The organism is Streptomyces sp. NPDC046939 (assembly GCF_040644575.1).
Lineage (GTDB): Bacteria > Actinomycetota > Actinomycetes > Streptomycetales > Streptomycetaceae > Streptomyces.
In genome coordinates this window covers 110,950-165,829 of record NZ_JBEYWV010000002.1, presented here as the reverse complement: position 1 = coordinate 165,829, position 54,880 = coordinate 110,950, and the positions used below count along the sequence as shown (strand labels likewise).

54 protein-coding genes and 1 riboswitch (2 of these 55 running past the window's edge) are annotated in these 54,880 nt (G+C 72.1%); of the genes, 34 read left to right on the top strand and 20 right to left on the bottom strand.

Translation table 11 applies throughout. The annotated features are described in order from the left end of the window. From ABZ877_RS03050 to ABZ877_RS03040, 3 genes are all read left to right on the top strand, one after another. Window positions 1–601, top strand: the 3' portion of a protein-coding gene (locus tag ABZ877_RS03050; RefSeq protein WP_361063346.1) for an FAD-binding and (Fe-S)-binding domain-containing protein. 2,321 nt of this gene lie to the left of the window's left edge; the window shows 601 of its 2,922 coding nt (coding positions 2,322–2,922); its start codon lies off the left edge, out of view; its stop codon occupies window positions 599–601. Window positions 602–728: 127 nt separating this feature from the next. Further along, window positions 729–2,210 carry a Gfo/Idh/MocA family oxidoreductase gene (locus tag ABZ877_RS03045; protein ID WP_361063343.1) on the top strand — a complete coding sequence of 494 codons (1,482 nt, stop codon included), beginning with the start codon at window positions 729–731 and terminating at the stop codon, window positions 2,208–2,210. A gap of 96 nt (window positions 2,211–2,306) precedes the next feature. Continuing rightward, window positions 2,307–3,824, top strand: coding sequence for a glycosyltransferase family 39 protein (locus ABZ877_RS03040; protein WP_361063340.1), 1,518 nt, complete (start codon window positions 2,307–2,309; stop codon window positions 3,822–3,824). A 36-nt stretch (window positions 3,825–3,860) separates the two neighbouring features. Here ABZ877_RS03040 and ABZ877_RS03035 read toward each other — a convergent pair whose 3' ends face one another. Beyond that, entirely contained in the window at window positions 3,861–4,607 is a 747-nt protein-coding gene (locus ABZ877_RS03035; RefSeq protein ID WP_361063337.1) for a L,D-transpeptidase family protein, read from the bottom strand. A 190-nt stretch (window positions 4,608–4,797) separates the two neighbouring features. Between ABZ877_RS03035 and ABZ877_RS03030 the strand changes: the two genes are divergently transcribed. Both ABZ877_RS03030 and ABZ877_RS03025 read left to right on the top strand, forming a co-directional pair. Next, entirely contained in the window at window positions 4,798–6,669 is a 1,872-nt protein-coding gene (locus ABZ877_RS03030) for an ABC transporter ATP-binding protein (protein ID WP_361063334.1), read from the top strand. Then, window positions 6,666–8,462 (top strand): ABC transporter ATP-binding protein, encoded by a 1,797-nt coding sequence (locus tag ABZ877_RS03025; protein WP_361063331.1) that lies wholly within the window; start codon window positions 6,666–6,668, stop codon window positions 8,460–8,462. Before ABZ877_RS03030 ends, ABZ877_RS03025 begins: the two co-directional genes overlap by 4 nt. Window positions 8,463–8,494: 32 nt before the next feature. Here ABZ877_RS03025 and ABZ877_RS03020 read toward each other — a convergent pair whose 3' ends face one another. Beyond that, window positions 8,495–9,289, bottom strand: coding sequence for a metal-dependent hydrolase (locus ABZ877_RS03020; RefSeq protein WP_361063328.1), 795 nt, complete (start codon window positions 9,287–9,289; stop codon window positions 8,495–8,497). Window positions 9,290–9,386: 97 nt separating this feature from the next. On the opposite strand from ABZ877_RS03020, the gene ABZ877_RS03015 reads away from it, so the two are divergent. Beyond that, the gene (locus ABZ877_RS03015) at window positions 9,387–11,960 is read left to right on the top strand and encodes a DUF3516 domain-containing protein (protein ID WP_361063326.1); all 2,574 of its coding nucleotides are present in this window, start codon (window positions 9,387–9,389) and stop codon (window positions 11,958–11,960) included. 82 nt (window positions 11,961–12,042) lie between these two features. Continuing rightward, a complete protein-coding gene (locus tag ABZ877_RS03010; RefSeq protein ID WP_361063324.1) occupies window positions 12,043–12,915 on the top strand; it encodes an acyl-CoA thioesterase II in 873 nt (290 codons plus the stop codon). A 260-nt stretch (window positions 12,916–13,175) separates the two neighbouring features. On the opposite strand, the gene ABZ877_RS03005 is transcribed toward ABZ877_RS03010, so the two are convergent. Beyond that, the gene (locus ABZ877_RS03005) at window positions 13,176–14,063 is read right to left on the bottom strand and encodes a DUF6397 family protein (RefSeq protein ID WP_361063321.1); all 888 of its coding nucleotides are present in this window, start codon (window positions 14,061–14,063) and stop codon (window positions 13,176–13,178) included. A 139-nt stretch (window positions 14,064–14,202) separates the two neighbouring features. After that, window positions 14,203–14,616, bottom strand: coding sequence for a roadblock/LC7 domain-containing protein (locus ABZ877_RS03000; RefSeq protein ID WP_361063318.1), 414 nt, complete (start codon window positions 14,614–14,616; stop codon window positions 14,203–14,205). Window positions 14,617–14,736: 120 nt separating this feature from the next. On the opposite strand from ABZ877_RS03000, the gene ABZ877_RS02995 reads away from it, so the two are divergent. Next, complete coding sequence (locus ABZ877_RS02995) at window positions 14,737–15,165, top strand: PPOX class F420-dependent oxidoreductase (RefSeq protein ID WP_361063315.1); 429 nt, start codon at window positions 14,737–14,739, stop codon at window positions 15,163–15,165. Window positions 15,166–15,238: 73 nt separating this feature from the next. On the opposite strand, the gene ABZ877_RS02990 is transcribed toward ABZ877_RS02995, so the two are convergent. Next, entirely contained in the window at window positions 15,239–15,682 is a 444-nt protein-coding gene (locus ABZ877_RS02990) for a roadblock/LC7 domain-containing protein (RefSeq protein WP_361063312.1), read from the bottom strand. Window positions 15,683–16,253: 571 nt separating this feature from the next. On the opposite strand from ABZ877_RS02990, the gene ABZ877_RS02985 reads away from it, so the two are divergent. From ABZ877_RS02985 to ABZ877_RS02970, 4 genes are all read left to right on the top strand, one after another. Further along, window positions 16,254–16,853, top strand: coding sequence for a methyltransferase domain-containing protein (locus ABZ877_RS02985; protein WP_361063309.1), 600 nt, complete (start codon window positions 16,254–16,256; stop codon window positions 16,851–16,853). 186 nt (window positions 16,854–17,039) lie between these two features. Then, window positions 17,040–17,366 carry a hypothetical protein gene (locus tag ABZ877_RS02980; RefSeq protein WP_361063306.1) on the top strand — a complete coding sequence of 109 codons (327 nt, stop codon included), beginning with the start codon at window positions 17,040–17,042 and terminating at the stop codon, window positions 17,364–17,366. A gap of 214 nt (window positions 17,367–17,580) precedes the next feature. Then, the gene (locus tag ABZ877_RS02975) at window positions 17,581–18,507 is read left to right on the top strand and encodes a hypothetical protein (protein ID WP_361063303.1); all 927 of its coding nucleotides are present in this window, start codon (window positions 17,581–17,583) and stop codon (window positions 18,505–18,507) included. A gap of 111 nt (window positions 18,508–18,618) precedes the next feature. After that, complete coding sequence (locus tag ABZ877_RS02970; RefSeq protein ID WP_361063300.1) at window positions 18,619–19,995, top strand: tannase/feruloyl esterase family alpha/beta hydrolase; 1,377 nt, start codon at window positions 18,619–18,621, stop codon at window positions 19,993–19,995. On the opposite strand, the gene ABZ877_RS02965 is transcribed toward ABZ877_RS02970, so the two are convergent. Together ABZ877_RS02965 and ABZ877_RS02960 are read right to left on the bottom strand one after the other, a co-directional pair. After that, window positions 19,992–20,174, bottom strand: coding sequence for a hypothetical protein (locus tag ABZ877_RS02965; RefSeq protein WP_361063297.1), 183 nt, complete (start codon window positions 20,172–20,174; stop codon window positions 19,992–19,994). The two genes, ABZ877_RS02970 and ABZ877_RS02965, sit on opposite strands and share 4 nt — an antisense overlap. A gap of 141 nt (window positions 20,175–20,315) precedes the next feature. Beyond that, the gene (locus ABZ877_RS02960) at window positions 20,316–21,383 is read right to left on the bottom strand and encodes an acyl-CoA desaturase (protein WP_361063294.1); all 1,068 of its coding nucleotides are present in this window, start codon (window positions 21,381–21,383) and stop codon (window positions 20,316–20,318) included. Between the two features lie 286 nt (window positions 21,384–21,669). Between ABZ877_RS02960 and ABZ877_RS02955 the strand changes: the two genes are divergently transcribed. After that, entirely contained in the window at window positions 21,670–24,546 is a 2,877-nt protein-coding gene (locus ABZ877_RS02955) for a DEAD/DEAH box helicase (protein WP_361063869.1), read from the top strand. Further along, window positions 24,543–25,847, top strand: coding sequence for an SWF or SNF family helicase (locus tag ABZ877_RS02950; RefSeq protein ID WP_361063291.1), 1,305 nt, complete (start codon window positions 24,543–24,545; stop codon window positions 25,845–25,847). The genes ABZ877_RS02955 and ABZ877_RS02950 overlap by 4 nt, the downstream gene beginning before the upstream one ends. 79 nt (window positions 25,848–25,926) lie before the next feature. On the opposite strand, the gene ABZ877_RS02945 is transcribed toward ABZ877_RS02950, so the two are convergent. Then, window positions 25,927–27,153, bottom strand: coding sequence for an acyl-CoA dehydrogenase family protein (locus ABZ877_RS02945; protein ID WP_361063289.1), 1,227 nt, complete (start codon window positions 27,151–27,153; stop codon window positions 25,927–25,929). A 164-nt stretch (window positions 27,154–27,317) separates the two neighbouring features. Between ABZ877_RS02945 and ABZ877_RS02940 the strand changes: the two genes are divergently transcribed. Next, entirely contained in the window at window positions 27,318–27,971 is a 654-nt protein-coding gene (locus ABZ877_RS02940; RefSeq protein ID WP_361063286.1) for a TetR family transcriptional regulator, read from the top strand. Between the two features lie 380 nt (window positions 27,972–28,351). Here ABZ877_RS02940 and def read toward each other — a convergent pair whose 3' ends face one another. Further along, window positions 28,352–28,897, bottom strand: coding sequence for a peptide deformylase (gene def / locus ABZ877_RS02935; RefSeq protein WP_361063284.1), 546 nt, complete (start codon window positions 28,895–28,897; stop codon window positions 28,352–28,354). 139 nt (window positions 28,898–29,036) lie between these two features. Here def and ABZ877_RS02930 point away from each other — a divergent pair, with 139 nt between their 5' ends. The 7 genes from ABZ877_RS02930 (at window position 29,037) to ABZ877_RS02900 (ending at window position 35,472) form a co-directional block, all read left to right on the top strand. Next, window positions 29,037–30,275 (top strand): MurT ligase domain-containing protein, encoded by a 1,239-nt coding sequence (locus tag ABZ877_RS02930; RefSeq protein ID WP_361063281.1) that lies wholly within the window; start codon window positions 29,037–29,039, stop codon window positions 30,273–30,275. 37 nt (window positions 30,276–30,312) lie between these two features. Next, window positions 30,313–31,044, top strand: coding sequence for a glutamine amidotransferase (locus ABZ877_RS02925; RefSeq protein ID WP_361063278.1), 732 nt, complete (start codon window positions 30,313–30,315; stop codon window positions 31,042–31,044). Window positions 31,045–31,192: 148 nt separating this feature from the next. After that, window positions 31,193–32,218 carry a 6-phosphofructokinase gene (locus tag ABZ877_RS02920; protein ID WP_361063275.1) on the top strand — a complete coding sequence of 342 codons (1,026 nt, stop codon included), beginning with the start codon at window positions 31,193–31,195 and terminating at the stop codon, window positions 32,216–32,218. 142 nt (window positions 32,219–32,360) lie between these two features. Further along, a complete protein-coding gene (locus ABZ877_RS02915; RefSeq protein ID WP_361063273.1) occupies window positions 32,361–33,314 on the top strand; it encodes a cytochrome c oxidase assembly protein in 954 nt (317 codons plus the stop codon). A gap of 97 nt (window positions 33,315–33,411) precedes the next feature. Next, window positions 33,412–33,570 carry a hypothetical protein gene (locus ABZ877_RS02910; protein WP_324768595.1) on the top strand — a complete coding sequence of 53 codons (159 nt, stop codon included), beginning with the start codon at window positions 33,412–33,414 and terminating at the stop codon, window positions 33,568–33,570. 76 nt (window positions 33,571–33,646) lie between these two features. Beyond that, complete coding sequence (locus ABZ877_RS02905; protein ID WP_361063270.1) at window positions 33,647–34,363, top strand: lysophospholipid acyltransferase family protein; 717 nt, start codon at window positions 33,647–33,649, stop codon at window positions 34,361–34,363. Between the two features lie 74 nt (window positions 34,364–34,437). After that, the gene (locus tag ABZ877_RS02900) at window positions 34,438–35,472 is read left to right on the top strand and encodes an NAD-dependent epimerase/dehydratase family protein (protein ID WP_361063267.1); all 1,035 of its coding nucleotides are present in this window, start codon (window positions 34,438–34,440) and stop codon (window positions 35,470–35,472) included. A gap of 68 nt (window positions 35,473–35,540) precedes the next feature. On the opposite strand, the gene ABZ877_RS02895 is transcribed toward ABZ877_RS02900, so the two are convergent. The 8 genes from ABZ877_RS02895 to ABZ877_RS02860 all read right to left on the bottom strand — a co-directional run bounded on the left by ABZ877_RS02895 (window position 35,541) and on the right by ABZ877_RS02860 (window position 42,974). Further along, window positions 35,541–37,118, bottom strand: a complete 1,578-nt coding sequence (locus ABZ877_RS02895; RefSeq protein WP_361063866.1) for an alpha/beta hydrolase — start codon at window positions 37,116–37,118, stop codon at window positions 35,541–35,543. 187 nt (window positions 37,119–37,305) lie between these two features. Next, window positions 37,306–38,091, bottom strand: coding sequence for an urease accessory protein UreD (locus tag ABZ877_RS02890; RefSeq protein ID WP_361063264.1), 786 nt, complete (start codon window positions 38,089–38,091; stop codon window positions 37,306–37,308). After that, window positions 38,079–38,774 (bottom strand): urease accessory protein UreG, encoded by a 696-nt coding sequence (gene ureG, locus ABZ877_RS02885; RefSeq protein ID WP_361063261.1) that lies wholly within the window; start codon window positions 38,772–38,774, stop codon window positions 38,079–38,081. The genes ABZ877_RS02890 and ureG overlap by 13 nt, the downstream gene beginning before the upstream one ends. 331 nt (window positions 38,775–39,105) lie before the next feature. Next, window positions 39,106–39,780, bottom strand: a complete 675-nt coding sequence (locus ABZ877_RS02880) for an urease accessory UreF family protein (RefSeq protein ID WP_361063258.1) — start codon at window positions 39,778–39,780, stop codon at window positions 39,106–39,108. Between the two features lie 28 nt (window positions 39,781–39,808). Then, window positions 39,809–41,530, bottom strand: coding sequence for an urease subunit alpha (locus ABZ877_RS02875; RefSeq protein ID WP_361063255.1), 1,722 nt, complete (start codon window positions 41,528–41,530; stop codon window positions 39,809–39,811). Further along, window positions 41,523–41,834, bottom strand: coding sequence for an urease subunit beta (locus ABZ877_RS02870; protein WP_361063253.1), 312 nt, complete (start codon window positions 41,832–41,834; stop codon window positions 41,523–41,525). Before ABZ877_RS02870 ends, ABZ877_RS02875 begins: the two co-directional genes overlap by 8 nt. Window positions 41,835–41,850: 16 nt before the next feature. Then, a complete protein-coding gene (locus tag ABZ877_RS02865) occupies window positions 41,851–42,153 on the bottom strand; it encodes an urease subunit gamma (protein ID WP_361063862.1) in 303 nt (100 codons plus the stop codon). Between the two features lie 200 nt (window positions 42,154–42,353). Further along, entirely contained in the window at window positions 42,354–42,974 is a 621-nt protein-coding gene (locus tag ABZ877_RS02860) for a TetR/AcrR family transcriptional regulator (protein WP_361063250.1), read from the bottom strand. A gap of 132 nt (window positions 42,975–43,106) precedes the next feature. Between ABZ877_RS02860 and ABZ877_RS02855 the strand changes: the two genes are divergently transcribed. Next, a complete protein-coding gene (locus ABZ877_RS02855; protein ID WP_361063247.1) occupies window positions 43,107–44,138 on the top strand; it encodes an ABC transporter permease in 1,032 nt (343 codons plus the stop codon). A gap of 96 nt (window positions 44,139–44,234) precedes the next feature. Here ABZ877_RS02855 and ABZ877_RS02850 read toward each other — a convergent pair whose 3' ends face one another. After that, a complete protein-coding gene (locus tag ABZ877_RS02850) occupies window positions 44,235–44,525 on the bottom strand; it encodes a type II toxin-antitoxin system Phd/YefM family antitoxin (RefSeq protein ID WP_361063244.1) in 291 nt (96 codons plus the stop codon). 70 nt (window positions 44,526–44,595) lie between these two features. On the opposite strand from ABZ877_RS02850, the gene ABZ877_RS02845 reads away from it, so the two are divergent. The 3 genes from ABZ877_RS02845 to ABZ877_RS02835 all read left to right on the top strand — a co-directional run bounded on the left by ABZ877_RS02845 (window position 44,596) and on the right by ABZ877_RS02835 (window position 46,565). Continuing rightward, entirely contained in the window at window positions 44,596–45,231 is a 636-nt protein-coding gene (locus tag ABZ877_RS02845) for an ATP-dependent Clp protease proteolytic subunit (protein ID WP_361063241.1), read from the top strand. A gap of 8 nt (window positions 45,232–45,239) precedes the next feature. Further along, a complete protein-coding gene (locus tag ABZ877_RS02840) occupies window positions 45,240–45,548 on the top strand; it encodes a hypothetical protein (RefSeq protein WP_361063239.1) in 309 nt (102 codons plus the stop codon). Between the two features lie 409 nt (window positions 45,549–45,957). Continuing rightward, a riboswitch (cyclic di-AMP (ydaO/yuaA leader) is annotated at window positions 45,958–46,088 on the top strand. A gap of 3 nt (window positions 46,089–46,091) precedes the next feature. Further along, complete coding sequence (locus tag ABZ877_RS02835) at window positions 46,092–46,565, top strand: C40 family peptidase (protein ID WP_361063236.1); 474 nt, start codon at window positions 46,092–46,094, stop codon at window positions 46,563–46,565. 91 nt (window positions 46,566–46,656) lie between these two features. Here ABZ877_RS02835 and ABZ877_RS02830 read toward each other — a convergent pair whose 3' ends face one another. Continuing rightward, window positions 46,657–47,115, bottom strand: a complete 459-nt coding sequence (locus ABZ877_RS02830) for an ATP-binding protein (protein ID WP_361063233.1) — start codon at window positions 47,113–47,115, stop codon at window positions 46,657–46,659. Window positions 47,116–47,400: 285 nt separating this feature from the next. Between ABZ877_RS02830 and ABZ877_RS02825 the strand changes: the two genes are divergently transcribed. Together ABZ877_RS02825 and ABZ877_RS02820 are read left to right on the top strand one after the other, a co-directional pair. Continuing rightward, entirely contained in the window at window positions 47,401–48,252 is an 852-nt protein-coding gene (locus tag ABZ877_RS02825; RefSeq protein ID WP_361063230.1) for a helix-turn-helix transcriptional regulator, read from the top strand. Window positions 48,253–48,306: 54 nt separating this feature from the next. Then, the gene (locus ABZ877_RS02820; protein WP_361063227.1) at window positions 48,307–48,540 is read left to right on the top strand and encodes a DUF397 domain-containing protein; all 234 of its coding nucleotides are present in this window, start codon (window positions 48,307–48,309) and stop codon (window positions 48,538–48,540) included. Here the strand turns inward: ABZ877_RS02820 and ABZ877_RS02815 are convergent. After that, complete coding sequence (locus tag ABZ877_RS02815) at window positions 48,521–49,693, bottom strand: 8-amino-7-oxononanoate synthase (RefSeq protein ID WP_361063224.1); 1,173 nt, start codon at window positions 49,691–49,693, stop codon at window positions 48,521–48,523. The genes ABZ877_RS02820 and ABZ877_RS02815 overlap by 20 nt on opposite strands. A gap of 154 nt (window positions 49,694–49,847) precedes the next feature. Here ABZ877_RS02815 and bioB point away from each other — a divergent pair, with 154 nt between their 5' ends. From bioB to ABZ877_RS02785, 6 genes are all read left to right on the top strand, one after another. Beyond that, the gene (gene bioB / locus ABZ877_RS02810) at window positions 49,848–50,978 is read left to right on the top strand and encodes a biotin synthase BioB (RefSeq protein ID WP_361063222.1); all 1,131 of its coding nucleotides are present in this window, start codon (window positions 49,848–49,850) and stop codon (window positions 50,976–50,978) included. Then, on the top strand, window positions 50,971–52,248 hold the full coding sequence (locus tag ABZ877_RS02805; RefSeq protein ID WP_361063219.1) for an adenosylmethionine--8-amino-7-oxononanoate transaminase: 1,278 nt from the start codon (window positions 50,971–50,973) through the stop codon (window positions 52,246–52,248). The genes bioB and ABZ877_RS02805 overlap by 8 nt, the downstream gene beginning before the upstream one ends. A 5-nt stretch (window positions 52,249–52,253) precedes the next feature. Then, window positions 52,254–52,979 (top strand): dethiobiotin synthase, encoded by a 726-nt coding sequence (gene bioD, locus ABZ877_RS02800; RefSeq protein WP_361063216.1) that lies wholly within the window; start codon window positions 52,254–52,256, stop codon window positions 52,977–52,979. A gap of 139 nt (window positions 52,980–53,118) precedes the next feature. After that, a complete protein-coding gene (locus ABZ877_RS02795; RefSeq protein ID WP_361063213.1) occupies window positions 53,119–53,805 on the top strand; it encodes a class I SAM-dependent methyltransferase in 687 nt (228 codons plus the stop codon). 67 nt (window positions 53,806–53,872) lie between these two features. Next, a complete protein-coding gene (locus ABZ877_RS02790; protein WP_361063210.1) occupies window positions 53,873–54,667 on the top strand; it encodes an ABC transporter ATP-binding protein in 795 nt (264 codons plus the stop codon). A gap of 2 nt (window positions 54,668–54,669) precedes the next feature. Continuing rightward, window positions 54,670–54,880 carry the start of an ABC transporter permease gene (locus ABZ877_RS02785; protein ID WP_361063206.1) on the top strand. The gene runs 2,354 nt beyond the window's last position, so only the first 211 of its 2,565 coding nucleotides appear in the window; its start codon is at window positions 54,670–54,672; its stop codon lies off the right edge, out of view.

Genomic DNA, 54,880 nt, shown 5'->3' with positions numbered 1-54,880 from the left:
CGCGGGCACCTGCTGCGCCACGATCTGGCACTCCAAGGGGTACGACGAGGGCAACAGGATCATGGCGAACCGGATCGTCGAGGCGGCCTGGGGCTGGACCGCGGGCGGCCGCCTCCCGCTCGTCGTCGACGCCTCGTCCTGCACCCTGGGCATCGCGCACGAGGTGGTGCCCTACCTCACCGACGACAACCGGGAACTGCACGCGGAGCTGACCGTCGTCGACTCCCTGGTGTGGGCCGCCGAGGAGCTGCTGCCGCACCTCACCGTCGAGCGCACGATCGGCTCGGCCGTGCTGCACCCCACGTGCTCCATGGAACACCTCGGTGACGTCGCCCAGTTGCGGGCCATCGCCGAGGCCTGCGCCGACGAGGTCGTGATCCCGGACAATGCCGGCTGCTGCGCCTTCGCGGGCGACCGCGGCATGTTGCACAAGGAGCTGACCGAGACGGCGACCCGCAGAGAGGCCGCGGAGGTCACCTCGCGCGCGTACGACGCGTACCTCTCGGCCAACCGGATGTGCGAGGTGGGTATGGACCACGCGACAGGTCATACGTACCACTCCGTGCTGGTGGAGCTGGAGCGGGCGACGCGGCCGGTGTGACCCGGCCGGGGGCGCGGTGACAGAAGTCCAACTCCCCGGCCCCTTCCGTCCCTTGCGTCCCCTTCCCGGCCCCCTCCAAGGTGGCAGGCGTTTGCCCGGCACCGCACCCGCCAGCCTTGGAGGTCCGATGCACGACGACAACCTGCCCTCGTACGAGACGCCCGAGCCCGATGAGCACCTCGGGTCCGGGACCGGATCCGACGGCCACTCCCGGCGTGACGTCCTGCGCACCGCGGGCGTCGCGGGCGCGGGGCTCGGCCTCGCCGCGCTCGGCGGCACGGGCGCGGCCCATGCCGCCGCCGGACCGGACTCCACGTCCGACGCCGCCGCCCCCTCGGAGGCCGCCGCCCCCGCACGCCAGGGCCGCACGATGATCGGCGTACCGTTCGAGCGGCGCTCCACGGTCCGCGTCGGCATCATCGGGCTCGGCAACCGCGGCGGCAGCATGATCGACCTGTTCCTGGCCATGCCGGGCGTCCGCGTCGTCGCGCTGTGCGACCCCGTGAAGGACAAGACGGCCCGCGCGGCAGCGAAGGTGACGGCCGCGGGCCAGCCGGCCCCGGCCACGTACACCAAGGGCGAGCACGACTTCGAGAACCTCTGCAAGCGCGGCGACATCGACTTCGTGTACGCGGCGACGCCCTGGGACTGGCACTTCGAGATGGCGAAGACGGCGATGCTGAACGGCAAGCACGTCGGCGTCGAATGCCCCATCGCAATCCAGCTCGACCAGTTGTGGGAGCTGGTGAACCTCTCCGAGCGCACCCGCAGACACTGCATGCAACTGGAGAACTGTTGCTACGGCCGCAACGAGATGCGCGTCCTGCGGATGGCGCACGCGGGCAAGTTCGGCCGGCTCCTGCACGGCGCGGGCGCGTACAACCATGACTTGCGCGGCCTGATGTTCGACCCCGACTACTACGAGGGGCCGTGGCGCCGCCTGTGGCACACCCGGCTGCGCGGCGACCTCTACCCGAACCACGGCTTCGGCCCGGTCGCCAACTACATGGACGTCAACCGCGGCGACCGCGTCACCCACATCTCCAGCTTCGGCACCCCGTCCCTGGGCCTGGCCGAGTACCGCGCGGCCCACATGCCGAAGTCCGACCCGAGCTGGAAGGAGTCCTACATCGAGTCGGACCGCACGATCAGCCTCGTCCAGACGGCGAAGGGGCGCGTGATCCGCCTGGAGCACGACGTCAGCACCCCGCACCCGTACTCCCGCATCAACCAGCTCGGCGGCACCAAGGGCGTGTTCGAGGACTATCCGGAGCGGATCTACATCGAGCCGGACCACACGAACGACGAGTGGGGCGACTTCTCCGCGTACGCCGACTGGGACCACTGGCTGTGGAAGGAGCACGCCAACCCGCCCGGCGGGCACGGCGGCATGGACTACATCATGGTGTACCGCCTGATGCAGACGATGCGGCTGGGCCTCGTACCCGACTTCGACGTGTACGACGCCGCGACCTGGACCTCACCGGTCCCGCTGAGCCATCTGTCCATCAAGGCGAAGGGCGCGCCGCAGCCGATCCCCGACTTCACGCGCGGCGAGTGGCGCGATAAGCGCTCCGGGGTGGACTCGGAGAAGCCCGCCGAGGAGTGATCCGGGCGGCGGCACGGGCCGACGCGGGGCCTCGACCGGCGCCCGTGCCGCCAGTACGCTCCCGGCGCACCGGTGCGCCGAGGGGAGGCGGGGGACATGGGCGAGGACGACGCGCGGCCGGAACAAGGCGCGGCGGCGCTCGCACCGGTGGCCCGGCGGCCACTGCTGTGCGTCGTCGCCGCGTACGCGGCCGTCCTGACGGCGCTGTCGGCCCGCTACGGCTTCCACCGCGACGAGCTGTACTTCCTCGCCGCGGGCCACCACCTCGACCGGGGCTACGTGGACCAGCCGCCGCTCACTCCCCTGCTCGCCCGCGCCTCGACCGGGTTCTTCGGGGACAGCCTCGCGGGTCTGCGCGCGGTGGCGACGCTCGCCGCGTCGGCGACGGTGCTGGTCGCGGCGCTGGTGGCACGCGAGTTGGGCGGCGGACGCGGCGCGCAGGTCCTCGCGGCCGTCCTCACCGCGCTCGGGGCGCAGGCGCTCGCAGTGGGGCACATGGTGTCCACGGCGACGTTCGACCTGCTGGTGTGGGCGATGGTGAGCTGGCTCGTGCTGCGGGTGCTGCGGACCGGGGACGGGCGCTGGTGGCTCGCGGCGGGCGCGGTCACGGGGATCGGCGTGCAGAACAAGTTCCTGGTGGTGCTGCTCGTCGCCGTGCTGCTCGCGTCGATCGTGTGGGTGGGGCCGCGCCGGGTGCTGTTCAGCGGTTGGTTCCTGGTCGGTTGCGCGGTGGCGCTGGTCCTGGCCGCGCCGACGCTGTGGTGGCAGGCGGCGCACGACTGGCCGCAGTTCACGGTGGCGCGCGGCATCAGCGAGGACGACGGCGCCGAGAACCGCGCCCTGCTCCTCCCCCAGCAACTCATATACCTCTCCCCGCTGTTCGTGCCCGCGTGGGTCGCCGGGTGGCTGCGCTTGTGGCGCGCGCCCGACGTGCGGTGGGCGCGCGCGTTCGCGGTCGCGTATCCGCTGTTGTGCGCGGTGGTGCTGTTGCTGGGCGGCAAGGGGTACTACACGGTGCCGCTGCTCGTGGTGCTGCTCGCGGCCGGGTGCGAGCCGGTGCTGCGGTGGGCGCGGGCAGGGGCGGGGGCGGCGCGGTGGTCCCTGCTGACGGCCGCCGTGGTGGTGTCGGCCGTGGTCAACGCCGTGATCACCTTGCCCGTGCTGCCGCCGTCCGCGCTCGCCGTGCCGATGGCGCTCAACAAGGAACAGGGCGAACAGCTCGGCTGGCCCGAACTGGCCGACGCGGCACGGCGGGGCTGGGACCGGATCCCGCGCCGGGACAGGTCCCGCGCCGTCCTTTTCACCGGCAACTACGGTGAAGCGGGCGCCCTGGCACGCTACGGTCCGGCGCGCGGGCTGCCCGTCCCCTACTCCGGCCATATGAGCTACGCCGACTGGGGCCCGCCGCCCGACTCCGCGAACGGGCCGGTCCTGCTCGTCCGGACGGCCGACGCCTCCGGCATCGACCGGCACTTCACCGGCTGCCGCACGGTCGCCCGCGTCGACAACGGCCACGACGTGGAGAACGAGGAGCAGGGCGCGGCGGTCGTCCTGTGCGACGGCCCCGCACGGCGCTGGTCGGTGCTGTGGCCGTCCCTGCGCCACGCCTACTGATCCGGGCCCCGGCCGGGCGCGGCCGTCGGGCCGCTGTCACGCCTTGAGTTCGGCCTTGTCCCCCATGACGACGACCGGGTGCTGCGCGGGGTCGAGCGTCTTGAGCAGGTACTCCATGTCCGCCTTCGACTGGCTCACACAGGCCGACGTCCCGCTGCCGTGGTCCATGTGGAGCCAGATGCTGCCGCCCTTGGACTGGCCCTGCGGACGGGTCGGGTCGTTCGGCGGAGTGCCCTTCGCCCGGTTGTAGTCGATGGCGATGACGTAGTCGAAGTCGTGCCAGTGCGACTTGGCCCAGTAGTGCGGGGCCTGGATCGACGCGGTCTGCGTGTAGGGCAGCTTGGCGCCCGGGTCGGCGAGGACGCCACCGGCGTCGCTGAGCGTGAACACGCCCACGGGGCTGCGCTTGTCGCCCTCGTGGTGGTTCGTCGTCCAGCCCTTCTTGCCGTTGTGCCCGGACCAGCTGCGCTCCTTCTTCCAGGTGGCGCCGGACTTGGTGAACAGGGCGATGGTCGCGTCCGCCGAGTCCTTGCCCTCCCCGTAGACCGCCACGACCTGGCGCGAGTCGGCCGGGATCCGCTTCTGGTAGCGGTCGCCGACGTCGGGGATGCGCTTGAGGTCGACGGCTCTCGCCTCGTCCCCGTGCGCGTTGTCCGAGGCGCGGCGCCCGTCCGACGTGTTCCGGTGGCCGCCGTCGTCGGAACCGCACGCCGCCACCGTGGCCAGAAGGACTCCACACGCCGCCATCGCGACACTCGCTCGAACCGCTCCCGCATTACGCATGCGTTCCATGGTCGCACCACGCCTCGCGAACCCCGGGGGTGGTCCGGGGACCACCGACGAACCGGGCCGAATTTTTGCCGGGCAGCGGAAAACCGTTTGCCTCCGGTCGCGGCGGGACGCGAACCTTTCACGGTTTGTTCCCCCCGCGGTTCTCACCGTCGCGGTTCTCCCTTCCGAGCTCTGGGACGTCATGCAGATCTCCGACCTTCCGTATCCCGACCCGGGCGTGCCCGACGCGCGCTCCGGCCCCCGGTTCCTGCTCTGGCTCGGCCGCAACCAACTCGGCGGCCAGCTCAAGTCCCTCGCCTGGGGGTTGCTCCACTTCACCTCCGTCGCCGGTCTGCCGTACGGCGTCGGCTACGCCGTCCAGGCCGTCGTCGACGGCTCCGGCGCCCGGCTCGCCGCGGCCGGCGCCCTGATCGTGCTCCTCGGCATCGCCGTCGCGTGCGGCGACACAATGCTGCACCGCACGGCGGTGACGAACTGGATCACCGCCGCCGCCCGCGTGCAGCAACTGCTCGCCCGCCGCACCGCCGCGCTCGGCTCCGCCCTGACCCGGCGGGTCGCCGCGGGCGAAGTGGTGGCCGTGTCCACCGGCGACGTCGAGAAGATCGGATGGTTCGTCGAGGCGCTCTCCCGCTTCGCCGCCGCCGCGGTCACCGTCGTCCTCGTCTGTGTCGGCCTCCTGGTCTACCAGCCCGCTCTCGGTGTCGTCGTCGCGCTCGGCATGCCGGTGCTCGCCCTCGCGGTGCTGCCGCTGCTGCCCCGCGCCACCCGGCGCGCGGACCACCAGCGCGAGAAGGCGGGCCGGGCCACCGAACTCGCCTCGGACACCGTCGCCGGGCTGCGCGTGCTGCGTGGCATCGGCGGTGAGGAACTCTTCCTCGACCGCTACCGCCGCGCCTCGCAGGAGGTCCGCGAGGCCGCCGTGCGCAGCGCCCGCATGTGGTCGCTGATCTCCTCGGTCCAGGTGCTCCTCCCGGGGCTGCTCCTCATCGTGATCGTCTGGTACGGCGTGCATCTCGCGCGCGAGGGCCGGATCAGCGTCGGTGAACTCGTCACCGTCTACAGCGCGGTGATGACGCTCAACTACCCGCTGCGCCACTTCGAGGAGATCGCCATGGCGTACTCCTTCTCCCGGCCCTCCGCCCAGCGCGCCGCCAGGGTGCTGTCCCTGGAACGCGTCGTCGAACCGTCGGGCGGGCTGCGTGACGCGGCCGCGCCCTCCGGGGACCTGTACGACCCCGCGACCGGTCTGCTCGCCCCCGCGGGACAGTTCACCGCGGTGGTGTGCGGCGACCCGGATCTGGCGGGGCGTCTCGCGGACCGGCTCGGCGGACACCCGACGTCCGCCGACGCCACCGGCTCCCCGAGCACCGGTGTGCCCTCCGCGCTGCTGGGCGGTGTGCCGCTCGACGAGGTACCGCTCGACGTGGCGCGTACGGCGGTCCTGGTCCAGGACAAGGACCCGGTCCTGCTCTCCGGGACGCTCGCCGAACTCCTCGACGTACCGTCCTCCGGAGCCGTCCGCCCCGGGGAGGCGCTGGACGCGGCCCAGTGCTCCGACGTCCTCGCCGCCCTCGCCCAGGCCTCCCTCGACGACGACCCGATGAACGCCCGCATCACCGAACGCGGCCGGTCCCTGTCCGGCGGCCAGCGCCAGCGTCTTGCCCTCGCGCGCTCGCTTGTCACCGACCCCGAGGCGCTGGTCCTCGACGAGCCGACGTCCGCCGTCGACTCGCACACCGAGGCCCGTATCGCCGAGGGCCTGCGCGCCTTGCGCCGCGGGCGCACCACCGTGGTCCTCAGTTCGTCACCGCTGCTCCTCGACCGCGCCGACCGCGTCGTGTTCGTGCACGAGGGCGAGGTGGCGGCGGTCGGCGAACACCGTGAACTGGTGCGCACCGAGCCGCGGTACCGCGCCGTGGTCACGCGCGAGACGGACGAGGAGACGGCCACCGCCCCCGCGCGTGCCGGTGCCCGCGACTGGACCGGCGCCGGACCGGGCGCCGCCCCAGGCACCGAATCCGCCATCGAGATCGACATCGAGGAGACGGCATGATCGGCGTAGCGCCCCCGGCCTACGACCCGGCGGCCCCCACCACCGCGACCACGCTGCCGGTCGGCGCCCCGGCCACGGTCCGCGCCTACGTCCGCGAGCTGTACCGGCGGCACCGCCGCGCCTTCCTGCTGCTGATCGGGGTGAACACGCTCGCCGTGGTCGCCTCGATGGCGGGCCCCTATCTGCTGGGCGGCGTGATCCAGGACGTGTCGGACGGGGCCGGTTCCGCCGCCCTGCGCGACCTCCATCTGGAGCGCACCATCGGCCTCTTCGCCCTGGCCCTCGTCGTCCAGGCCGTCTTCGTGCGGCAGGTGCGGCTGCGCGGGGCGATGCTCGGTGAGCAGATGCTGGCGGATCTGCGCGAGGACTTCCTCGTGCGGTCCGTCGGGCTGCCGCCGGGCGTCCTGGAGCGGGCGGGCACGGGCGACCTGCTGTCCCGGATCACCACCGACATCGACCGCCTCGCGAACGCGATGCGGGAGGCCGTGCCGCAGTTGTCCATCGGTGTCGTGTGGGCGGGGCTGCTCATCGGCGGGCTCGCGGTGACGGCGCCTCCGCTGGCCCCCGCGATCCTCGTCGCGGTGCCTGTCCTGGTGCTCGGCTGCCGCTGGTACTTCAAGCGGGCGCCCTCGGCCTACCGCTCGGAGGCCGCCGGGTACGCGGCCGTCGCCGCGGCGCTCGCGGAGACCGTGGACGCCGGGCGCACCATCGAGGCGCACCGGCTCGGCGCCCGCCGCGTCGAACTGTCCGAGCGCCGGGTGAAGGAGTGGACGGCGTGGGAGCGGTACACGCTCTATCTGCGCTCCGTCTTCTTCCCGGTGATCAACACCGTGCACGTCCTGGTCCTGCTCTCCGTCCTGCTCATCGGCGGCGTCTTCGTCCTCCAGGGCTGGATCGGGGTGGGCCAGCTCACGACCGGCGCCCTCATCGCGCAGATGCTGGTGGACCCGCTTGGTCTGATCCTGCGCTGGTACGACGAGCTCCAGGTCGCCCAGGTGTCCCTGGCCCGTCTCGTGGGCGTGCGGGACATCGAGCCGGACGCGGGCGACGCCTCGGTGCGGCCCGACGGCCGCGACGTACAGGCGGACGAGGTGCACTTCGGCTACCGGGAGGGCGTCGACGTGCTGCGTCAGGTCTCCCTCGACGTCGCCCCCGGCACCCGGCTCGCCCTGGTCGGCCCCTCCGGCGCGGGCAAGTCGACGCTCGGCCGCTTGCTCGCCGGGATCTACGCGCCCCGGCGCGGCCAGGTCACCCTCGGCGGCGCGGAGCTCTCGCGGATGCAGGCGGAGCGGGTGCGGGCCCATGTCGCCCTGGTCAACCAGGAGCACCACGTCTTCGTCGGCTCGCTCCGCGACAACTTGCGGCTGGCGAGGACCGGCGCCGAGGACGCCGAGCTGTGGGCGGCCCTGGGCGCGGTCGACGCCGACGGCTGGGCACGCGCCCTCGCCGACGGCCTGGACACGGAGGTCGGCTCCGGCGGGGCGGCGCTCACCCCGGCGCAGGCTCAGCAGATCGCGCTGGCCCGCCTCGTCCTGGCCGATCCGCACACGCTGGTCCTGGACGAGGCGACATCGCTGCTCGACCCGCGCGCGGCGCGGAACCTGGAGCGCTCGCTCGCCCGTGTCCTGGACGGCCGCACCGTCGTGGCCATCGCGCACCGCCTGCACACGGCCCACGACGCGGACGTCATCGCCGTGGTCGAGGACGGCCGGATCCGGGAGCTGGGCAGCCACGACGAGCTGGTCGCGGCGGACGGGGCGTACGCGGCGCTGTGGCGCTCCTGGCACGGATAGCCGCGCCCGGGAGCGAGGGGGTGCGGCCGGGCTCAGATGAAGTTGAGCGCGGCCGCGCACCCCACGCCGCCGAGCACCATGAAGGCGGGCATCAGCACCTTCAGCTCGACCCAGCTGCCCGCCCGGAACCGCATCGCCTTGGGCGGGCCGAGCGGGTACCAGCGCTTTCGGCCGATCGGTATGGGCCACAGGATCGGGCAGCCCGAGACGGTCAGCGCGTCCCCGATGTCGTGGATCAGCGCGCCGAGCACGATCGGCAGGCCCAGCCACAGGTACTCCTGGCCCGGCTCCTCGAACAGCCAGCCCGCCCCGTTGCCCGGCTGGTCCAGGATTCCGGCCAGGATCCAGGCGCTGGTCGCGGCGAGCAGCCACACCAGGACGTCGCTGCTGGAACCCCGGGCCGCTCGCCACAGCAGGCCCTCGATGGCGAGCACCATGTGGACGAACAGGATGCCGAGGACGGTCCAGCGTCCGCCGTAGATCGCGGCGGCGGACGTGCCCGCCCCGATGAGGACGGCCCACAGCCAGGTGTGCGTGAGGGTGCGGTGTCCACCGGAGCGGCGCGGGTCGCCCTGCTTGCGGGTCGCCTTGTAGACGGCGTACGACAGTTTGTCGACAATGCCGCAGACGGCCCGGGACACCGGTCCGAAGGCACGCGAGATGGTCGCCGACTTGTGGTCGAGGTCGGGGGCCAGGGCGGCACCGGCGCAGATCAGCGCCCCGACGAGCACGACCGGCCAGGGCATCGGATGTCCGCCGGCGGCCGCGGCCGCGCCCACCCCCAGCCAGGCCGCCGCTCCTGACAGCGAGTGTGCCGGTCCCATCATGGTGGTGTTCCGCCCCATTCTTCTGATGTCGACGCCCGGCCGCCCCCGTCGGGCCGCGCGCATGCTGACGCCGCGTCGGCCACTCAGCGTAGCGTTCATGATCTTCGTGCGGACATCCGATTCCCTGATCGGGACGGAAGCCAGGCAAGATGGTGACGTGACCCTTATCGATCAGCTTCCGCAGACCGCCGACCCGGACGCCCTCTACGACGCCTTCGAGTCGTGGGCCGAGGAGCGTGGTCTCACCCTCTATCCCCACCAGGAGGAGGCGCTGATCGAGGCGGTGTCGGGGGCGAACGTGATCGTCTCCACGCCCACCGGATCCGGCAAGAGCATGATCGCGGCCGGTGCGCACTTCGCCGCCCTCGCGCGCGACGAGGTCACCTTCTACACGGCGCCCATCAAGGCGCTGGTCTCCGAGAAGTTCTTCGAGCTGTGCAAGCTGTTCGGCACGGAGAACGTCGGCATGCTGACCGGCGACGCGTCCGTGAACGCGGACGCGCCCGTCATCTGCTGCACCGCCGAGGTCCTCGCCTCGATCGCGCTGCGGGACGGCGCGCAGGCCGACGTCGGCCAGGTCGTCATGGACGAGTTCCACTTCTACGCGGAAGGCGACCGCGGCTGGGCCTGGCAGATCCCGCTGCTTGAACTTCCGCAGGCACAGTTCATCCTGATGTCGGCGACGCTCGGCGACGTCTCGATGTTCGAGAAGGACCTCACGCGCCGCACCGGCCGTCCGACCTCCGTGGTGCGCTCGGCGACGCGCCCGGTCCCCCTCTCCTACGAGTACCGGCTGACCCCGCTCACCGAGACCCTGACCGAGCTGCTCGACACACGGCAGGCCCCGGTCTACATCGTGCACTTCACGCAGGCGCAGGCCGTCGAGCGGGCGCAGGCGCTGATGAGCATCAACATGTGCACACGCGAGGAGAAGGACAAGATCGCCGAGCTGATCGGCAACTTCCGCTTCACCACCAAGTTCGGCCGCAACCTCTCCCGGTACGTACGGCACGGGATCGGCGTCCACCACGCCGGCATGCTGCCCAAATACCGCCGTCTCGTCGAGAAGCTCGCCCAGGCCGGTCTGCTCAAGGTCATCTGCGGCACCGACACCCTCGGCGTCGGCGTCAACGTCCCCATCCGCACCGTGCTGTTCACCGCGCTCACCAAGTACGACGGCAACCGGGTGCGCACGCTGCGGGCCCGTGAGTTCCACCAGATCGCGGGCCGCGCCGGGCGGGCCGGCTTCGACACGGCCGGCTTCGTCGTGGCGCAGGCGCCCGAGCACGTCATCGAGAACGAGAAGGCGCTCGCGAAGGCCGGCGACGACCCGAAGAAGCGCCGCAAGGTAGTCCGCAAGAAGGCCCCCGAAGGGTTCGTGGGCTGGACGGAGAGCACCTTCGAGAAGCTGATCGCGTCCGAGCCGGAGCCGCTGACCTCCCGCTTCCGCGTCACGCACACCATGCTCCTGTCGGTCATCGCCCGGCCCGGCAACGCCTTCGAGGCCATGCGCAAGCTGCTCGAGGACAACCACGAGCCGCGCAAGGCGCAGCTGCGGCACATCCGCCGCGCCATCGCGATCTACCGTTCGCTGCTCGACGGCGGCATCGTCGAGAAGCTGGACAAGCCGGACCCGACCGGCCGCATCGTGCGGCTCACCGTCGACCTCCAGCAGGACTTCGCGCTGAACCAGCCGCTGTCCACGTTCGCCCTCGCCTCCTTCGACCTGCTCGACAAGGACTCGCCGTCGTACGCCCTCGACATGGTGTCCGTCGTGGAGTCCACGCTCGACGACCCGCGGCAGATCCTGCACGCCCAGCAGAACAAGGCGCGCGGCGAGGCCGTCGCCGCCATGAAGGCGGACGGCGTCGAGTACGAGGAGCGCATGGAGCGCCTCCAGGACGTCTCGTACCCGAAGCCCCTGGAGGAGCTGCTCTACCACGCCTACAACACGTACCGCCAGAGCCACCCGTGGGTCGGCGACCACCCGCTGTCGCCGAAGTCCGTCATCCGCGACATGTACGAGCGGGCGATGACCTTCACCGAGTTCGTCTCCTTCTACGAGCTCGCGCGCACCGAGGGTATCGTCCTGCGCTACCTGGCGAGCGCGTACAAGACGCTCGACCACACCGTGCCCGACGACCTCAAGTCCGAGGACCTGGAGGACCTGATCGCCTGGCTCGGCGAGATGGTGCGCCAGGTCGACTCCAGCCTCCTGGACGAATGGGAGCAGCTCGCCAACCCCGAGGTGATGACCGCCGAGGAGGCGCAGGAGAAGGCGGACCAGGTCAAACCGGTCACGGCGAACTCGCGCGCTTTCCGCGTGCTCGTCCGCAACGCCATGTTCCGCCGCGTCGAGCTCGCCGCCCTCGACGACGTGCAGGAGCTGGGCGAGATGGACGCCGAGTCGGGCTGGGACGCCGAAGCCTGGGGCGAGGCCATGGACAAGTACTGGGACGAGTACGACGACCTCGGCACCGGCCCGGACGCCCGCGGCCCCAAGCTGCTCAGGATCGAGGAGGACCCCGGGCACGGCCTGTGGAAGGTCCGGCAGACGTTCGCCGACCCCGAGGGCGACCACGACTGGGGCATCAGCGCCGAGGTCGACCTCGCCGCCTCCGACGCCGAGGGCCGCGCCGTCGTGCGGGTCACGGACGTCGGCCAGTTGTAGATCCCCGGCCGGGCGAACGCCAAGGTCCGCCCGCGCCCACGCGCCGGAACCCTCCGGCCGCGCACACGAGAGAGAACCATCCATGACGAACCCTGCGGAACGGCTTGTCGACCTGCTCGACCTGGAGCAGATCGAGGTCAACATCTTCCGCGGACGCAGCCCGGAGGAGTCCCTGCAGCGGGTCTTCGGCGGGCAGGTCGCGGGCCAGGCCCTGGTCGCGGCAGGCCGCACCACGGACGGCGACCGGCCGGTGCACTCCCTGCACGCGTACTTCCTGCGCCCGGGCCGCCCGGGCGTGCCCATCGTGTACCAGGTCGAGCGGGTCCGCGACGGTCGCTCCTTCACCACACGCCGGGTCACCGCCGTGCAGCAGGGCCGCACGATCTTCAACCTCACCGCCTCCTTCCACAAGCCCGAGGAAGGTGCCTTCGAGCACCAGTTGCCGCCGGCCCGGCACGTGCCGGACCCCGAGTCGCTGCCGACCGTCGCCGAGGAGATCACCGGCCATCTCGGCGCCCTGCCGGAGGCGTTGGAGCGCATGGCGCGCCGCCAGCCCTTCGACATCCGGTACGTCGACCGGCTGCGCTGGTCGCCCGAGGAGATCGAGGGCGCGGAGCCGCGCAGCGCCGTGTGGATGCGTGCCGTCGGCCCGCTGGGCGACGATCCGCTCGTGCACACCTGCGCGCTCACGTACGCCAGCGACATGACGCTGCTGGACGCGGTGCGGCTGCCGATCGAACCGCTGTGGGGCCCGCGCGGATTCGACATGGCCTCGCTCGACCACGCCATGTGGTTCCACCGTCCTTTCCGTGCCGATGAGTGGTTCCTCTACGACCAGGAGTCGCCGATCGCCGTCGGCGGCCGGGGTCTGGCCCGGGGTCGCATCTACGACGTCGAGGGGCGTCTGCTGGTCTCCGTGGTGCAGGAGGGTCTGTTCCGGAAGCTCCAGGGTTGACCGCTCCGGCGGGCGGCCCCGGTGACCCGCTCGCGCGGGGGCGCTGCGGGAGCAGTCCCCGAGGGCGGCCCGGGTCGCCTACCAGGCGGCCTGGGTTCACGACGCCCTGGGCCTTGAGGCCGAGGCCGACCCGCGCTTGTCCGGGGAGGATCGCCGGGGCGCCATGCTCGGGCTCGGCAGCACCTACCGCACGCTCGGCCGCTACGCGGAAGCCGTGGCCGCGCTGAGCCACTCCGTGGCCCCAGCTCGGGCCCCGCGCGTCAACCTCGTCTGCCGAGCAGTCGGCCCCACAGTCCAGGGGCCGGTTTCTCCGGCGCGGTCTGGGGGTCGGGCGTACTCTCCGCCCGGGGCCCGGACTCGGGCGTCGTCTCGGGTTCGGGCGTGGTGGGTCGCGGGGCGGGCCGCAGGCGTCGCGCCTCCGCCATGCTCAGGAGCAGGTTCGCCCGCAGCCAACTGATCTCGTCGGGGTTGTCGGCGGTCATGATGCGCTCGACGACCTGCGCCGTCGGTGACTCCGGCGTTCCGTACCAGGACTCCTCGGGCCGCAAGTGCCGCAAGTAGGCGCGCTCGTACGGGCTCTCGACGAGTTCGGTGAGCTGGGCCGCGTCGAGAAGCGTCGCCATCGCCGCCGCCCGCTCCCAGGGGTCACTGCTCTGCCCCAGGAGATACCCGGCGTGCCGCGCCCGCCACCTCCGCGGCCGCAGGTCCTCACCGGCCGACAGACGGGCCCGCACCTTGTCCGGTGCCCGGCCGGTCAGCAGCGGCGCGTGCAGCTCCGAGGCCGCGAACTCCCGCAACTCCTCGGCGAGATACAGCCACACCACCGTGCGGTAGCGGTTCAGGTAGAACTTGGCCGGGATGAGCAGGCCGGCGCGGGCGAGCCGGGTGAAGCGGGTCGGCGGGATCCCCATGAGGCGCGCGCCCTCCGCCGTCCCCACCACCTTCACCTGCGCCAGCAGCGCCTCGGGGAAGCCCTCGCTGTCGCGGATCCGCTCGATCTCCTCGCGCGGGACCCGGCGCCGCCCGCCGTCCGTCGCCGCGACCGTACGAATGCGGCCGAGGCGTACGGCGAGATCGAACTCGCTGCGTTTCAGCCCCAGTTCACGGGCGGCGCTGCCCTGGGGCCTGGTCATAATGGAGCCCTGCATGGTGGTTCTCCCCCGTCGGTCGATGACCTCGGTCACGCTGCGTGACCGCTCGGGAAAACCGTAGCCGGTTCCGCGGACCTCCGTCCGAGCCTGTGGATAACTTCGCCCGGGCGGTCGCGAGAAACGGCATCGCAGCAGGTCAGAGGTCCACCACGGAGGTCCGGCCGAGGTGTCGGGCATCGACGGCCAGATGTTCCCCGACCCGGTTCACGAGCAGCGTCATCTCGTAGGCGACCTGGCCGATGTCGGCCTCGGCCGAGCTCAGCACGCACAGACAGCTACCGTCACCGGCCGCGGTGACGAAGAGCACCGCGTCATCGAACTCGATCATCGTCTGGCGCACACCGCCGGCGTCGAAGTGACGGCCCGACCCTTTGGCGAGGCTGTGCAGTCCGGAGGAGACGGCGGCGAGGTGCTCGGCGTCCTCGCGCCGCAGGCCCGTGCTGGCTCCGGTCACGAGGCCGTCGTTGGACAGGACCAAGGCGTGCCGCACATGTTCGACGCGCTGCGTCAGATCGTCAAGCAGCCAACCGAGCCCCGTGTTCTGCCCCATGATCCCGTCTCCCCGCTTCCTCTGGCTCCCCTTGCCCCCGGAGGGGACCGCTCCCCTGCCCGGAGGATCTCTTTCGCCAGCCTTCCCCACGGTCGGCGTCCGGGCAAGGAGGATGGGCCCATGGCACACAAGATGACCGATGAGGAATGGCACGCTTTCGTCTCCGAGGGCACGCGCACCGCGAAGCTCTCCACCGTGCGGGCCGACGGCAGCCCGCACATCGCGCCCGTCTGGTTCGTCCTGGACGGCGACGACATCGTGTTCAACACGGGCAGGGACACGGTCAAGGGCCGCAACCTGGCGCGCGACGGCCGCGTGGCCCTCTGCGTCGACGACGAGCGGCCGCCGTTCTCGTTCGTGACGATCCAGGGCCGCGCCGAACTCAGCGAGGACCCGGCCGAACTGCTCGACTCCGCGACCCGGATCGGCGGCCGGTACATGGGCGAGGACCGTGCCGAGGAGTTCGGACGGCGCAACGCGGTGCCGGGTGAACTCGTCGTCCGGGTACGGGTGGAGAAGGTCGTCGCCATGGGCGACGTCGCCGACTGACCCACACCGGCTGGCCGCTGTTCCGTCCCTCCGCAGGCGCGCGGAGGGACGGTTCCGGTCTCCCTGGGTGGGATCAGTTCGCGGCCGAGGTTTGCCGGGTGCGCCCGGGCTCCGTAAGGAGGTGCTCACCGACCTTGCCGACCAGGCGCGCCATCTCGTAAGCGACGAGGCCGATGTCCGCGCTCACGTCGCTCAGGACGGCGAGGCAGGAACCGCCGCCGGTGGCGGCCAGGAAGAGGAAGCCGTCGTCCATCTCGATCATGGTCTGCCGTACGCCTCCCGTGCCGAAGCGGCGCCCCGTCCCCTTGGCGAGGTGGTTGAAGCCGGAGGCGACGGCGGCCAGGTGCTCGGCGTCCTCGCGGGCGAGTCCGGCGGACGCCCCGGCGGGCAGGCCGTCGACGGACAGGACGAGGGCGTGGCGCAGTCCGGGCACGCGCATGGCCAAGTCGTCCAGAAGCCTGTCGAGGCCGCTGGAGCGCCGGGTCGCCGGATCGGTCGTGGCCGGAGCTTTGCTCATCTCGGGTCTCCTTCGCTGCTGTCTCCGCCGGTCGGGCGTCCCCCGCCTCTGACCCAGCCGTCCCGGAACGACGAGATACGGGCGCGGGCCTCTTCGGGGGTGCGCGCGTCCGGCTCCTGGGCGCGCGGGGGTGTGGCGCGCGGGACGGTCTCCCGCAGTTGGGGTGCGAGGCTCGCCTGGCGAACGCGGCGCGGCAACGCGTTCTCGGGTGGGGACGCGGTAGGGGCGAGGCGGGCGTTCATGGGAGCTGCTTCCGCTCGGGCACGCGCGCGTAGCGGCGCAATTGTCGGACGACAGTGAGGGCCGCATCCCTCCGGGCGGTGGAGGTCGCGACCCGGCAAGCTAGTCACGGTGGGGGCGCACGACGGGAGCGCGTTTCGAAAACTGCTGCGATATGGCGGAGAGGCTCCACGAACGATCGCCTTCACGCCGCCTTCGAAGCATCTTCGAACCGGATTCGAATCGCATCCACAGCGCCTCATCCCGCCTCGCGGCAAGGTGAGGGCGAACGCCGACGCCAGCGCCGCACACCAGGACACCGCCCGCCCGTGGGCCGCGCCATCATGGGTCCATGAACGATGAACACGCGCGCGTGCAGGAGTTCTTCGCGGCCCGGGCCGCCGACTGGGACACCCGCTTCCCCGACGACGGACCGGCCTACGCCGCCGCCGTGGCCGCTCTGGGGCTGCGTCCGGGCGCCCGGGTCCTCGACGCGGGATGCGGCACCGGCCGCGCGCTGGCGCCGCTGCGGGCGGCCGTAGGGCCGTCCGGTGTCGTGCTCGGGGCCGATCTGACGTGGGCCATGCTGGAGGCCGCCACGCGGGCCGGCCGGGACCGCGAGGGGCGCCTGCTGCGCGCGGACGTGGCACGACTGCCGCTGCGCACGGCGGCCCTGGACGCGGTGTTCGGTGCCGGGCTCGTCTCGCACCTGCCGCGACCGGCGGACGATCTGCGGGAGTTGGCGCGCGTGGTGCGGCCGGGTGGACTGCTGGCGCTGTTCCATCCGATCGGGCGCAGGGCCCTGGCCGCACGACAGGGCCGGGAGATCACCGCGGAGGACCTGCGGGCGGAGCCCAACCTGCGCCCGCTGCTCGCCGGTTCCGGCTGGCGCATGACCTCGTACGTCGACGAGGACACCCGCTTCCTCGCGCTGGCGGTGCGCGCGGACTGACCCCCGTCGCCCCCTGTGGCCGAGCTCACCTGGTTGCGCGACAGGGTCAAAGACCTGCACGCGGCACGTGGCTGACCGGCTCCGCGGCGGCCCTCTTCTGCCACCATGGAGACGACTCCACGACGAGTGAGGGCAGTTGGCGGGCCGACGCCCCCACGGGGGCATCGGCCGGGGACGGTGACGCACATGCTCGACAAGGTCCGGAAGTCCTGGAGCACCTTGCGCAGGAAAATCGCTCACCAGGAGGAGCGCCTGCGCGCCGACAGACGGTCCGCGCCCGCCAAGGGACAGCGTCGGCCGCACAACCTGTTCGAGGCGGCTGCCGACTATGTGGCGGCCTGCGCCGAGGACGACCAGGAGCGGATCGACGAGGCCGAGGGCTGGGTGGAACCGAGCGCGCTCGTCTTCGGCGTCAACGAGCTGGCGCGCCGGGCCCTGATCGTCCTCGCGCGCGAGCGGGACGAGTCCCCGCGCGTCGTGGCACGCAACCTCCTCGGCCTGCCCGCGGCCTGACCTGGCGGCGCGCACCGACCGACGTGGGAACGTGCACGGACTTGTTCGGATCCGGCACGGGAACCACACGAAGCGCACACCCGGCCTCGACATGTCCCCGACAGCGCTACGGTCGAGGGGCTGCCGCGCGCTTTTCCTGGTCACCGCCCCTGTACGGCGTCGACCACGACTGACTAAGGTCACGCCGACGAACCGAAGCTCGAGGGAGGCAGGCATGGCGGTGACGGACGACGCTGTCGCCACCGAGGACGACGCGCTGTACGTGCTGACGGCGCTGTTGCTCACTCCGGCGACATTCCCGAGCGTGCTGGGCGACGACTACCCCGAGGCGTGCGCCGCCCTGGGGCTCGCGCCGCTCGCCGACGGCTACGGCCTCGTCCTCGGCCAGGACGGGCAGGGCGCACGCTGGACGGTCGTCGTCGACGACGTGTCCCTCGTCGCCGTCGCCATCGCCTCCTGGGACTGCGGCATGGAGTACGACCTGTCCCCCGACGAGAGGAGCATGGTCGCCGCGTTGCCCGGCTGGCCGCTCGCGCTCGCCGTGGCCGCGCCGAACGTCCCGGCGCCCCATGACCCGGAACCCGGTCCGGAGGACGCCGCCACGCCGCCTCTCAGCCCGCCGGACACGCGGACGTGGGGCCCGGCGCAGCGGCGGATGGGAGCGGACGAGATAGCCCTCCAGTGGGCCTCCTGGCGGTCACAGCTGGACGACGACGCGTTCGCGACGGACACGGACGCGGAGAAGGCGGCTGAGGACGCCGAGAAACCTGCCGCGGATACCGAGAAGTCTGCCGGGGGCGCCGAGAAGCCGGGCCCGGACGCCGGTGAGCCGGCGGACGACACGGGAACCTCACCCTCCCCGTCCGGCACTTCGCACCCGGGCGTCCAGCGCGCCCTCGCCGAGGCACACGCCTACGTGGAGACTCCCCCGCCACTGGGACGCGTGCGGTCCGCGTTCGCGTCGGGCGGCGCCCGTACGCTACGCGCCGACGGCCCGGGCTGGTCGATGGTGGCGCGCACGGACGACATCGCCTTCGTCCTGCTCGACGACGAGCCGGGCGAGGTGCTGCCGGTCGGGCGCGGACCCGAGCTGCCCGGTCTCCTGGAGGCGCTCGACAAGATGGCCGTCCGCCCCGCCTGAGCCACCGGCCCACACAGGGCGCGTACGCCGCATGTGTTCCGCACCCATGGATGAGCACGGGCTCCCCCTCGACGATGAGGCCTCTTCCCGCCGCTTCGAGGAGGCCCACTCATGCGCACGCCCGGAACCGTTCCCTTGTTGGCCGCAGCACTGTTGGCCCTGGCCGCCTCCGGACCGCAGGCCGCAAGCGCGGCCCCCGGGCACGACGGCCACTGCGCCCGCTCGGCCCACGCGCGCGTGCCGGGCGCGCAGAAGCAGCAGTGGGCCTGCCTGGAGGACCTGACGACCGCCGGGCTCGCGGGCACCCCGTACACCGACATGGCCGACCAGGCGGGGCTGACCGCTCCGGGGACGCGCACCCCGTCCGGCGTGCCGGGGACGCAGATCGACGGGTACTTCGGGGACGGCTCCCGCACGAACACGACGCACGGCTGGAACCATGACGCCCAGTTCGTGATCCGGCTGCCCGACCGCTGGAACGGCGGCCTGGTGGTCACCGCCTCTCCGGGCAACCGCAAGCAGTACGCGACCGACACGGCGATCTCCGACCGCGTCCTCGCCCAGGGTTACGCGTACGCGGCGACCGACAAGGGCAACACCGGGCCGGACTTCTACCGGGACGGCGTCCGCCCCGGCGACGCGGTCGCGGAGTGGAACGACCGCACCACGCAGCTCACCCGGGCCGCGAAGAGGGTCGTGGCCCAGCGCTACGGCTCAGCGCCGCGGCGCACGTACATGACCGGCATCTCCAACGCGGGCTATCTGACGCGCTGGCAGCTCGAGAACCACCCGGAGCTCTACGACGGAGGCGTCGACTGGGAGGGCGTCCTGTGGACGGCGGACGGGCCGAACCTGCTGACGTCCCTGCCGACGGCCGTGGCGTTCGGCCAGGGCACCGCCGACGCGGACGCCATGTACGCGGCCGGTTTCGCCCGCGGTTCGGAGTTCCTGTGGCCCTACCACCAGAAGGCGTACTGGGGGCTCACGCAGAAGGCGTACCGCGCGGAGTTCGACCCCGGCTACGATCCCGCCTGCCCCGGCACGTCCGCCGGTTCGACGACGGAGGAGATCCTCGCCCCGTGCGCGTCCGACGCCTCGTACGCCTATGCGGCGCGCCCCCGGTCGGTGCGCAAGGCGGTCGCGCGCGTGGCGCTGACCGGGCGGATCGGGAAGCCGCTGATCACCCTGCAAGGCCACCTGGACACCCTGCTGCCGATCGCGACGGACGCCGACGTGTACCGGCGCATGGTCGACGCGCGGGGGCGCGGCCGGCTGCATCGCACGTACACGATCCAGGGCGGCACGCACACCGACGGTCTGTACGCCGCCCATCCGGACCGGCTGCGGCCGATCCTGCCGTGCTACCGGGACGCCTTCGACGCCCTCGTCCGGTGGACGCGGGACGGCACGGAGCCGCCCGCGAACCGGACCGTCGGACGGCCCGCGGACGGTGACGTCGTCGACACGTGCTCGGTGCGCGGGTCCTAGCGGCCGATCTCCTTGCGCGTGACGCGGCGGAGCCTGCGCCGCTGCGAGGGGTCGAGCATCAGGTACGCCGCGGTGGGCACGCCGAGCACGATGAGCAGGGCCGCCCACCACGGCAGCCAGATCAGCAGGATGATCCCGGCCGCCACGCCTCCCGCGGCGATCTTCGCGTTCCTCGACATGTGTGTGGCCTCCTTCGGAGCGGCTCGCCCTCGGACGAGTGGGGCGAGTTCGCCTCTGCTGTGAGAAACGGGTCCACGACGTCCGTGGTTCCGGCGCCCGACCCTGATCCCGCGCCCCTGGGACGCCAGCGGGACATGGGTTCAGATGTCCGCCCGCAGCGGCTCCCCCACTTCATACATGTGGCGCAGCGCCTGGCGATAGGAGTCGACCAGACCGGTCTCGGTGAACGGGATGCCGAGGGTCGCGCAGTGCGCCTTCACCATGGGCTGGGCGAGGCGCAGGTGGGGCCGCGGCATGCTCGGGAACAGGTGGTGCTCCACCTGGTAGTTGAGGCCGCCGAGGAACCAGTCGGTCAGTGCGCCGCCCTTGATGTTGCGCGAGGTGAGGACCTGGCGCCGCAGGTGGCCCCACTTGTCGCCGTCCGGGTCGGGCATCTCCATGCCCTTGTGGTTGGGCGCGAAGGCCATCCCCAGGTGCAGCCCGAACAGGGCTTGGTGCAGGGCGGCGAAGGCGAGGGCGTGGCCGAGCGGCATGGTGGTCAGCAGCAGGGTCACGTAGCCGACGACATGGGCGACGAGGAGCGACCCCTCGACCAGGCGCTCACGCCCGCTCTGCCGCCGCAGGTCCTGGAAGCCCGACACCTTCAGCGCGAGCCCTTCGAGCAGGGTGAGCGGGAAGAACAGCCACGCTTGGTGGCGGGTGAGCCAACCGCGGAAGCCCACGCGCGTGGCGGCCTGTTCGCTGGTGAAGACGAGGACGTCGGCGGCGACGTCGGGGTCCTTGTCGATGTGGTTGGGGTTGGCGTGGTGCTTGTTGTGCTTGTCGTTCCACCACGCGTAGCTCATGCCGAGCAGCAGGTTGCCGTGGACGAGGCCGATGACGCGGCTCACGGACCGGTCGGCCGTGATCTGGGCGTGCCCCGCGTCATGGCCGATGAACGCCGTGCGCGCGCCCAGGACCGCCAGGGCGGGCGCCAGGGCGAGGACCCACCAGGAGGCGCCGATGAGCGCCATGCCGGTGACGACGGCGGCCAGGGAGAGGGCGTTGACCACGATGGTGCGTAGGTACCAGCCGGTGCGCCGGTCGAGCAGTCCCTGTCCCTTGATGTCGCGCAGCAGGGGTGTGAACTCGCTGCCCCCTTCGGGCCGGTGCTGCCGCGCGCCGGCTTCTGTGGCGCCTTCCGGCGGGGGGACGACGGCCAGGGCCATGGCGGTACTCCGGTCTGTGGGAGGGAGGCGGAAGCGGCGGGCCGCGACACCGGCCCGACCTGGAAAAACCTACGGAGCGCGGACCGTGGTCGGCCATGGCGCCATCACCCGGCCACGGGAGGGGGCCAGCCCGCTCAGGGGGTGGGGTCAGCCCCACCCTTAAGGGTCAGGCGTCCTGGCGGGTGACCCAGATCACTCCCGGAATAGGCCCGTCCGCCTTGACCGCCGTGTACCCTCGCGTCTTCCAGGGCGAGTAGTCAAACTTGATGAATACGAGGAAGTCGCCATCTCCGCACATACGCACCCCGCACCCACCCTTGCCGAGACCGCCGAACTCGTCCGCTGCCGCGCCGTCTTCACGCCGGGCGACCCGGCGCGCACCTCGGTCGTCGCCTTCTGGCGGCCGGACGGCGACGCACCGCCCGTGCCGGACGCGGGCAGCCGCGTGGAGCTTCCGCTGGCCCTGCCCGGGGACGACGGGGTCGAGCTGGTGACCGTCGGCGCGGTCGCGCTGCCCGTACGGTCGGCGCTTCCGGTCCTCACGCGCGCGCGTACGGGCGCGCAGGCGGACCCGACTACGGCGTTCTGGGGAGCGGCCGCCCTGCTCGCGCTCCAACTCGCCGCGCGCGGGCTCCTCCTGCCGGGGCTGAGCGGCGACGACCACGACGCGTGGCGGGCCGGACCGCTGCGCCCGGCGGACCTGGAGAAGCTGCGGGAGCTGGCGGCGGCGATGCCGGCCGAGGCGCACGCGGTCCCCCTGGACGAGCATGAGCCGCTTCGGCTGCACGCCCCCGAGCGGGTGCTGCGCGCCTTCCTCGACGCCGTGGCCGACACCTTGCCGCGCTCCCCCGCCGCCACGCTCGCGGCGGGTTCCCCCGCGTTCGCGGCACGGGCCCCGCGACGCGCTCCCGAACTGCGCGCCTGGGCGGCCGACGTGGCGGCCGGGCACGACGCCGGGGTACGGATCTCGCTGCGCGTCGAGGTGCCCGGACTCGCGCAGGTCACGGACGACGAGACCCGGCTGCCGTTCCGCGCCGTGCTGCAGATGCACAGTGTCGGCGACCCCACTCTGGTCGCGGACGCGGCCCAGGTGTGGGCGGGTTCCGGCACGGCGGGCAAGGCGTTCGGGGCGCGGGCCCGGATGGACGCGCTCCTGGCGCTGCGGCGCGCCGCGCGCGCGTGGGCGCCGCTCGCACCGCTCCTCTCCGCGTCCGTCCCGGACGCGGTGGAGCTGGCCGACGACGAGGTGACCGAGTTGCTCGGGGAGGGTGCGCGCGCCTTGTCGGCGGCCGGTGTCGAGGTGCACTGGCCGCGGGAGATGGCGCGCAAGCTGACGGCCCGCGCGGTGATCGGGCCGCCTCAGGGCGACGGACCGGACGCGCTGTCCTCGGACGGCCCGTCGTTCCTGTCGGCGGACGCGCTGCTGGCGTTCGACTGGCGGTTCGCCCTCGGTGACCAGGAGTTGAGCCGCGAGGAGCTGGACCGGCTGGCCGAGTCGAACCGGCCCGTCGTGCGGCTGCGCGACCAGTGGGTGCTCGTCGACCCCGGGGAGGCGCGTCGCGCCCGTGCGCACGAGGACCGCAAGGTGACGCCGGTCGACGCGCTCAGCGCCGTTCTGACGGGCTCCACGGAGATCGACGGCCGCCGGGTCGAGGTGCGGCCCACCGGCTGGCTGGCGACGCTCAGGGACCGCCTCGCGGACCCGGAGAACTCCGACGGCACGGACATGGTCGGCCAGCCGGCCGCGCTCGCCGCAGACCTGCGCGACTACCAGCTCCGCGGCCTGGACTGGCTCGCCCGCATGACCTCCCTCGGCCTCGGCGCCTGCCTCGCCGACGACATGGGGCTCGGCAAGACCATCACCCTGATCGCCCTGCACCTGCACCGGCAGACCGCGCCGGAGACGGCGGGCCCGACCCTGGTGATCTGCCCGACGTCCCTCATGGGCAACTGGCAGCGCGAGATCGAGAAGTTCGCGCCCGGCACCCCTGTGCGCCGCTTCCACGGCGGCCGCCGGTCACTGGAGGACCTCGCCGAGGGCGAGTTCGTGCTCACCACGTACGGCACCATGCGCCTGGACGCCGCCCACCTGGCCGCCCAGAGCTGGGGCATGGTCGTCACGGACGAGGCGCAGCACGTGAAGAACCCGCACTCGGCCACCGCCAAGGAGCTGCGGACCATCGGCGCCCGCGCGCGCGTGGCGCTCACCGGCACCCCGGTCGAGAACAACCTCAGCGAGCTGTGGGCGATCCTCGACTGGACCACGCCGGGGCTCCTGGGCCGCCTCGGCACCTTCCGCACCCGCTACGCGAAGGCCGTCGAGGGCGGCAAGGACCCGGCCGCCGCCGAGCGCCTGGCGAAGCTCGTACGCCCCTTCCTGCTGCGGCGCCGCAAATCGGACCCGGGGATCGCGCCCGAGCTGCCGCCGAAGACCGAGACCGACCGGGCGGTGTCCCTCACCAAGGAGCAGGCCGGGCTCTACGAGGCCGTGGTGCGCGAGACGCTCGCGGAGATCGCCGGGGCGCAGGGCTTCGAACGGCGCGGCCTCGTCGTCAAACTGCTCACCGCCCTCAAGCAGATCTGCAACCACCCGGCGCAGTACCTGAAGGAGGACAAGCCGCGCATCCCCGGCCGCTCCGGAAAGCTGGAGCTGCTCGACGAACTCCTGGACACCATCCTGGCCGAGGACGCGAGCGTCCTCGTCTTCACCCAGTACGTGCGGATGGCGCGCCTTGTGGAGCGCCACTTGGCGCAGCGGGGCATCGCCACGCAGTTCCTGCACGGCGGCACACCGGTGGCCACGCGGGAGGCCATGGTGCGGCGCTTCCAGGACGGCGAGGTGCCGGTCTTCCTGCTGTCCTTGAAGGCCGCGGGCACCGGGCTCAACCTCACGCGCGCGGAGCACGTCGTGCACTACGACCGCTGGTGGAACCCGGCGGTGGAGGCGCAGGCCACCGACCGCGCCTACCGCATCGGGCAGACCCGCCCCGTCCAGGTGCACCGGCTGATCACCGAGGGCACCGTCGAGGACCGCATCGCCGACATGCTGGCGCGCAAGAGGGAGTTGGCGGACGCCGTGCTGGGGGCCGGCGAGTCGGCGCTGACGGAGCTGACCGACGCCGAGCTGGCCGAACTTGTCGAACTGCGAGGGGGCGCCCGATGAACGACATCCACGACGAGCACGACGCGTACGCCGCGGAGAGCGACCCGGACGAGGAGCGCACGTTCGCCGCGCTGCCCGCGACGGGCGGACGGGCCTTCGCCCAGACATGGTGGGGTCAGGCCTGGCTGAAGGCCCTGGAGGACACGGCGCTCGACCTCAAGCAGCTCAAGGCGGGCCGCATGCTGGCGCGCGCGGGCGCGGTCGGCGCCGTGTCGGTGCGTCCCGGGCGGATCACCGCGGTCGTCGAGGACCGTCGCGGCGCCCTGCACCGGTCGGACGTGCTGTTGCAGCGGCTCGGCGAGGACGACTGGGACCGCTTCCTCGGGATGGCCGTCGAGCGCGCCGGACACATCGCGGCCCTCCTGGACCGGGACATGCCACCGCACCTGGTGGAGGACGCTGCCGCTGCCGGTGTCGAACTCCTGCCCGGCATCGGGGACCTGGAGCCGCGCTGCGACTGCGACGCCTGGGACCACTGCGCGCACACGGCCGCGCTCAGCTACCAGCTCGCTCGCCTGCTCGACCAGGATCCGTTCGTGCTGCTCCTGCTGCGGGGGCGCGGCGAGCGTGCGCTGCTCGACGAGATCCAGGTGCGCAGTGCCGCGCGCGCCGAACCGGAGGCCGCGCCGCCGCCCGAGGCGGAGGGGGTGGACGCGGCGGAGGCGTACGCGTCCGCCTTCGTGCTGCCGCCGCTGCCCGGGCCGCCCGCGCTGCCGCCCGAGCCGGGGAGTCCGCCGTCCCTGGACACCGAGACGGCTCCCCCCGAGGGCACCGATGTCGCCGCGCTCGCTTTCCTGGGCGCGCAGGCCGCGGTGGAGGCGCACCGCATGCTCGCGGACGCGCTCGCCCCCGGGCACGAACAGCGCGCGCCCTGGCCGGAGCCGACCGTGTCGCAGGACGCCGTACGGCTGGCCGCCGCGCGGCCCGGTCCGGACATCGCTGAGCGCCTTGCCGAGGGGACGGGCCGGGACCGCGAGGGGTTGGCGCTCGCGGTGCGCGCTTGGGAGCACGGGGGCGCCGCCTCGCTCGCCGCCCTGGAGGAGGAGTGGACCCCGGACGCGGAGACCGCGGCACGCGCGCGTGCCACGCTCGCGGCGGCCTGGGAAGCGGACGAGCGGCCCGCCCTCAAGGCCGCCCGCGCCCGCTGGACCGTCTCCGGCGCGCCCGCCCAACTGCGCCTGGGCCGCGACGGACGCTGGTGGCCCTACCGCAAGGAGCGGGGGCGCTGGGCCCCGGCGGGCCCGGCCGCGTCCGACCCCGCGTCGGCGCTCGCCATGGCGCTGGAGGCGGGCGAGGAGTAGCGCGCGGGGGTATGCGGGCCCGGCCCGACCGGGCCCGCGCCGTGCCCCCCCTGCGCCTCCGTCGCCGTATCGATCGCGACTAGCGGATCGGCATGCCGGACAGCGTGCGGGCGATGACCAGGCGCTGAATCTCGCTGGTGCCCTCGAAGATCGTGTAGATCGCGGCGTCGCGGTGCATGCGCTCCACGGGGTACTCACGGGTGTAGCCGTTGCCGCCGAGGATCTGGATCGCCTGGGCGGTGACCTTCTTGGCGGTCTCGCTCGCGAACAGCTTCGACATCGAGCCCTCGGCGTTCTCGAACTTCTTGCCGGTGGTCGCCATCCAGGAGGCGCGCCACACGAGCAGCCGCGCCGCGTCGACCTGGGTCCGCATGTCGGCGAGCTGGAAGGCGACGCCCTGGTTGTCGATGATCGGGCGGCCGAACTGCTCGCGCGTCTTCGCGTAGGCGAGCGCCTCCTCGTAGGCGGCGCGGGCGGTGCCGACCGCCATGGCGCCGACGGCCGGGCGCGACGCCTCGAAGGTCGCCATGGCGGCGTTCTTCACGCGCTCGCCGCCCTTCTTCGCCTTCTCACGCGCGCGGGCGAGGCGCTCGTCGAGCTTGTCCTTGCCGCCGAGCAGGCAGGAGCCGGGCACGCGGACGTTCTCCAGGACGACCTCGGCGGTGTGCGAGGCGCGGATGCCGTGCTTCTTGAACTTTTGCCCCTGGGACAGACCGGGCGTGTTCGGCGGGACGATGAACGAGGCGTGGCCCTTGGAGCCGAGCTCGGGGTCGACGGAGGCGACCACCACGTGGACGTTGGCGATGCCGCCGTTGGTCGCCCACGTCTTGGTGCCGTTGAGGACCCACTCGTCCTTGGCCTCGTCGTAGACGGCCCGGGTGCGCATGGCGGCGACGTCGGAGCCCGCGTCCGGCTCGGAGGAACAGAAGGCGGCCACCTTCACATCGTTCACGTCGCCGTACATCTGCGGGATCCAGGTGCCGATCTGCTCCTCGGTGCCGTTGGCGAGGACGCCCACCGCGGCGAGGCCGGTGCCGACGATCGACAGGGCGATGCCCGCGTCGCCCCAGAACAACTCCTCCATGGTCATCGGGATGCCGAGGCCGGAGGGGTCGAAGAACTGCTGCGCGTAGAAGTCCAGGGAGTAGATTCCGAGCTTGGCCGCTTCCTGGATGACCGGCCAGGGAGTTTCCTCGCGCTCGTCCCACTCGGCGGCCGCGGGGCGGATCACATCGGCGGCGAAGCCGTGAAGCCAGTCACGGACCTCCTTCTGCTCGTCGTTGAGATCCATCGTGAACTCGGCCATGACCCCTCCAGGACTGCGGACACTGCATAGGTTACTTACGGTAACAAGAGTCTGTTACCGACCAGTAGCCCATGTCAACCTCCGAGCGCACGTTCGATACCGGTCTGGGCGCGGGTGTTACCTTTCGCGGTGCGTCAAGCCATCGCAAGGGCGGGGAGATCGTCATGGAGACCACACAGCGGACCGATCAGCGCGCGGAACAGCAGTCCGCCGCGGAGCGCCGGCGGCGTGAGCTGCTCGAGGCAGCGGACCGCGTGGTGCTCCGGGACGGCCCGGGTGCCTCGATGAACGCGATCGCGGCCGAGGCGGGGATCACCAAGCCGATCCTCTACCGCCACTTCGGCGACAAGGGCGGTCTGTACGCAGCGCTCGCCACCCGCCACACGGACGCGCTGCTCTCCTCCTTGCGGGCCGCGCTCGACGCGCCCGCCGAGCGCCGTGAGCGCGTGGAGGCGACCCTGGACACCTACCTGGCCGCCATCGAGGCCAGACCCCAGGTCTACCGCTTCCTGATGCACCCGGCGGAGGGTTCGCCCGGCGACTCCGGCTTCGACGTGGGCCGCCACTCGGCCCCGCTCCTGCGCCGCATGGGCGAGGAGCTCGCCGAGGTCATTGAGGAACGCGTCGACCTCGGCCCCGCCGGTCAGCAGCTCGCGCGCGTGTGGGGCCACGGCATCGTCGGCATGATGCACGCCGCCGGCGACTGGTGGCTCGGCGAACGCCCCTGCACGCGCGCGGAATTGGTGCAGGGCCTCGCCGACCTGCTGTGGGGACGGCTCGCCGCCGCGGGCGACAAGGTGGGCGGCCCCGGCTTCTGAGCCCCCCGGCGACAAGGTGAGCGATCCCGGGCTTCCGAGCCCCTGGCGACAAGGTGAGCGAACCCGGCTTCTGAGCGCCAGGCGACAAGGTGAGCGAACCCGCCTTCTGAGCCCCCGGCGACAAGAGGGGCAATCCCGGCTTCCGAGCCCCCGGTCACAAGATGGGCAATCCCGGCTTCTGAGCCCCCCGGCGACAAGGCGGGCGGCCCGGACTTCCGAGCCCCCGGCGACAAGGCGAGCGATCCCGCCTTCTGAGCCCCCGGCGACAAGGTGGGCGGCCCGGGCTCCCGAGCCCCCGGCGACAAGGCGAGCCGCCCGAGCTTCCCAGCCCCCGGCGACAAGGCGAGCCGCCCGAGCTTCCCAGCCCCCGGCCAGGGGCGTCAGCCTTTCCTCGCCCAAGGTGCCCGTGCCGCCTGCCGCAGCACCCGCCGTCTGCGCCAGCCGGTGACCCGGTCCGTGTACGTACGTCCTTCGAGGTGGTCGCACTCGTGCTGGAGGCACCGGGCGAACCAGCCCGTGCCGTGGATCACCACAGGGGCGCCCGTCGCATCGACGCCCTCCACGCGCGCGTGGTCGAAGCGCGGGGTGCCCGCTTCGAGGCCCGGGAGCGACAGACAGCCCTCGGGGCCCCGGATCACGTCGCCGTCCGCCTCGATCAGACGCGGGTTGACGACGTGTCCGACGTGGCGCACATCATCGTCGTCCTCGCAGTCGTAGACGAAGACCCGCAGGGCCTCGCCGATCTGGTTGGCGGCGAGGCCGACACCCTGGGCGGCGTACATCGTGGCGAACATGTCCTCGACGAGCCGCGCGAGCCCGGGACCGAAGTCCGTGACCTCCGCGCAGGGTTGGCTCAGCACGGGATCACCGAGCAGAGTGAGGGGTCGTACGCGCCCGGAAGCGCCCTGGATCGAGCCGTGTCGCATGGCCGTAAGGGTACGGTCCGGTTGGCACCCCGATCCGCCGGTGGTGCCGGAGTTCGGGCTTGTCAGAGGATCTCGATAGGCTGAGGCCGGAAAGCGATGCCCGGGCAGGCGCGGCGCCGTACGCAAGGAGGACCCAGGAATGTCAGGCAACTCGGAGTCGATGACTCCGCGGGCCAAGCTGGCCGTGACGGCCGGGAAGGCCGCGGCCGCGGTGTCACGGGCGGCGGGCCGCGGCAGCGGATCGGTGATCGGCGGCAAGGTCGCGCTCAAGTTCGACCCCGAGCTGCTCGGACGGCTCGCCCAGCACCTCGACGTGGTGCTCGTCTCGGCGACGAACGGCAAGACGACGACCACGCGCCTGATCGCGGAGGCGCTGCGGGCCAGCGGCCCGGTCGTGTCGAACGCGCTGGGCGCGAACATGCCCGCCGGTATCACCTCCGCCCTGGCCGGCGGCTCCGACGCCAAGTACGGCGTCATCGAGGTCGACGAGAAGTACCTGGCGGGTGTCGCGCGCGACACCGCGCCCAAGGCGATCGCCCTGCTGAACCTCTCGCGCGACCAGCTCGACCGCGCCGCCGAGACCCGCATGCTCGCCGAGAAGTGGCGCGAGGGCCTGGCCGGCTCGAAGTCCATCGTGGTGGCGAACGCGGACGACCCGCTGGTGGTGTGGGCCGCCTCCTCCTCGCCGAACGTGGTGTGGGTCGCCGCAGGCCAGGAGTGGAAGGACGACGCCTGGTCCTGCCCGGCGTGCGGCGGCGTGATGCAGCGCCCCGGCGACGACTGGTTCTGCGCCGAGTGCGGCTTCCGGCGTCCCACCGCGAGCTGGGCGCTGCAGGGCGACTACGTCCTGGACCCGCACGGCTCCGCCTGGCCGATCCACCTGCAACTGCCGGGCCGCGCCAACAAGGCCAACGCGGCGACGTCGGCCGCCGTCGCCGCCTGCTTCGGCGTGCCGCCGCAGGTCGCCCTGGAGCGCATGTACCAGGTGCAGGCCGTGGCCGGACGGTACGACGTCGTGCAGTTCCTCAACCGCGACCTGCGGCTGCTGCTCGCCAAGAACCCGGCGGGCTGGCTCGAAACGTTCACCCTGATCGACCCGCCGCCCACCCCGGTGATCCTGTCGGTCAACGCGCGCGGCGCGGACGGCACCGACACCTCCTGGCTGTGGGACGTCGACTACACCCGCCTCGCGGGCCACCCCATCTGCGTCATCGGTGACCGCAAGCTCGACCTGGCCGTCCGCCTCGAGGTCGCGAACCTGGACTTCCGGGTCTGCGACACGCTCGACGAGGCGGTGCAGATGTCCCCGCCCGGACGGATCGAGCTGATCGCCAACTACACCGCGTTCCAGGACGTCCGCCGCCGCGTGGGCAACTGAACCCGATCCAGACGAGGATTGACCAAGGATCATGAGCATGAGCGACAACAGCCTGCGTCTGGTGTGGGTCTACCCGGACCTGCTGAGCACCTACGGCGACCAGGGCAACGCCCTCGTGGTGGAGCGCCGCGCCCGTCAGCGCCGCCTCCAGGTGGAGCGCTACGACGTGCGCAGCGACCAGCCGGTGCCGACCTCCGGCGACATCTACCTGATCGGCGGCGGTGAGGACCGGCCGCAGCGCCTCGCGGCGGAGCGGCTGCGCCGCGACGGCGGTCTGCAGCGCGCGGTGGGCAACGGCGCGATCGTCTTCTCGGTGTGCGCCGGGTACCAGATCCTCGGCCACGAGTTCATCAACGACCTCGGTGAGCGCGAGCCCGGGCTCGGTCTGCTCGACGTCGTCTCCACGCGCGGCGAGGGCGAGCGGTGCGTCGGTGACGTACTGGGCGACATCGACCCGAACCTGGGGCTTCCGCCGCTGACCGGGTTCGAGAACCACCAGGGCGTCACGCACCTCGGCCCGTCCGCGCGCCCGTTCGCCCGCACCCGGATCGGCAAGGGCAACGGCACGGGGGACGGCACGGAGGGCGCCTTCAACGACACGGTGTTCGGCACGTACATGCACGGGCCCGTCCTTGCGCGCAACCCGCTCATCGCGGACCTGCTGCTGAAGCTGGCGCTCGACGTCAACGCGCTTCCTCCGGTGGACGACCAGTGGTACGAGGCGCTCCGCAATGAGCGGATCGCTGCCGCCACCGCTCAGCCCGCCTAAAGGGCGCTCCCGTGCCCATCTGAGCGGGGGTGTCCATCTGGCGGACGGGGCTTACGGACAGGGCCCTCGGCGCGGATAAGGTAGCCGGAATTCAACCGGACGGCGTGGTCCGGTCATCGGCCCACGTTCGCAAAGGTATTCCGGGCTTATGCGTATTGGTGTCCTCACCTCCGGCGGCGACTGTCCCGGTCTGAACGCCGTGATCCGTTCGGTCGTCCACCGTGCCGTCGTCGACCACGGCGACGAGGTCATCGGCTTCCACGACGGGTGGAAGGGCCTGCTGGAGTGCGACTACCGCAAGCTGGACCTGGACGCGGTGGGCGGCATCCTGGCCCGCGGCGGCACCATCCTCGGCTCCTCCCGGGTGCAGCCCGCGCATCTGCGTGACGGTGTCGAGCGCGCCAAGGGTCACGTCACCGACCTCGGTCTCGACGCGATCATCCCGATCGGCGGCGAGGGCACGCTCAAAGCGGCCCGGCTGCTCTCGGACGCCGGTCTGCCGATCGTCGGCGTGCCCAAGACGATCGACAACGACATCGCCGTCACCGACGTGACCTTCGGCTTCGACACGGCCGTCGGGGTCGCCACCGAGGCGCTCGACCGGCTGAAGACGACCGCCGAGTCGCACCAGCGGGTCCTGATCGTCGAGGTCATGGGGCGCCACACCGGCTGGATCGCGCTGCACTCCGGCATGGCGGCGGGCGCGCACGCGGTGGTCGTACCGGAGCGTCCGTTCGACATCGAGGAGCTGGCCAGGAAGGTCGGCGAGCGGTTCGAGGCGGGCAAGAAGTTCGCCATCGTCGTCGCCGCCGAGGGCGCCAAGCCGCGCGCGGGCACGATGGAGTTCGACGAGGGCGGCAAGGACGTCTACGGCCACGAGCGCTTCGCGGGCATCGCGCGGCAGCTCTCCGTCGAGCTGGAGCAGCGTCTCGGCAAGGAGGCGCGTCCGGTGATCCTCGGCCATGTGCAGCGCGGCGGCACCCCGACCGCGTACGACCGCGTCCTCGCGACCCGGTTCGGCTGGCACGCCGTGGAGGCCGTGCACCGGGGCGAGTTCGGCAGGATGACGGCGCTGCGCGGCACGGACATCATCATGGTGCCGCTCGCGGAGGCCGTCGAGACGCTGAAGACCGTGCCCGCGGAGCGGTACGCCGAGGCGGAGTGCGTCCTCTAGCCGGCTGCCGGCCGGCCTCCAGCCACCCTTTTCCTTTGATCATTCTTTAATCGAAGCTGCCCCCGGCCGAAGCCCCGGCCGGGGGCGGTTCTACTCTGGTGGCGCACAATCCGTACGAAACGCGAGCAACAGGAGCCGGCGGATGGATCACAGCGGGCACGGCATGATGACGGATCTGCCGCCGTTCACGCTGGGGCGCGGCCTCGGCTGGTCGGCCGACCCCTTCTTCCTCGTCGGCTGCCTCCTGGCGCTCGCCCTGTACGGCTGGGGCGTCGTCCGCCTCAGGCGGCGCGGTGACTCCTGGCCGGTCTCGCGGACCGTCGCGTTCGTCGTCGGCGTCCTGAGCGTCGGCCTCATGATGTGCACCAAGCTGAACGACTACGGCATGGTCATGTTCAGCGTGCACATGGTGCAGCACATGGTGATCAGCATGCTGTCGCCGATCCTGCTGCTCATGGGCGCGCCGATCACCCTCGCCCTGCGGGCGCTGCCGGTGGCGGCCAAGCGCGGCTCCAAAGGCCCGCGCGAGCTGCTCCTGATGCTGCTGCACAGCCGCTACATGCGGATCATCACGCACCCCGCGTTCACCATCCCGCTGTTCATCGCGAGCCTGTACGCGCTCTACTTCACGCCGCTCTTCGACTTCCTCATGGGCTCGAAGGTCGGGCACATCGCGATGATGGTGCACTTCCTCGCGGTCGGCCTGGTCTTCTTCTGGCCGATCATGGGCGTGGACCCGGGACCGCACCGCCCCGGCTACGTGATGCGGATGCTGGAGCTGTTCGCGGGCATGCCGTTCCACGCCTTCTTCGGGATCGCGCTGATGATGGCCAGCTCGGCGATGGTCGGCACGTTCGACGACCCGCCCGCCTCGCTCGGCATCGATCCGCTCTCCGACCAGGTGGCGGCGGGCGGCATCGCGTGGGCGTTCAGCGAGGTGCCGTCGGTCCTCGTGCTGCTCGCGCTGCTCTTCCAGTGGAAGAAGTCCGAGGAGCGCCAGGCCCGCCGCAAGGACCGCGCCGCCGACCGGGACGGCGACCAGGAGCTGGCCGCGTACAACGCCTACCTGGCCTCGCTGAACGCGCGCGGACAGTAGCGCCACCGCCCCCTCACGGGTGACTATGGCCTTCTGGCCGCGGTCCGGGCGTCGCACGGCGCGTACGCCGTCCGGGCTGCCGGGAGGAGGGTGCGTGATGCCCGGTTCCACGAAGACGATGGGTGTGTTCACCGTCGGCGGTCTGGTGGCCGTCACCGCCTACACGGTGGCGCTCGGGAGCAACGGCTGGCTGTGGTTCGGCTGGGTCGTGCTCGGACTGATCACGGTCGCCATGGTGGCCTCGCGCAGCGCATGAAACCGCGCCATGGGGGCACTGTGGGCACCCACGCGCGCGTGCTGCCGTCCGACGACGCTTGGGGGAGGCGACCGGCATGTTGTACCAGGTGCTCAAGTACGTCCTGTTCGCGCCGCTGCTGCGGCTGATGTTCCGGCCCCGGATCGAGGGGCTCGAACACATCCCGGAGTCGGGGGCGGCGATCGTCGCGGGCAATCACCTGTCGTTCTCCGACCACTTCCTGATGCCGGCGATCATCAAGCGGCGGATCACGTTCCTGGCGAAGGCCGAGTACTTCACCGGCCCCGGGGTCAAAGGGCGGCTGACGGCCGCCTTCTTCCGGGGTGTGGGCCAGATCCCGGTCGACCGCTCCGGCAAGGAGGCGGGACAGGCCGCGATCCGCGAGGGGCTCGGGGTGCTGCGCCGCGGTGAACTGCTCGGGATCTATCCGGAGGGCACGCGCTCGCACGACGGACGGCTGTACAAGGGCAAGGTCGGCGTCGCGGCGATGGCGCTGAAGGCGCAGGTCCCCGTCATCCCCTGCGCGATGATCGGCACGTTCGAGGCGCAGCCGCCCGGCCAGAAGATCCCGAAGCTGCGGCGCGTGACGATCCGGTTCGGCAAGCCGCTCGAATTCTCCCGGTACGCGGGGATGGACGGCGAGAAGGCGATCCTGCGCGCCGTCACCGACGAGATCATGTACGCGATCCTCGAACTGTCCGGGCAGGAGTACGTCGACAAGTACGCGGCGCTCGTGAAGGCGGAGGCCGAGGAGAGCCCGCCCCGCAGGTTCCCCAGGATGCCCCTCAGCTAGGCACCGCTCCCCCGTGCTCTGCGCTGAGCAGATTTCCGCGCCCCGCGCGCGTGGTTCGCCGTACGGTCCCGCTCATGAAGACGGCTTTGGTGATCGGTGGAGCGGGACAGATAGGGCGCCCGGCGGTACGGGCGCTGGCGCGCGACGGCTGGGCGGTGACGGCGGCCTCGCGGGGCGGCGGCCGGGACGCGTCCTGGCCCGACGAGGTGCGCGCGGTGCGGCTCGACCGGGACGACGACGCGGCGCTCGCGGAGCTGGTCGGTGACGGCGTCGACCTGGTCGTGGACATGGTCGCGTTCACCGCGGCGCACGGCCGGCAGCTCGCGGCGCTCGCGGGCCGGATCGGCTCGGCGGTCGTACTCTCCAGCGGCGCGGTCTACGAGGACGAGCGGGGCCGGAGCTTCGACACGCAGGAGGAGCCGGACGGCAAGCCGCGCTACCCCGTGCCGGTGCCGGAGACGTGGCGGACGGTGGCGCCGGGCGACGCGACGTACGGGACGCGGAAGGTGCGCATCGAGCAGGACCTCCTCGCACTCGGCGAGAAGCTGCCGACGACGCTGGTGCGGGCGGGTGCCGTGTACGGGCCGCACTGTCGTACGCCGCGCGAGCTGTACTTCGTGAAGCGGAACCTCGACGGGCGCCACGCGCGCGTGCTCGCGTACGGCGGGGAGAGCCGCTTCCACCCGGCGAGCGTGGAGAACCTGGCGGAGCTGGTGCGGCTCGCGGCGGCGCGGCCGGGCTCGCGGGTGCTCAACGGCGCCGACCCGGACTGCCCGACGGTCGCCGAGATCGGCGCCATGATCGACGCGGTGATGGGGGTGGAGACGGAGACGGTCCTGGTGGACGGGGAGCCGCCCGCGCCGACGGTCGGGGACACGCCGTGGTCGCTGCCGTACCCGGTCGTCTTCGACATGGGCGCCGCCGAGCGGGAGCTCGGCTACCGGCCCGTCACGACGTACGCGCAGGCGCTTCCGGCGACGGTGGAGTGGCTGGCCGGGCGGTTGCGGCGACAGGACTGGGTGGAGGGCTTCCCGAAGATGGTGGCGAGCTACACCACCGGTCTCTTCGACTACGCGGCCGAGGACGCGTGGCTGGCCGCACGGCGCTGAGGCCGTGAACGGGCCCGGCCCCCGCCGTGTCGGGCGGGGGCCGGGCTCAGGAAGCGCTCAGGGAGACGTCAGGGCTTCGGGGTGGCGTGCGGGGCGCACGTCACGTCCTTGCTGTCCGTCGCGCCGGTGAGCAGGTAGGTGTCGACCCGGTCGTTGATGCAGGGGTTGGTCAGACCGGTGACGCCGTGCGAGCCCGCGTCCTTCTCGGTGATGAGACGGGAGCCCTTGAAGCGCTTGTGCAGCTCGACGGCGCCCTCGTACGGGGTGGCGGCGTCGCGCTCGGACTGGACGATGAGGACCGGCGGCAGACCCTTGTGCGACTTGACGTCGATCGGCGTCTGCTGCTTGGTCCTCCACGTGGCGCAGGGCAGGTTCATCCACGCGTTGGCCCACGTCATGAACGGGTAGTCCTTGTGGAGCCGCGTGTTGTCCTTGTCCCACTTCTGCCAGCTCGTGGGCCACTTGGCGTCGGCGCACTCGACGGCCGTGTAGACCGCGTTGCTGTTCTCCGAGGCCGCGTTGCCCTTGGTGTCCGACAGGTCGGGGGCGATGGCGTCGATCAGCGCCTGCTTGTCACCGGCGACGTACTTGCTCCACGTCTGGGCGACCGGCACCCAGGAGGAGTCGTAGTACGGCGCGCTCTGGAAGAAGCCGATCAGCTCGGCCGGGCCGACGACCCCGCCCAGCGGGCTCCTCTTCGCCTCGGCGCGCAGCGTCAACCACTGCTGCTGGACCTTGGCGCGGGTGTCGCCGAGGTGGAAGGTGGCGTCGTTCTTGGCGACCCAGTCCTGCCAGTCCTTCCAGCGGCCCTCGAAGGCGATGTCCTGGTTCAGGTTGGCCTGGTACCAGATGTTGTCCTTCGCCGGGTCGACGACGCTGTCGACGATCATGCGGCGGACGTGGCCCGGGAAGAGTGTGCCGTAGACGGCGCCCAGGTAGGTGCCGTAGGAGACGCCCAGGTAGTTGAGCTTCTTGTCGCCGAGGGCGGCGCGGATGACGTCGAGGTCGCGCGCGGTGTTCGGCGTCGTCATGTGCGGCAGCATCTCGCCGCTGCGCTCGTAGCAGCCGTCCGCGTACTCCTTGGCGAGCTTGCGCTGGGCGCGCTTGTCCGCCTCGCTGTCCGGCACCGGGTCGGCCTTGGGCGCCTTGACGAACTCCTGCGGGTCGATGCAGGAGATCGGCGTGGAGTGGCCCACGCCGCGCGGGTCGAAGCCGACGAAGTCGTAGGCCTTGGCGGCCTTGGCGTAGATCGGGTTCTTGTTCGTCACGCGCGTGGGGAAGCGCAGGCCCGAGCCGCCGGGGCCGCCCGGGTTGTAGACGAGGGAGCCCTGGCGCTCGCTCTTGGTGCCCGTGTTGGCGACGCGGTCGACAGCGAGCTTGATCTGCTTGCCGTTCGGCTTGGCGTAGTCGAGCGGGACGGTGACCCAGCCGCACTGGATCGGCTTGGCGAAGCCCCAGTCGGCGGGGCAGTCCTGCCAGTCGATGCCCTTCTTGGCGGCCTTGGCGGCGGCGACGGCGGCACCCACCGCCTCACGGGCCTGGCTGTGGCCGCCGGTCGAACGCTGCTGCTCGGCGTTGGCGGGAGCGGCGACCGCCCCCGCTATCAGCGCCACGGCGGCGAACGCGCCGGCGGAGCCGATCACCACGTTCCGGCTGCCGCGACCCGTCTGTCCAGTCCGTCTCAAGTGAGGCCTCCCGCACATCGATACGATCGTTCCGTCGATCGTGTTGCCGATCGGTACGCGGATCCTGTCGTGTGTGGGGTCCCTGACAACAGAGCGGGCGGACGTTCTTTACCAATCCGATAAACGGTATGACCGCCCCGCTAAACGGTCAGGCCCATCGGGCGAGCGCGGCGTCCAGGGTACGGCGCAGGCGCAGCGCGTCCGGGGCGACGGCGGTGACCAGGACAGCGGGGCCCGCGAGCGGGGTGAGCGCGGCGGTGCCGTCCGCGTCGAGGACGGCGGCGGGCGGCGGATCGGCCTCGAACTCCGGCCGTACGACGACGAGCTGGCCCAGCGCGCGATGGCCGGCCAGGACCGCGGGCCCGTCCCAGCCGCCCGGGGCGCCCGGCCCGCAGGCCAGTTCCTGGTCGAGCAGGGGCCGCCCCGCATGGTGGAGGGTCAGGCGGCTGGTGAGGCGGCCCGGCTGTTCGCCAACGCGGCCCAGGACCTGTTCCTCGCGCAGCACGAGGCGGGCGCCCGGTGCCAGCTCCGCGCGCGTGGTGACGCGCAGGTCGCTGTCGTTCGCCGAGATCAACTGCTCGGGGAGCCAGTCGAGGCGGGCGCCGTCGGTGACGGTGAGCCGTACGTCGTAGCGGGCCTCCCCCTTGGCCTGGCCGGGCAGGGCGAGGGTGGCGGCGACCGAGCCGACGCGCAGGTGGGCGCCTTGTTCCGCGCGGGCCTCGACGGTGAGGTGGTCGCCGCCGAGGGGGCCGCTCATGGCGCCGACGAGCATGACGCGGGCCTCGCCCCGGGTGGCGCCCCGGACGCGGCGCACGGCGAACGAACCCTCGCCCTCCATCACGGGCAGGGCGGTGCCGCCCGCGCCGTCGCCGCGCGCGACAAGGCGGGCGGTGGAACGGACTCCCACGCGCGCGTGGCCGCTCACGCGGTCCACGCGGCGTACTGGGCCCGCACCCACGCCGCGACGTCCGCCACGCCGCTCTCGGAGCGCAGGGACTGGAGCACGACGGGGAGTTCCGCGCGGGCCGCCTTGGCGTCGGCCGCCATCCGGGCGAGGTCGGAGCCGACGTACGGGGCGAGGTCGGTCTTGTTGATGACGAGGAGGTCGGCGGTGGTGACACCGGGGCCGCCCTTGCGTGGGATGTCGTCGCCGCCCGCCACGTCGATGACGAAGATCTGGGCGTCGACCAGCCCCTTGGAGAAGGTGGCGGTGAGGTTGTCGCCGCCGGACTCGACGAGTACGAGGTCGAGCGGCCCTGCGCCCCCGGCGAAGCCGCTCTCCAGGTCCTCGATGGCTTCGAGGTTGGCGGAGATGTCGTCACGGATCGCGGTGTGCGGACAGGCGCCGGTCTCCACGGCGGTGATCCGCTCGGGCGGCAGCACGGCCTCGCGCAGCAGGAACTCGGCGTCCTCCCGCGTGTAGATGTCGTTGGTGACGACAGCGAGGGAGAGTTCGTCGCGCAGGGCGCGGCAGAGCGCGGCGACGGTGGCAGTCTTCCCGGACCCGACGGGCCCGCCGAGCCCTATGCGCAGGGCGCGGCGTGTCCCGTCGGGCCGGTGGGCGTCGGCGGAGAGGGCGGCGGGGCCGTCGTGGGAGTGGGAGTGGTCGAGGTGCATGGGGTCGGCTCCGGGGGTGGTGGTTGGCGGGGAGGAAGGCGGGCGGCGGGCCCGTGGCTGAGCCGGGGACTCAGGACGTGGGCGGCGACGCCGGACTAAGGGAGGGGTGCGGACGGCTGGCGCCGCGGAAGGGAGCGGGTGGCATGGGCTACGGCTTCGGGTCGGTGGGCGAGGGACGGAAAAGCCGGCGGACTCGTCCGCGAGCGAGCCAGGGACTCAGGACACGGACAGCGGCGCCGACTCCTGGGCGGGGTGCGGGCGGTGAGCGCCGCCGCAGCGGGGTGGAGGGCGTGGGTTGCGGGTCCGGGGCCGTGAGCGGCCGGTGCGCGGGTCATGATGCGAACAGACGTACCGGCCACCCCGCATGCGCCTCCGCCCCGATCTCCAGCAATGGCGCGGACGCCGCCGGGAGCGCGTCCGTGCCCTCCGTCGTGGCGCGGCTCGCCGCCTCCACCGCCGCGCTCACCACCAGGTCCACGTCGGGCGCGAGCCGCGCCAGGGTGCGCGTCGCGTCGAACGGGTCGAGGCTCAGCAGGCGGACGACGGCGCTCGCCGGTCCGCTGACGCCCTCGTACGCGGAGCAGTACGCCGCATCCTCGGGGCCGAGTCCGGCGGCGCGGGCGGTGAGGCCGAGCACGACGGGCTGGTGGGCGCCGCCCGGGAAGCGCCGTGCCAGGGCGTCGAGTTCCGGGGAGGGCCAGGTCGCGCGCGCCGCCCGCAGGAGTTGTCGGCCGAGCTTGCGCGCCGTCACGCGCAGGGCCGCCGACGGGGTGCGGGCGTCGGCCGCCGCGTCGAGGGCGGCCGCATCGACGCCGAGCGCCGCCGCGGCGGCGAGGGAGGCCGCCACGGCGCCGCCGGTGTGCAGACGGCCCCGGCAGAACTCCTCCAGGCTCGCGGCGTCGCGGACGCGGCCCGCCTTGACCGCGGCCTCCGCCCCGCCGGAGTGGGCGTGCCCGCCGGCGGGGAAGCGGCCGTCGGCCAGGACGAGCAGGGTCGCGCGCGTCATGACGTACTCACCGGTCGGCTCACGAGGCTCAGAACAGGAAGTACCGCTGGGCCAGCGGCAGCTCGGTGGCGGGCTCGGGCTCGACGAGTTCGCCGTCGATCGTCACGGCGAACGAGTCGGGGGCGACCTCGACGCGCGGCAGGGCGTCGTTGTTGCGCATGTCCGCCTTGGTGCGGCCCCGGGTCGAGAGGATGGGGACGAAGGCGCGTCCCAGGCCGAGGCGTTCGGGCAGGCCGTCCGCCAGCGCCCACTCGCTCGTGAAGTTGACCGAGTTCGCCGCGGGCGCCCTGCCGTACGCGCCGAACATGCGGCGCGGCAGCACCGGCTGCGGTGTGGGGATGGAGGCGTTCGCGTCGCCCATCTGCGCGTACGCGATCTGCCCGCCCTTGATGACGAGCTGGGGCTTCACGCCGAAGAACGCCGGGTCCCACAGCACCAGGTCGGCGAGTTTGCCGGGTTCGACGGAGCCGACCTCGTGCTCGATGCCCTGGGCGATCGCCGCGTTGATCGTGTACTTGGCGACATAGCGGCGGGCGCGCTGGTTGTCGGCGCGGGTGTCGCCGGGCAGGGAGCCGCGGCGGCGCTTCATGACGTGGGCGGTCTGCCAGGTCCGCATGATGACCTCGCCGATCCGGCCCATGGCCTGCGAGTCCGAGGACATGATCGAGATGGCGCCCAGGTCGTGCAGGATGTCCTCGGCCGCGATGGTGGTGGGCCGGATGCGGGACTCGGCGAAGGCGAGGTCCTCGGGGACCGCCGGGTTGAGGTGGTGGCAGACCATCAGCATGTCGAGGTGTTCCTCGACGGTGTTGACGGTGTGCGGCCGGGTCGGGTTGGTGGAGCTGGGCAGCATGTTGGGCAGCGACACCGCAGTGATCATGTCGGGCGCGTGTCCGCCGCCCGCGCCCTCGACGTGGAAGGCGTGCAGGGTGCGGCCGCCGACGGCGTCGAAGGTGTCCTGGACGAATCCGGCCTCGTTCAGCGTGTCGGAGTGCACGGCGAGCTGTGCGCCGGACTCCTCGCACACGTCGAGGCAGGCGGAGATGACGGCGGGGGTCGCGCCCCAGTCCTCGTGGATCTTGAAGCCGAGGACTCCGGCGCGCAGTTGGTCGCGCATGGACTCCTTGGACATCGTGTTGCCCTTGCCGAGGAACCCGATGTTGACGGGGCTGTGCTCCATGGCCTCGAACATCCGGGTGAGGTGCCAGGAGCCGGGGGTGATGGTGGTGGCCTTGGAGCCTTCGGCGGGTCCCGTGCCGCCGCCGATGAGGGTCGTCACGCCGGAGGCGAGGGCCTCGTCGACGATGGTCGGCGAGATGAAGTGGATGTGGGTGTCGATGCCGCCCGCGGTGAGGATCTTGCCGTTGCCCGCGATGATCTCCGTCTCCGGGCCGATGACGAGGTCGGGGTGGACGCCGTCCATGGTGTCGGGGTTGCCGGCCTTGCCGATGGCCGTGATGCGGCCGTCCCGGATGCCGATGTCGGCCTTGACGATGCCCCAGTGGTCGATGATCAGGGCGCCGGTGACGACGGTGTCGGGGGTGCCCTCCGCGCGCGTGGCGCGCGACTGGCCCATGGACTCGCGGATGACCTTGCCGCCGCCGAAGACGGCCTCGTCACCGGAGCGGCCGGGGCCGCCGGAGCGGTCCTCCTCGATCTCGACGAGCAGGTCGGTGTCGGCGAGACGGATCCGGTCGCCCGTGGTGGGGCCGAACAGGTCGGCGTAGGCGGCGCGGGAGAGTTCAGGCATCGAGGGGTCCTCCGGTCTCGCCGCGCAGGCCGGGGACGATGCGCGCGCCCGCGAGCGGTACGAGCCCGACCTCGACGGGGATGCCGGGCTCGAAGCGGACGGCCGTTCCGGCCGGGATGTCGAGACGACGGCCGCGGGCGGCGGCGCGGTCGAGTTCGAGGCCGGGGTTGGCCTCGGCGAAGTGGTAGTGGGAGCCGACCTGGACGGGCCGGTCGGCGGCGTTGAGCACCGTCATACGTATGACGTCGCGGCCCTCGTTGAAGGCGACGGGCTCGTCGGCGAAGAGGATCTCTCCGGGGATCACGGTCGCGGGTCCCCGTTCAGACGATCGGCTCGTGGACGGTGACGAGCTTGGTGCCGTCCGGGAACGTCGCCTCCACCTGGACGTCGTGGATCATCTCGGGGATGCCCTCCATGACGTCGTCGCGGGTGAGCACGGTGCGCCCGGAGGCCATCAGTTCGGCCACGGTGCGGCCGTCGCGGGCGCCTTCCAGAACGTGCGAGGTGATCAGGGCGACGGCCTCGGGGTGGTTGAGCCTGAGCCCCCGGGCCCGGCGCTTTCCGGCCACGTCGGCGGCCACATGGATGAGCAGTCTCTCCTGCTCGTGCGGGGTCAGTTGCACGCGTCCCACCTCACAGTCCTTCGCCACGGGCCGTGCGGGGCCCCTCCGCCGCGGCCACCGCGACAGACATAGATGTAACACACAATCAGTGCACATGATCTTCGTGCACCCTGGTTACGAAAACCCCTGGTGACGTGCGGCGCAGGCTAGTTGGGCGGAGTTTCAGCGAGGTTAACCGTTGCTTGACCACACCATTGCCGTCATCTGACCTCACCCATACTCATCAGGCCGCTCAGCCCCGTCCGCAACGTCTCCACCGGCACCTCGCCGAAGAGCGCCTGCTGGGCCAGGAAGCCCTGCGCCGCGGACATCATCGTGCGCGCCACCGCGTCCGGATCCACGTCCGCGCGCATCATCCCGGCGTCCTGGTACCCCCGCACGATCGTGACCCAGCTCGCGCGGACCCGGTCGAAGCCGTCCCGGATCAGTGCGGCGAGGCCGTCGTCGCGCAGCGTCTCCGTCCACACCTGCACGACGAGGCGCGGGAAGAAGGAGGTGCCGTCCACGCGCAGCCCCGGCCGCTCCCGCAGCACCTCGCCCATGACGGTGCTGATCAGCTCGTGCGGCGGCGGGGGCGGGCTCTGTCGGCCCGCCGCCTCGAAACCGGCCCGTACGTCGCCGAGCACCTCCGTCACGATGGCGTGGATCAGCTCGTCCTTGCCGCGGAAGTAGCGGTAGACCGCGCCGGCGGAGAGGTCGACCTCCTTGAGCACGTCCTGCATCGACGTGGCGTGGAAGCCGTTGCGGGCGAAGCAGAGGGCGGCGCCGTCCAGGATCTGGCGGCGGCGGGCGTCGAGGTGTTCTTGAGATACGCGGGCCATGGTCGTCAACGTAAAACGAACATTCCTTCTTGACAAGCGAGCGTAAGGGCGGGACGGTGAGTGCGCGAAGTAAAACGAACGCTCATTCTCTCAAGTTGGCGCCGCCGACCGAAGCCCACCGCTGGAGACCTCATGTCCTCCTCCCCGACCCCTCTCGCCCCGTCCGACCCCGCCCACGGCCGCAAGATGATCGCGGTGGCGCTGCTCGTCCCGCTGCTCGCCGCGCTGGCCCTCTGGGCGTTCGCCTGGCCCGCCGCGCGGACCGCGCCGCGCGACCTCCCGCTCGGCGTTGCCGGACCCGCCGCCGCTGCGGCTCCCCTGGAGCGGCAACTGCGCGCGCAGGACGGCGCCTTCGACGTGCACCGGTACGCGGACGAGGCCGCCGCGCGCGCGGCGATCGAGGACCGGGCCGTATACGGAGCGCTGGTGGCCGCGCCGGACGGGCCCCGCGTGCTGACCGCGTCGGCCGCGAGCCCGGTCGTCGCGCAGGTGCTGCGGCAGGCCGTGACGGAGCGGGCGCCGAAGGGCGCCGAGGTGACGGCGGTCGACGTCGTACCGGCCCCGGCCGCCGACCCCCGTGGCGCGGCCCTGAGTTCGAGCGTGCTGCCCCTCGTGATCGCCGGGGTCGCGGGCGGGTCCGTCGTGACGCTGCTGCGCCTGCGCGGGGTGCGGGCGGTCGGCGCGCTGCTCGCGGCGTCGGCGGCGGTGGGCGTCGTGGCGGCCGCGCTCGCGCACACCTGGCTCGGTGTCCTGACGGGTGACTGGTGGGCGGAGGCCGGGGTGTTCGGCCTGGCGTCGCTCGCGGTGGGGGCGACGGTGGCCGGGTGCGCGGCGCTCCTCGGACCGGCGGGCATCGGTGTCGGCGCGCTGCTGATGGTGCTGCTCGGCAACCCGTTCTCCGGTGTGGCCTCGGCGCCCGAACTGCTGCCCGAACCGGTCGGGCTGCTGGGCCAGTTGCTCCCGCCCGGCGCGGGCGGGACGCTGCTGCGCTCGGTCGCCTACTTCGACGGGGCACGGGCCGCCGCACCGGCGCTGACGCTCACCGCGTGGGCGCTGCTCGGCCTGACGGCCGTACTGCTCGGGACGCGTCGCGAGGGACGGGGTGGCGCGAAGGCGTCCGCGCGGACCGCCGGGGCGGAGCGGAGCCCGCTTCCCGTGGGCTGAGCGACACCGGCCCCTGGGCACGGACCGGCCGTGCGCCCCCGCTGTAGCGGACGGGGGCGCACGGCCTCTTCATGTCTCGGGGCGGCTGGCCCCGGCCTACCTGACGTCCGGCCCCCGGTGCTCCGCCGCGATGCCGAACCGCTGCCGTTCGCCCGGAGCGGACGGCAGGGCGGCCACCCGCGAGACGGAGCTGATCACCGGCTCCTCCGCGGGGTCGGCCGCGCCGTCCCCGAGGGCTTCGAGTCGCTCCAGGTCAGCGGCGGAGACGAGGGCGACGAGGGGCTTGCCGTGCCGGGTGACCACGACGCGCTCGGCGCCGTACACCACGCGGTTGATCAGATCCGCCAGCTCGGCCCGGGCTTGCGTCACCGGAATCTCGTAGGCCATGCTCCCCATCGTACGTGATGTACGGCCTGTACATTTTTTACAGGCGACGAGCACAGGAGGCGCGAGCACCATGACCCGTCCGTCCGGCCGCTATGTCCTGCCCGAGTTCACGGAACGCACGTCCTCGGGGCACCGCACGCTCGACCCGTACGCGAAGTTGCTCGAGGAGCGGATCGTGTTTCTGGGGACGCCGATCGACGACACGTCGGCCAACGATGTGATGGCCCAGTTCATGCATCTGGAGTACGCGGCGCCCGACCGGGACATCTCGCTGTACGTCAACTCCCCCGGCGGCTCGTTCAGCGCGATGACGGCGATCTACGACACGATGCGGTACGTCAGCTGCGAGGTGGAGACGGTCTGTCTGGGGCAGGCCGCGTCCGTCGCCGCCGTGCTGCTCGCGGCCGGGACGCCGGGCAAGCGGACGATGCTGCCGGGCGCGCGCGTGGTCCTCGACCAGCCCGCGCTGCCCGAGCCGACGCAGGGCCAGCCCACCGATCTGGAGATCCAGGCCCGCGAGATGGTGCGGATGCGCGAACGGCTGGAGGAGCTGCTGGCGCGCCACACCGGGCGGGAGAAGGACCGTGTCAGCCGGGACATCGAGCGGGACACCGTGCTCGACGCGGCGCAGGCGGTGGAGTACGGCCTGGTGGACCGGGTCGTGCCGAGCCGCAAGGGCCCTCTCGGCGCGTCGGCCGGGCGGTGACGCGCCCGATGTACCCGCCCGAGTTTCCGCCGCTGCCCGCGCTGACCCGCGCCGAGTGCGCGCTCGTGGACGGCTATCTGGCCGTGGTCGACCTGCTCGCGCGCATCAATCCGGCGCGCGGCAAGGACACGTACCGGGGGCTGCGTGCGGCGCAGGCGCTCGTGAGCCGGGCGGTGGAGCTGCGCGACGCGCTGGAGCTGATGCACCGACGGGGTGAGAGCGAGGTGCACGCCGCAACCCTGGGCCGGGCTCTGCGCGTCCTCGATGGTGAGCGGCGCACCCAGCGGATCACTTTGCCGCCAGAAACGGTCGCTTGAGGACATCTTCGACACGACAGTGTCTGTCTCGGTCTGCCTCCGGACCGAAACGGTCCAGATGGTGGACCGCCGAACAGCCTAGATACGCGTACGTCGACGAGGCGGCCCGAGTTGCGCTCCGACGGTACGCGAACCCCGGAATCAGGCGCTCCGTCGCTGGTACGGGCGTGGTCGGGGGTCGCTCCCGGGGCTCGAAAGGCGCACTGTCCACCTGAACGGGTCAAGCGTGAGGAGCCTCACTTACCGCCGGTTCAACTCGGATTCCACCCCACTTGTGCGTGAAGATCCCTTCGACGACGACAAGCCCCCGCCGCCGCGGCGGGGCGGTCCGTGCGGACGCCGAGTCCTGCCGCCGCACGGATGCCAGGTCGACAGAAGTGCATCGGCAGGAGTGGAGGACCCAGGCACGACGGGCCACCGGCCCACCTTGACGAAGGTGGGACCCGAGCGGCCCTTGGGGTGAAGCCGCAGACGCGGCCGGGCAACTTCGCCTGCCCGAACCCGACAGGTCATCCTTCACAGGCGGCAGACGAAGGGTTGCGCATGACTGCGCTCAATCGTGTTCCGTCGCTGCTGACCCGGGCCGGTACCGCTTCGGCCCTCACGCTGGCGGTCGCCGGCGCGGGGCTGATGGTCCCCGGCGCCGCGTCCGAGGCATCGGCGGCCACGGCCTCGACCAAGGCCGTGAAGGTCGCGGCCTCCAAGAAGGGGGCGCCGTACAAGTGGGGCGCCTCGGGGCCGCACCGGTTCGACTGCTCGGGGCTCACGCTCTACTCGTTCAAGCGGGCGGGCAAGAAGCTGCCGCGCACCGCGGCCCAGCAGTACAACAAGACCCGGCACGTCTCCGCGTCCCACCGCAAGACGGGTGACCTGGTCTTCTTCCACTCGGGCCGGAGCGTCTACCACGTGGGCATCTACGCCGGGAAGGGACGGATCTGGCACTCGCCGAAGACCGGTGACGTGGTGAAGCTGCAGAAGATCTGGACGAAGAGCGTCTGGTACGGCCGCGTTCGCTGAGCGGCGCGCCGCTGAAGTGAGATGCGTGGGGGCGGGGCCTGGCGCCGGGCACGCCCCCACGTGAGCGCGTACGGGCCCGTGGCGCGCCGCGTCAACAGGCGGTGCCGGGACGGGTCGCGCTGCCGTTCAGGCCGGTAATCCACGGCAGGGAGATCCACACGGTCTTGCCGCCCTCCGCCGTCGGCGCGACCGACAGGCGTCCGCCGCACTCCGCGGTGAGGCTGCGGACGATGACCATGCCCCGCCCGTTGTCCTGCGCGACCGCGGCGGGAAGGCGCTTGGGGTAGCGCGGGTGGCTGTCGGTGACGCCGATCCGCAACTGCTCGTCGCGTTCGAGCTCCACGTCGATGGTGAACGTGGGCGACTGGCCCAGCGTGTGCTGCACGGCATTGGTCGCGAGCTCCGAGACGATCAGGCGCACCGTGTCCGCCGCGTCGGTGTCCCCCGGCAACCCCCACTCGGCCAGCACGGTGCTCACGTACCGGCGTGCAGCGGAGACCGAGGCGGCATTGCTCGGCAGCGTGACGGATGCTTCCTGGTGGTCTGCCATGGCGACGTCGTCCCTTTCCCACCGAAGCCCCACCCGCGACTCAGGCGGTTCGCTGGCGTGTGGCCTCCGACTTCTGCTTCGCGCCAGAGTGCCACTCGGATGCCCTTCGGTGCTGTCGATCCCCCAAGATATGCATATATCTGTCGCTCGATGCGGTGAACTCTGCGACGGTAGACCGTATTTGGGCACGCGCACATCGCTTCCTCTACCGTCTGCTCCGAGGCCGTGCCGACCGGGCCGGGAAGGAGTCCGGTGACGCGGCCCGTGGAGCGTTGAGGAGTCGGCATGAAATACGGTCCCGCGGTGCGTCGTCGCAAACTCGGAGCGGAGCTGCGCGCGTTACGCGTCGAGGCCGGGCTGACGAGCGGCCAGGCGGCCCGTCTCGTCGGCTGGCACCAGTCGAAGGTGAGCCGGATCGAGACAGGACGCAGCGGCGTGAAGGCGTCGGACGTGCTGCGACTGCTCGACGCGTTCGAGACAGTCGACCCGCACCGGCGCGAGCTCATCGTCGCGCTGGCGGGTGCGGAGGATGCGGGCGGTCATCACTGGTGGCAGGCGTACCGGGGGCTGCTGCCGCCGTCGTACCGCGACTTCATCAGCCTGGAGTCGCAGGCGTGCCGCATCCGGACGCTGGAGACGAGCGTGGTGCCGGGGCTGTTGCAGACACCCGAGTACGCGCGTGCGGTGACACGTTCGGTGCTGCCCGACATGCCCGAGCAACATATCGAGGCACTGGTCGAGGTGCGGCTCGCACGGCAGGAGGTGTTGCGGGGGCAGCCCCCGTTGCAGTTGAGCGCGGTGCTCGACGAAGGGGTATTGCGGCGCGAAGTGGGAGGAGCGGGAATTCTGCGGCGGCAGGTGGCACACCTGGCCGAGGTGGCGCAGATGGAACATGTCCGGATCCAGGTGCTCCCATTCTCCGCGGGTGGCCACATCGGCCTCACCGGCCCTTTCGTTGTGTTTTCATTTCCGAACACATCTGATCTGGATGTGGTTGTTCTCGACCATTTGACGAGTAGCCTCTACCTGGAACGGAAAGAAGACCTCACGGCGTACACCGACGCCTTCGACGCTCTTCTCCTCCGTGCCTTGTCACCCGAGGACTCGTTGGAATTCATCGCAAAGATCGCCGGATAACGAGGACGAGGACGCCGACACCTCGCCCCCGCCCGGCACTGCGAAGGGGGCACCATGAATGCACTGCCTCGGCATGTTCCTTCCGTTCCCTCGAGCTCGTCGCTCGGCGGCGCGGTGTGGCGGCGCAGCAGCCGCAGCACCGGCGCCAACAACTGTGTAGAGACAGCCCCCCTGACCTCGGGGCACACGGCCGGACTCGTAGGTGTCCGCGACTCCAAGGACATCGCGGGACCGGCGCTGCTGTTCACACCTTCCGCATGGGAGGGGTTCATCGACTCCCTGCGGTGAACGCGCCGTCCGGAGCCGTGCGGCTGATCACCCGTACCGCCTCGCCGAGCTGTTCGTCGGTGAGGTCGGCGCGGGCGGTCAGCCGCAGCCGTGAGACGCCGTCGGGCACCGACGGCGGACGGAAACACCCCACCGACAGACCCGCCGCACGACACTCCGCGGCCCAGCGCACCGCCTCGTCCGGTGACGGAGCCCGCACCGACACGACCGCGGCGTCCGGCCGCACGGCCGACATGCCCGCGGCGGTCAGCGACCGGTACAGGGTGGTCGCCACCTCGCGGGCGCGGTCCGCGCGGTGCGGCTCGCGGCGCAGCAGACGCAGGGCGGCCAGCGCCGCCCCGGCCGCGGCGGGGGCGAGGCCGGTGTCGAAGATGAACGTACGGGCCGCGTTGACGAGGTGCTCGATGACGTGAGCCGGGCCGAGGACCGCGCCGCCCTGACTGCCGAAGGACTTGGAGAGGGTGACGGTCGCGACCGTGTCCGGGGCGCCCGCGAGGCCCGCCGCGTGCGGGGCGCCACGACCGCCGGAGCCGAGCACGCCCAGGCCGTGTGCGTCATCGACGAGCAGTCCGGCCCCGAACTCGCGACAGACGGACGCCAGTTCTGTCAGCGGCGCCCGGTCCCCGTCGACGGAGAAGACGGTGTCCGAGACGGCGACGGCCGGTCCCTCGTGGGTGGTGAGAGCCTTGCGGACGGCGGCCGGGTCGGCGTGTGCCACGACCTGGGTGGTGGCGCGCGCGAGCCGGCAGCCGTCGATGAGCGAGGCGTGGTTCCCGGCGTCGGAGACGAGCAGCGCGTCGTGCGGGGCGAGCGCGGTGACGGCGGCGAGGTTCGCCGCGTAACCCGACGACAGGACGAGCGCGGTCTCGAAGCCGCAGAATTCGGCCAGTTCGCGCTCCAGTTCGGTATGGAGCGCAGTGGTGCCCGTGACCAGGCGGGAGCCGGTCGCGCCGCCTCCCCAGCGACGCGCGGCCCCGGCGGCGCCCTCGACGACCTCGGGGTGCCGGGCGAGCCCCAGGTAGTCGTTGCTCGCGAGGTCGAGGAGCGGGGAGTCGGCCGGGCGCGGGCGCAACGTACGGACGAGCCCGGCGGCTTCGCGGGCGCGGCGCTGCTCGTCGAGCCAGTCGAACGCGCGCGTGGAGGTAGTGCCCATGACTCCCTCTGCTGTAGATGCTTTTGTAGGTAATGCACAGACCCTAGTCGCCTCGCCACCGGGTCACGGTGTGGTAATACCCACACGTCGAACGCGGTCCTTTGTACGAAGTCTCCTTTCGCCGGGGTGGCCCGATAGGCAAGGATCAGGCGCCATGGACCTGCTGAACACGCTGGTGGACAAGGGGCTGCGGCGCGAGGCGCCGAGCCGTGAAGAGGCGCTCGCCGTACTGGCGACGTCGGACGACGAGCTGCTCGACGTGGTGGCGGCGGCGGGCAAGGTGCGCCGTACGTGGTTCGGGCGCCGGGTCAAGCTGAACTACCTGGTCAACCTGAAGTCGGGGCTCTGTCCCGAGGACTGCTCGTACTGCTCGCAGCGGCTCGGCTCGAAGGCGGAGATCCTCAAGTACACGTGGCTGAAGCCCGACGAGGCGTCCAAGGCGGCTGCCGCGGGGGTCGCGGGCGGCGCCAAGCGGGTGTGCCTGGTCGCGAGCGGGCGCGGGCCGACGGACAAGGACGTGGAGCGGGTCGCACAGACCATCGACGCGATCAAGTCCGAGAACGAGGACGTCGAGGTGTGCGCCTGTCTGGGGCTGCTCTCCGACGGGCAGGCGGAGCGGCTGCGCGGGGCGGGCGCGGACGCCTACAACCACAACCTGAACACCTCCGAGGCCACCTACGGCGACATCACGACGACACACACGTATGCCGACCGTGTCGACACCGTACGCAAGGCGCACGCGGCCGGTCTGTCGGCGTGCTCCGGGCTGATCGCCGGGATGGGCGAGAGCGACGAGGACCTGGTCGACGTGGTGTTCGGGCTCCGCGAACTCGACCCGGACTCGGTGCCCGTCAACTTCCTGATCCCCTTCGAGGGGACGCCGCTGGCCAAGGAGTGGAACCTCACCCCGCAGCGCTGCCTGCGCATCCTCGCCATGGTCCGCTTCGTCTGCCCCGACGTGGAGGTGCGGATCGCGGGCGGCCGCGAGGTGCACCTGCGCTCGATGCAGCCGCTCGCCCTGCACATCGCCAACTCCATCTTCCTCGGCGACTACCTGACCAGTGAGGGCCAGGCGGGCAAGGCGGACCTGGAGATGATCGCCGACGCCGGGTTCGAGGTGGAGGGCGCCGGCGAGGTGACGCTGCCCGAGCACCGGGCGGGCGGCTGCGGCTCCGTCTGCGCCGGTGACGGTGCGCAGGCGGCGGCCGAGGTGCCCGAGCCCCGGACGGACCTGGTGGCCGTACGGCGCCGGGGCGCGGGGACGGATGTCGCACCGAATGCCTGACGCACGTGTGACCGAGTTGCTCGCGCTCGACCGGCAGCACGTGTGGCATCCGTACGGGCCCATGCCGGGCCGGCAGGAGCCCCTCGTCGTGGAGTCGGCGGCCGGGGTGCGGCTGCGGGTCGCCGGACACGGGGAGCTGGTCGACGGCATGTCGTCGTGGTGGTCCGCGATCCACGGCTACAACCACCCCGTGCTCAACGAGGCGGCCCGCGGGCAGTTGGAGCGGATGAGCCATGTCATGTTCGGCGGGCTCACCCACGAGCCCGCCGTGCGGCTCGCGAAGCGTCTCGTCGACATCACACCGGACGGCCTGGAACATGTGTTTCTGGCCGACTCCGGGTCCGTGTCGGTCGAGGTCGCCCTCAAAATGTGTCTGCAGTACTGGCGCTCGCTCGGCCGGCCCGGAAAACGACGGCTGCTCACGTGGCGCGGCGGGTACCACGGCGACACATGGCAGCCGATGTCCGTGTGCGACCCGGAGGGCGGGATGCACGGGCTGTGGGCCGGGGTGCTGCCGGAGCAGGTGTTCGCCGACGCGCCACCGAGCACGTACGAGGAGCCGTACGCGGAACAGTTGCGGGAGCTGGTCGCACGGCACGCGCACGAGCTGGCGGCGGTCGTGGTGGAGCCCGTGGTGCAGGGGGCGGGCGGGATGCGGTTCCACTCCCCCGCCTATCTGCGGGTGTTGCGGGAAGTGTGCGACGCGCACGACGTGTTGCTCGTGTTCGACGAGATCGCGACCGGGTTCGGGCGGACCGGGGCGTTGTTCGCGGCGGAACATGCCGCGGTGACGCCGGATGTGATGTGTGTCGGCAAGGCGCTGACGGGCGGCTATCTGACGCTGGCCGCGACGCTGTGCACGGCGCGGGTCGCCGAAGGCATCTCGCGGGGCGAGGTGCCGGTGCTCGCCCACGGGCCGACGTTCATGGGCAACCCGCTGGCCACGGCGGTGGCGTGCGCGTCGATCGACCTGTTGCTGGGCCAGGACTGGCGGGCGGAGGTCAAACGTGTCGAGAGCGGGCTGCGGGAGGCGTTGTCGGAGGCGGCGACGGTGCCCGGGGTGCGCGACGTACGTGTCTTCGGCGCCATCGGCGTCGTACAGCTCGACCACGAGGTCGATGTGGCGGCGGCGACACGGGCGGCGGTCGCGGAAGGGGTCTGGCTGCGGCCGTTCCGGGACCTCGTGTACACGATGCCGCCCTACGTCACCGGGGACGAGGACATGGCACGGATCGGGCGCGCGGTGTGCGCGGCGGCGCGGAAGGGGTGAGCTGGATGATGTCTTCTCAGGTGCTGGTGGTCACCGGGACCGGGACCGAGATCGGCAAGACGGTGACGACGGCGGCGCTCGCCGCGGTCGCGGTGCGGGCCGGACGCTCGGTGGCCGTGCTCAAACCCGCGCAGACGGGTGTGGCGCCGGGTGAGCCCGGGGACGTCGACGAGGTGATGCGGCTGGCGGGGGCCGGGGTGACGCCGATGGAGCTGGGCCGATTTCCCGAGCCCCTCGCTCCCGGGACGGCCGCGGCGCGGGCCGGGATAGAACCCGTACGGCCCGGCCAAGTCGCCGAAGCGGTGGCGAAGTTGGCCGCGTCGCACGATCTGGTCCTCGTCGAGGGCGCGGGCGGGCTGCTGGTCCACTTCGACGCGGAGGGGTCGACGCTGGCGGACGCGGCGCGGCTGCTCGACGCCCCGGTCCTGGTGGTCGCCCAGGCCGGCCTCGGCACGCTGAACTCGGTCCAGCTCACGGCGGAGGCGCTGCGCTCGCGCGGCCTCGTCCAACGGGGCGTCGTGATCGGCAGCTGGCCCGACCACCCGGGTCTGGCCGAACGCTGCAACATCACCGACCTGCCCCGCGTCGCGGAGGCCCCTCTCCTTGGAGCGGTACCGGAGGGCGCGGCCTCCTTGCCGGAGCCGGTGTTCCGGGAGCAGGCACCTGGGTGGCTGGGGCCGGAGCTGGGCGGGGTGTGGGAAGGGGGGGAGTTCGCGCGGCGGGTCGGGTGAGGGGGGTGGTGGCGTGACGGGGGGGGCCGGGCGGAAGCCGGGCCGGGCGCGGGGCGGTGGTCGGGGCGAAAGTTCGTTCGTTCTTGGGTGGGGGTGGGAAGAATCGGCGTGACCCGTCCGCGTGGCCTAGGAGCGTCCCATGGTGGACCGGAAGCCGTTCCGCGTCAGGAAAGCGGCGCACGATGTGGTGCGTCACCCCGTGTTCGCCCGGTATTACGCCCGCTTCAGTGAACGGGCCGAACCCTCCATGGCGCCGGTACGGAGCGAACTGCTCGGCGGGCTCTCCGGGCGGGTCATCGAGGTCGGCGCGGGCAACGGGCTGAACTTCTCGTACTACCCGCGCACCGTCGCGGAGGTCGTCGCCATCGAACCGGAGCGCATCCTGCGGCAGTTGGCGATCGAGGCGGCCCAGCGCGCCGACGTGCCGGTGGACGTCGTGCCGGGGGCGGCGGAGGCGCTGCCGGTGAAGAGCGAGGGGTACGACGCGGTCGTGCTCTCCATCGTGCTGTGCAGCGTGCGCGACGTGGCCCGGGCGCTCGCCGAGGTGCGCCGCGTGGTGCGGCCGGGCGGCGAGGTGCGGTTCTTCGAACACGTACGGGCGCCGCACCCCACCATGCGACGTGTGCAGGCGGCGCTGGACCGTACCGTGTGGCCGAGGTTGTTCGGGGGGTGCCATGTGGGGCGGGACACGGTGACGGCCCTGCGGGACGCGGGGTTCGAGCTCGGCCCGTACCGCACGCTGCTGATGCCCGAGCGCGGGCCGCGGCTGCCCACCTCGTACTGCGTGCTCGGTACGGCACGGCGTCCGCTGCTCAAGGACACGTGAAGCGCGAAGACGGCTATTGTCGTACCCGACCCGGTGCACAACTGGTCGACAACTTGGGGGAGTTGGGGTGGGGGACGCGGACGTGGTTACGGAGGTCGTCGCCGCGCGGGCCAGAGGTCTGACGAAGGCGTACGGCTCCGGGGAGACCCAGGTGCTCGCGCTCGACGCGGTGGACGTGGACATCGCGCGCGGCCGTTTCACGGCGGTCATGGGGCCTTCGGGCTCGGGCAAGTCCACGCTGATGCACTGCCTGGCCGGCCTCGACACCGTCTCGGCGGGACAGGTGTGGCTCGGCGACACGGAGATCACCGGTCTGAAGGAGCGGGAGCTGACACGTCTGCGGCGGGACCGCGTCGGGTTCATGTTCCAGTCCTTCAACCTCATACCTACCTTGAACGCGCTCGAGAACATCACGCTGCCGATGGACATCGCGGGCAAGTCCCCGGACCCCGCGTGGCTCGACCAGGTCATCGACACGCTCGGTCTCCGGGACCGGCTGAAGCACCGGCCCGCGCAGTTGTCCGGCGGGCAGCAGCAGCGGGTGGCGTGCGCGCGGGCCCTCGCGGCACGGCCTGAGCTGATCTTCGCCGACGAGCCGACGGGGAACCTGGACTCGCGGGCGGGCCTCGAAGTGCTGGGGTTTTTGCGGGAGGCGGTCGACAACCTGGGCCAGAGCGTGGTCATGGTGACGCACGACCCGGGCGCCGCCGCCCACGCCGACCTGGTGCTCTTCCTCGGTGACGGGCGGCTCGTCGACGCGATGCCCGAGCCGACGCCGGAGGCCGTCCTGGAGCGGATGAAGCGTTTCGACGTGGTTTCCGCGCGCGGCGCCGCGACCGATCAGCACGCCCCCGGGCAGTAGCCGTGCTGAAGGCGACGCTGCGGAGCTTCCTCGCCCACAAGGGGCGCCTGACGCTGTCGGCGCTGGCCGTGATCCTGTCGGTGGCGTTCGTCGCGGGCAGCCTGATCTTCTCGGACACGGTCGCCCGTACCTTCGACCGATTGTTCGCCTCCACCTCGGCCGACGTGCGGGTCAGCCCGAAGGAGGACGATCTGAACAACGCGGTCGCCTCCG

What these genes read in the sequence shown, in the direction of transcription:
- ABZ877_RS02925 (WP_361063278.1), top strand. Translation starts at nt 30,313, where the DNA reads ATGAGCGACAACAGCCTGCGTCTGGTGTGGGTCTACCCGGACCTGCTG.
- ABZ877_RS02835 (WP_361063236.1), top strand. Translation starts at nt 46,092, where the DNA reads ATGACTGCGCTCAATCGTGTTCCGTCGCTGCTGACCCGGGCCGGTACC.
- ABZ877_RS02940 (WP_361063286.1), top strand. Translation starts at nt 27,318, where the DNA reads ATGGAGACCACACAGCGGACCGATCAGCGCGCGGAACAGCAGTCCGCC.
- ABZ877_RS02805 (WP_361063219.1), top strand. Translation starts at nt 50,971, where the DNA reads ATGCCTGACGCACGTGTGACCGAGTTGCTCGCGCTCGACCGGCAGCAC.
- ABZ877_RS03040 (WP_361063340.1), top strand. Translation starts at nt 2,307, where the DNA reads ATGGGCGAGGACGACGCGCGGCCGGAACAAGGCGCGGCGGCGCTCGCA.
- ABZ877_RS02910 (WP_324768595.1), top strand. Translation starts at nt 33,412, where the DNA reads ATGCCCGGTTCCACGAAGACGATGGGTGTGTTCACCGTCGGCGGTCTG.
- ABZ877_RS02845 (WP_361063241.1), top strand. Translation starts at nt 44,596, where the DNA reads ATGACCCGTCCGTCCGGCCGCTATGTCCTGCCCGAGTTCACGGAACGC.
- ABZ877_RS02860 (WP_361063250.1), bottom strand. Translation starts at nt 42,974, where the DNA reads ATGGCCCGCGTATCTCAAGAACACCTCGACGCCCGCCGCCGCCAGATC.
- ABZ877_RS03035 (WP_361063337.1), bottom strand. Translation starts at nt 4,607, where the DNA reads ATGCGTAATGCGGGAGCGGTTCGAGCGAGTGTCGCGATGGCGGCGTGT.
- ABZ877_RS02795 (WP_361063213.1), top strand. Translation starts at nt 53,119, where the DNA reads ATGGTGGACCGGAAGCCGTTCCGCGTCAGGAAAGCGGCGCACGATGTG.
- ABZ877_RS02875 (WP_361063255.1), bottom strand. Translation starts at nt 41,530, where the DNA reads ATGCCTGAACTCTCCCGCGCCGCCTACGCCGACCTGTTCGGCCCCACC.
- ABZ877_RS02880 (WP_361063258.1), bottom strand. Translation starts at nt 39,780, where the DNA reads ATGACGCGCGCGACCCTGCTCGTCCTGGCCGACGGCCGCTTCCCCGCC.
- ABZ877_RS03015 (WP_361063326.1), top strand. Translation starts at nt 9,387, where the DNA reads ATGATCTTCGTGCGGACATCCGATTCCCTGATCGGGACGGAAGCCAGG.
- ABZ877_RS02980 (WP_361063306.1), top strand. Translation starts at nt 17,040, where the DNA reads ATGCTCGACAAGGTCCGGAAGTCCTGGAGCACCTTGCGCAGGAAAATC.
- ABZ877_RS02990 (WP_361063312.1), bottom strand. Translation starts at nt 15,682, where the DNA reads ATGAGCAAAGCTCCGGCCACGACCGATCCGGCGACCCGGCGCTCCAGC.
- ABZ877_RS03045 (WP_361063343.1), top strand. Translation starts at nt 729, where the DNA reads ATGCACGACGACAACCTGCCCTCGTACGAGACGCCCGAGCCCGATGAG.
- def (WP_361063284.1), bottom strand. Translation starts at nt 28,897, where the DNA reads ATGCGACACGGCTCGATCCAGGGCGCTTCCGGGCGCGTACGACCCCTC.
- ABZ877_RS03030 (WP_361063334.1), top strand. Translation starts at nt 4,798, where the DNA reads ATGCAGATCTCCGACCTTCCGTATCCCGACCCGGGCGTGCCCGACGCG.
- bioD (WP_361063216.1), top strand. Translation starts at nt 52,254, where the DNA reads ATGATGTCTTCTCAGGTGCTGGTGGTCACCGGGACCGGGACCGAGATC.
- ABZ877_RS02900 (WP_361063267.1), top strand. Translation starts at nt 34,438, where the DNA reads ATGAAGACGGCTTTGGTGATCGGTGGAGCGGGACAGATAGGGCGCCCG.
- bioB (WP_361063222.1), top strand. Translation starts at nt 49,848, where the DNA reads ATGGACCTGCTGAACACGCTGGTGGACAAGGGGCTGCGGCGCGAGGCG.
- ABZ877_RS02950 (WP_361063291.1), top strand. Translation starts at nt 24,543, where the DNA reads ATGAACGACATCCACGACGAGCACGACGCGTACGCCGCGGAGAGCGAC.
- ABZ877_RS02975 (WP_361063303.1), top strand. Translation starts at nt 17,581, where the DNA reads ATGGCGGTGACGGACGACGCTGTCGCCACCGAGGACGACGCGCTGTAC.
- ABZ877_RS02820 (WP_361063227.1), top strand. Translation starts at nt 48,307, where the DNA reads ATGAATGCACTGCCTCGGCATGTTCCTTCCGTTCCCTCGAGCTCGTCG.
- ABZ877_RS02815 (WP_361063224.1), bottom strand. Translation starts at nt 49,693, where the DNA reads ATGGGCACTACCTCCACGCGCGCGTTCGACTGGCTCGACGAGCAGCGC.
- ABZ877_RS02920 (WP_361063275.1), top strand. Translation starts at nt 31,193, where the DNA reads ATGCGTATTGGTGTCCTCACCTCCGGCGGCGACTGTCCCGGTCTGAAC.
- ABZ877_RS02855 (WP_361063247.1), top strand. Translation starts at nt 43,107, where the DNA reads ATGTCCTCCTCCCCGACCCCTCTCGCCCCGTCCGACCCCGCCCACGGC.
- ABZ877_RS03025 (WP_361063331.1), top strand. Translation starts at nt 6,666, where the DNA reads ATGATCGGCGTAGCGCCCCCGGCCTACGACCCGGCGGCCCCCACCACC.
- ABZ877_RS02960 (WP_361063294.1), bottom strand. Translation starts at nt 21,383, where the DNA reads ATGGCCCTGGCCGTCGTCCCCCCGCCGGAAGGCGCCACAGAAGCCGGC.
- ABZ877_RS03020 (WP_361063328.1), bottom strand. Translation starts at nt 9,289, where the DNA reads ATGATGGGACCGGCACACTCGCTGTCAGGAGCGGCGGCCTGGCTGGGG.
- ABZ877_RS02965 (WP_361063297.1), bottom strand. Translation starts at nt 20,174, where the DNA reads ATGTCGAGGAACGCGAAGATCGCCGCGGGAGGCGTGGCGGCCGGGATC.
- ABZ877_RS02915 (WP_361063273.1), top strand. Translation starts at nt 32,361, where the DNA reads ATGGATCACAGCGGGCACGGCATGATGACGGATCTGCCGCCGTTCACG.
- ABZ877_RS02945 (WP_361063289.1), bottom strand. Translation starts at nt 27,153, where the DNA reads ATGGCCGAGTTCACGATGGATCTCAACGACGAGCAGAAGGAGGTCCGT.
- ureG (WP_361063261.1), bottom strand. Translation starts at nt 38,774, where the DNA reads ATGCACCTCGACCACTCCCACTCCCACGACGGCCCCGCCGCCCTCTCC.
- ABZ877_RS03005 (WP_361063321.1), bottom strand. Translation starts at nt 14,063, where the DNA reads ATGCAGGGCTCCATTATGACCAGGCCCCAGGGCAGCGCCGCCCGTGAA.
- ABZ877_RS02825 (WP_361063230.1), top strand. Translation starts at nt 47,401, where the DNA reads ATGAAATACGGTCCCGCGGTGCGTCGTCGCAAACTCGGAGCGGAGCTG.
- ABZ877_RS03000 (WP_361063318.1), bottom strand. Translation starts at nt 14,616, where the DNA reads ATGGGGCAGAACACGGGGCTCGGTTGGCTGCTTGACGATCTGACGCAG.
- ABZ877_RS02995 (WP_361063315.1), top strand. Translation starts at nt 14,737, where the DNA reads ATGGCACACAAGATGACCGATGAGGAATGGCACGCTTTCGTCTCCGAG.
- ABZ877_RS02850 (WP_361063244.1), bottom strand. Translation starts at nt 44,525, where the DNA reads ATGGCCTACGAGATTCCGGTGACGCAAGCCCGGGCCGAGCTGGCGGAT.
- ABZ877_RS02905 (WP_361063270.1), top strand. Translation starts at nt 33,647, where the DNA reads ATGTTGTACCAGGTGCTCAAGTACGTCCTGTTCGCGCCGCTGCTGCGG.
- ABZ877_RS02830 (WP_361063233.1), bottom strand. Translation starts at nt 47,115, where the DNA reads ATGGCAGACCACCAGGAAGCATCCGTCACGCTGCCGAGCAATGCCGCC.
- ABZ877_RS02970 (WP_361063300.1), top strand. Translation starts at nt 18,619, where the DNA reads ATGCGCACGCCCGGAACCGTTCCCTTGTTGGCCGCAGCACTGTTGGCC.
- ABZ877_RS02930 (WP_361063281.1), top strand. Translation starts at nt 29,037, where the DNA reads ATGTCAGGCAACTCGGAGTCGATGACTCCGCGGGCCAAGCTGGCCGTG.
- ABZ877_RS02985 (WP_361063309.1), top strand. Translation starts at nt 16,254, where the DNA reads ATGAACGATGAACACGCGCGCGTGCAGGAGTTCTTCGCGGCCCGGGCC.
- ABZ877_RS02840 (WP_361063239.1), top strand. Translation starts at nt 45,240, where the DNA reads ATGTACCCGCCCGAGTTTCCGCCGCTGCCCGCGCTGACCCGCGCCGAG.
- ABZ877_RS03010 (WP_361063324.1), top strand. Translation starts at nt 12,043, where the DNA reads ATGACGAACCCTGCGGAACGGCTTGTCGACCTGCTCGACCTGGAGCAG.